This is a genomic window from Flavobacterium sp. 270 (genome assembly GCF_004368785.1).
Lineage (GTDB): Bacteria > Bacteroidota > Bacteroidia > Flavobacteriales > Flavobacteriaceae > Flavobacterium.
Map to the genome: position 1 here is coordinate 173,015 of NZ_SODM01000007.1, position 57,671 is coordinate 230,685.

Here is a 57,671-nt window from a genome sequence, read left to right on the forward strand (position 1 = left end):
AGATGCAACGGGAAAAATGAATCAAAACGGTCTTGATTTATTAAGAGAGATGGAACGTTTGAATATCATTTTGGATGCAACTCATTTATGCGATGATGCTTTTTGGCAGGCTTTAGATCATTATAACGGTCCGGTTTGGGCAAGTCATAACAATTGCAGAAGTCTTGTAGATCATAACAGACAATACAGCGATGAAATGATAAAAGTTTTAATTTCGAGAGGAGCGGTTATTGGCGGTGCTTTAGATGCGTGGATGCTGGTTCCAAATTGGGAAAGAGGCGTTTCGACACCTTTAGGAACAAATTGTAATCTGGAAACGGTTTTTAAACACATGGATCATATTTGCCAATTGGCCGGAAATGCAAATCATATTGGCGTGGGTTCAGATTTGGATGGCGCTTTTGGTACAGAACAAGGTCCGTACGATTTAGATACGATTGCCGATTTACAAAAATTGGTGTTGATTTTTAAAAACAACGGTTATTCTGATGAAGACTTAAAAAATATCTTTCACCAGAACTGGATTAATTTTTTAATGAAAAACTGGGATTAGATAAAAACTAAACTTGGAACTGCCTTTTTATACGATTGTAATTTTTCGTGACCCGGATCAACTTCGGTAACAACATAATCAACTTCGGATAAATTGGCGATTTTCATTTTTAGAACCGTGTCTAATTTTTCAGAAATAGTTAGAATGGCTGTTTTTTCAGAAGCCTGAATCATTGCTTTTTTTACCTGAACCGTTTCCCAGTCAGAATCTGAGAAACCGCCTTCGATATCTAAAGCATTGGTTCCTAAAATCAATAAGTCAACTTTTATGTTTGCCAATTGATTGTAAACATCACCGCTCACGCACATTTGACTGTATGAAGAAATACTGCCGCCAATCATGATGATTTTGACATTTGGTTTGTCCAAAAGTTCAACCGCAGACAAAACGGTAACCGTAAAAATAGTAAGATTTAAATCATTCGGAATTAAACGGATAAACTCTCTAATTGTAGTTCCGCCGCCAATTAATAAAACCATACCATCATGAAGAAGTCCTAAAGTTTTTTGCGCAATAATCTGTTTAGCTTCGCCGGCATACGTTTGATTTGATGAAGAATGATGGTACGCTTTTGTCATCGCACCGCCTTTTACTTTTATCAATAATGAATCAGATTCCAACTCATTTATATCGCGTCTTACCGTATCTTCTGAAACAAATAATTTAGCCGAAAGCGTTTCAAAACTTACACGAGTATGCAAGTTGATCTCTTTTAAAATAAGATTTTTACGTTCTTCCTTAGTATAATTTACTACTTCATTATCATTATTCATGCGAATTGATTTTTTTGAACAAATGTAATCAAATAATGCAATATTATTGCGTAACAAAAAATAACATACTGTAATAAAAAAGTTAATTAGCCTATTATAAAGACCTTTACACATTAGCCTATTTTGCATATTTTTTGCAAAAAATAATCGTAAAATATACATTTGTTTACCGTCAAACAGAAATAAACCATGAAAAAAAGCATTCTATTTCTATTGTTATTTTGTTATTCTATCGGAAATGCACAATCTATTTCTGAGAACAATTCTATAATTCCTGCGCCAAATTTTTATAAAGCAACCGGAGACAGCATTCGCTTAAGCGGACAAATAAAAGTTGTTTTTGAAAATAATAAATACAGCGCCAAAGAACTTAAAACAGCGCAATTTTTTGAAGCAGCCGTAAACGGAAATCTTCCATCAAAAAAAGGTTCGGTCGAAGTAAAATTTATTGCTAAAAATCCTTCTTCAACTTTAAATAAAGAAGCTTATTCTATACATACTTCATCCAAAAAAATCATTGTAACAGGTTCTGAAGAAGGATTATTTTATGCCGTGCAGAGTTTATTGCAAATGCTGCCGAACAGACCTGAAAAAAAAGAAATAAAATTGCCTTGTGTAACGATTGAAGACACGCCACGATACGCTTACCGCGGATTACATCTTGATGTTTGCCGTCACTTTTTCTCTGTTGCTGTTATAAAAGATTTTATCGCACAAATGTCAAGCTATAAATTAAACAACTTTCACTGGCACTTAACCGATGATCAAGGATGGAGAATTGAAATAAAAAAATATCCAAAATTAACTGAAGTTGGATCGAAAAGAGCACAGACTTTAGTGGGCAATAAATTTGAAAGATTTCCGCAGGTTTTTGACGGAAATCCTTATGGAGGATTTTATACTCAGGAAGAAATCAAAGATGTTGTAAAATTTGCCGAAGAGCATTATGTAAACATAATTCCGGAAATCGAAATGCCGGGTCACGCAACCGCGGCAGTTACAGCATATCCTAATTTATCTTGTTTTCCAGAAAGAAAATATGAAGTTGTAGAAAAATGGGGTGTTTTTGAAGATATTTTTTGCGCGGGAAAAGAAGAAACTTTTACTTTTTTAGAAGATGTTTTAACTGAAGTTATGGCTTTATTTCCAAGCAAGTACATTCATATTGGCGGAGATGAATGTCCGAAAACAAGATGGAAAGAGTGTCCAAACTGCCAGAAAAGAATTGCTTCTTTAGGTTTAAAAAACGAACATGAATTACAAAGTTATTTAACAACCCGAATCGAAAAATTCTTAAATGCAAACGGTAGACAAATTCTGGGTTGGGATGAAATGCTGGAAGGCGGACTTGCACCCAACGCAGCTGTAATGTCATGGCGTGGCGAAGCAGGAGGAATAAGTGCCGCAAAACAGAAACATTTTGTAATCATGAATCCGGAGCAGGTCTTGTATTTGGATTATAATCAAGGTTATTCTCCACAGGAACCTTTAACAATTGGAAGATTAACTACGGTTGAAAAGATATACAACTACAACCCTACTCCCGTTGATAGTTTAACGATCGATGAACAAAAATACATTATGGGTGTTCAATCTAATCTTTGGTCGGAATATTTGACAAGTCCAGCCAAATTAAATTATATGCTTTATCCGCGGTTATTTGCTTTGGCAGAAATTGCATGGACTGAACCTCAAAACAAAAACTATAATTCTTTTATTTTAAACAGAATTCCAAATCAATTAGAAAAATTAGATTTACAAAAAAGATTGTATAAAGTTCCAAGTCCGTTTGGTTCTAATGAAACCGCATTAATTGCATCAAAATATGTTTTAGATTTAAAACCTACGATTAAAAACGGACAGATTTTTTATACTATAGACGGTTATAATCCAGACGAAACTGCGGAACTTTACACTAAACCAGTAACCATAAATATTCCGAAAGGAGAATATCGAATTATAAAAATTGTTCAAATCAATTCGGGCGGAAGAAGAAGTTCTATCAGTAAAATACTCGTTAGAAATCCAGATTTAAAATCGGCTTTATTTCTAAAACCAACCAAACAGGGTTTAAAATATGATTATTATACGGGAACTTTATTGCAGCAAGTGCAGGATTTAGAATTAATAAAACCTGTTAATTCTGGTATTTTTGAAGGAATGATAAGCAGTGAAAAATGGAAATCAAAAACAGAGCGTTATATTGGCTTAAAATTCAACGGATACATCTACATTCCCGAAACGGCAAATTACACGATTTCGACGCTTTCAGACGACGGATCAAAGCTTTTTATTGATGATGAATTAATCGTAAACAATGACAACATTCATTGGCTTAATGAAGCTTACGGAGCCGTAAAACTTGAAAAAGGGTTTCATAGAATCAACATCAGTTATTTTGACCAGATTGGTGGAACTACTTTAAATTGTTTTATCCAGCAGGAAGGAAAAGAAAAACAAGAAATAAGTGCTTCGCAATTCTATTATGAATAAGAGTAAAAAAAGCATCAGCGGTGGGCTGATGCTTTTTTATTATTGAAAAATCTATTTAGAAATTGCTTTACTTATATTTTTAAAATCACTATCTTCTAAATTATATTCAAAGCCTCCATCATAAATGTAATAAACCGGATCACCGGTTTTGGCATTAACAACTGCCAGACATTTACTTCCGCTTATACGTACATGTCGCAAATAGAATATTTCTTCATTATTAATAATCTTCTTTTCCAGATTTTCATCGCTAATAAACTGATATTTATACTTATACTCTTGGAATATTTTTTTAAGATCTTCTTCATCTCTAAGTTTTTCAGTTCCTTTCCATGGATTAAATCGCAGCATATAAGCCTCTGGAATATAGAGTGTATTATCTTTTAGATTTTTAATTTCTGGTGTAGCAAGATTATCATAAAGACCAAAATGTTCCCCTTTACTGATAATTTTGTTTATCTGCTGAAAGTAATTTTTCAGCATTCCCAAATTAGTATTTGTAAAATTTTGTTCCGTATACATTCTATCATAAATATCACCATAATCCACGGCATCTCTCGCATCTAATAAGAATTTACCCTTAATAGAAAGTGGAATTCTTGCTATATTAATCGAATTTTCATTAAAAAGTTCATTCAATTTTCTATTGAATTTTTTATCGTCTGGTTTTAGTTTATTAAATCCTTTATCGAATTTTTCTTTATCAAAAATTCGTATGGTAAAATCGGTTTTAAATGTAACATCTTTTCCTTGTGAATATAGATATCCAAAGATTTTTGCAATTGAATATGTACCATCTTTATAATCAGCAATATTAAAATCCTTAAAGTCAACAATCTTATAAGGCGTAACAGTCCAGACTTCTTTCAACATTTTTTCGTAATCTTCTTTTTTGTTTAATTGAGGTAAAACAAAAATTGTAGTTGTACTTTTAAATTTTTCTAACTCTCCTTTTTTAAATTCTTCATTTGCTCCTCTGTAAGAAGAAGTTACAGCAACTTGCGAATAATTTTTTATGCTTAAAACAAGCATCATAACAAGTAAAATTCTTTTCATTTAAATTGTTTTGGGTTAATTTGTGATTAAAAATAGCGCAAAAAAAACGCATTCAAAACAAATTGAATGCGTTTTTTCTATTTAAAACTAATTGGAATTACTTATCCTTTTAAGCTTGCAGATAAATACTCACGGTTCATACGTGCGATATTTTCAAGAGAAATTCCTTTAGGACATTCTACTTCACAAGCTCCAGTGTTAGTACAGTTACCAAAACCTTCGTGATCCATTTGGTGAACCATGTTTAAAACACGGTCAACCGCTTCTACCTGACCTTGAGGCAATAAAGCATATTGAGATACTTTTGCTGCTACGAATAACATTGCAGATGAGTTTTTACAAGTTGCAACGCAAGCTCCACAACCAATACAAGCTGCAGCATCAAAAGATTTATCTGCATCGTGTTTGTTTACCGGAATTGTATTAGCATCAATTGTATTTCCTGAAGTATTTACCGAGATAAATCCTCCTGCATGCTGAATTCTGTCAAAAGAACTTCTGTCTACAACTAAATCTTTAATTACAGGGAAAGCTTTTGCTCTAAATGGCTCGATAAAAATCGTATCACCATCTTTAAACATACGCATGTGTAATTGGCAAGTTGTAACTCCTCTGTCTGGTCCGTGTGCTTCTCCGTTGATGAATAATGAACACATTCCGCAGATTCCTTCACGACAATCGTGGTCAAAAGCTACAGGCTCTTCTCCTTTATTGATTAATTGTTCGTTAAGAACATCAAGCATTTCAAGGAAAGACATATCTGGTTCAATTCCATCAATAGGATATTCAACTATCCCTCCTTTATCTTGGGCGTTTTTCTGACGCCATATTTTTAATGTAAGTTTCATACTGTTTTAGTTTGAAAGTTTCTAAGTCCTAAGTCTTAACCTGATTGACATTGTCTTTTCAGCTTATGACTTTGGTCTCTAAACTATTATTTATAACTACGTTGTACCAATTTAATATTTTCGTAAATCAATGGTTCTTTGTGTAATACGGCATCGCTTGGTTTTCCTTTGTATTCCCAAGCTGCAACGTATGCAAAATTCTCATCATCACGAAGTGCTTCTCCTTCTTCTGTTTGGTATTCCTCACGGAAGTGACCTCCACAAGATTCATTACGGTGTAAAGCATCTTTTGCGAACAATTCTCCCAATTCTAAGAAATCGGCAACACGAGTTGCTTTCTCTAATTCCTGATTAAATTCGTTAGCGCTTCCTGGTACTTTTACGTCTTTATAAAACTCTTCGCGTAAAGCAGCAATTTCTTCGATAGCTTCAGTCAAACCTTGAGCATTACGAGCCATACCTACTTTATCCCACATGATTTTTCCTAATTTTTTATGGAAATAATCTACAGAATGAGTTCCTTTATTATTGATAAATCTATCGATTTGATCTTTTACATTTTTCTCTGCTTCTACGAATTCTGGCAAATCTGTAGAAATTTCACCCATTTTAATATCCGGAGCCAAATAATCTCCAATAGTATAAGGTAATACGAAATATCCATCAGCTAAACCTTGCATCAAAGCAGAAGCTCCAAGTCTGTTTGCTCCGTGATCTGAGAAGTTAGATTCTCCGATTGAGAAACATCCAGGAATTGTAGTCATTAAGTTATAATCAACCCAAGTTCCACCCATTGTGTAGTGAACCGCTGGGTAAATCATCATTGGCGTTACATAAGGATCTTCGTCAACGATTTTTAAGTACATCTGGAATAAGTTTCCGTATTTACTTTTTACGATATCAGTTCCTAATTTCGTTACTAAAGCTGCATCATTTGCATCTAAACCTTTTACGTAAGCTTCTTCAGTTCCGTAACGTTTGATCGCTGCTGCGAAATCTAAGTAAACAGCTTCTCCAGTTTTGTTAACACCAAAACCAGCATCACATCTTTCTTTTGCAGCACGAGACGCAACGTCACGCGGCACTAAGTTACCAAAAGCTGGATATCTTCTTTCTAAGAAATAATCTCTTTCTTCTTCAGATAAATCTGTTGCTTTTTTCTTTCCTTCACGAATTGCTTTTGCATCTTCTTGTTTTGCAGGAACCCAAATACGACCGTCATTACGTAAAGATTCAGACATCAAAGTCAGTTTTGACTGGTGATCTCCAGAAACCGGGATACATGTTGGGTGAATTTGTGTGTAGCAAGGGTTTGCGAAAAACGCTCCTTTTTTATGAATTTTCCAAGCTGCTGTTGCGTTAGATCCCATAGCATTTGTTGAAAGGAAAAATACGTTTCCGTATCCTCCAGAACCAACTACTACGGCGTGAGCAGAATGTCTTTCTATTTCTCCTGTAACTAAGTTACGAGCGATAATTCCTCTTGCTTTTCCGTCTACGATTACTAAATCCAGCATTTCGTGACGGTTGTACATTTTTACTTTACCACGACCAATCTGACGGTTCATTGCAGAATAAGCTCCTAACAATAATTGTTGTCCTGTTTGTCCTTGTGCGTAGAATGTACGAGAAACCAAAGTTCCTCCAAATGAACGGTTATCCAAAAGTCCGCCATATTCACGAGCCAATGGCACACCTTGAGCCACACACTGGTCGATAATATTTGCAGAAACTTCTGCCAAACGGTGTACGTTTGCTTCACGGGCACGGTAATCTCCACCTTTTACAGTATCATAAAATAATCTGTAAACAGAGTCACCATCACCTTTATAGTTTTTTGCTGCATTGATACCACCTTGTGCTGCAATAGAGTGCGCACGTCTTGGTGAATCCTGAAAGCAAAATGCTTTTACGTTATATCCTAATTCAGCTAATGTAGCTGCAGCAGAACCTCCAGCTAAACCTGTACCAACGATAATAATATCTAAGTTACGTTTGTTAGCAGGGTTTACTAAATTAATATGATCTTTATAATTTGTCCATTTGTCCGATATTGGACCATTTGGGATTTTTGAATCTAATGCCATTATAATTGATATTAATTATTGAAATGATGAAAAAGTGCGATAATCACAAAAGCTGCAGGAACCACAACTGCGAATCCATAACCAACTTTTGATAAAAATCTTGAATATTTGTTGTGCATTCCCATAGATTGTAGAGAAGATGCAAACCCGTGCCATAAGTGAAATCCTAAAAGGACAAAAGAAATACAGTATAAACCTGTACGGATCGGATCGTGAAATTTGTGAACTAACTCACCATAATATCTTGTAGCATCTGGCGCTGTCCCTGCTACATATTTATAGCTTAATTCAGGAAACCAGAAATCATAAAAGTGCAATCCTAAGAAAGCCAAAATAACCAATCCAGAAATAATCATATTTCTAGAACTCCAAGAAGCGTTTGCCGCTCCATTATACTTTGCGTACGAAATTGGTCTTGCTGCGCTGTTTTGAGCAGTAAGTACAAATCCCATTACGAAGTGCAAAATTACTCCGAATGCCAAAACTGGCTGCATTACATATTGTATCAGCGGATTGTAACCCATAAAATGAGAGACTTCGTTAAAAACGGTTTCACTCAAAATAGAAATAAAATTTAAGGTAACATGCAGCGCTAAAAACGTGATTAAGAATATTCCCGAAAGAGCCATAGCCACTTTCTTTAAGATGGAAGCATTCAACTGTGCAGATTGTGCCATAATTGTTTAAGTAGTTTGTTTTAAAAAATTATACAAAAATAACGCAAATACAAATGAACTACAACCATTTCGTTGTTATTTATAATGATTTTAAAAAAGACTACGTATACGTATTTTTACGTACAAAAAAACAATAGAAACCGAATTATTTTATTATAAAAAAAATCAAAAACATAATTAAATCTCATTTTCAACACGATAATTCAATTCTCAGGAGAAGCCAAAAGTTTATCATATTACTATTTTATTTAAAGTTTTAATTTATTTTCTTTAAAAGTGTCTTTATATAACAATATTATGACGTCAAAAAATTGTCAGTCCATCACATAGTTTTACCTTTATCCGCTTAAAATTTAATAATGAAAACAGGAATTGATGCTATTTCTTTTGATGTAGCCAACATACACTTACCTATAAAAACTTTGGCTACTGCCAGGAATATTGAACCCGAAAAATTAGAAAAAGGACTTGGGTTACTTAAAATGACTTTGCCCGACGCACACCAGGATGCGGTAGTTTTTGGAGCAAATGCCTTAACAAAACTTATTCTGGACAACAATATAAATCTTAACGAAATCAGCCGGATTTATGTTGGAACCGAAAGCGGTATTGACAGTTCTAAGCCAATTGCTTCTTACCTAATTAATTTAATGGAACAAAAATTTGGCGAAGATGCTCTTGCCGAATGTGATGTTGTAGATTTTACTTTTGCCTGTATTGGCGGGGTAGATGCTTTGCAAAACTGTCTTGATTTTGTAAAACTATATCCAACAAAAAAAGCAATTGTGGTTACGACTGATTTTGCTAAATACGATTTAAAATCAACCGGAGAATATACGCAAGGCGCCGGAGCGGTAGCCATGTTAGTAACTTCAAACCCAAGAATTATTGCTTTTGATGAAAATTGGGCAACAAGCACAAAAGGTGTTTTTGATTTCTTCAAACCTTATAGAACTATCTCAAAAGAAGCGATTTTACAAAATGAAAACAACGACCCTTGGTTTGACAATTTAGAAGCCGAAATCGAAATCCACAAAGATCAACCGGTTTTTGATGGTCAATATTCCAATCAATGTTATATGGATCGTACGCGTAATGCCTATTTTTCATTCAAAAAACTAAAAAACACTACTAAAACTTTATACAATACCTGGAACTGCATTATTATGCACCTGCCATATTCTTTTCAGGGAAGAAGAATGTTGTCTGAAATCTACTCTTTAGATCATGCTGATAAAATCATAGCAGAAAATATTGAACCAGCAGATTATCAAAACAAGATTAAAGAAGTTGGTAAATCTGATGAATACAAAAAATTCGTTACCGAAAAATTACAACCAGCAGAATTGGCTTCGTCTTTAATCGGTAATCTTTATACAGGTTCTATTTTCATGGGATTACTTTCGACTTTGGCTCATTATTATGATACAAAAAAAGAAGTTTCAGGAGAAAAATTCGGTTTCCTAGCTTACGGAAGCGGATCGAAATCTAAAGTTTTTGAAGGAACAATTCAACCAGAATGGCAATCGGCTTTGGCAAATGTGAAGCTTTTTGAAAATTTGGAAGAAAGCGTAGAAATTGATTTCAATACTTACGAAAGTCTTCATAAAAAGGAACAAAAACAAAGCGTAAGAACTCCAAAACAAGAATGGGTTTTAGATCGAATTGAAAAAGAAATCCCAAATTTAATTGGGGCGAGATATTATAAATGGGTGGATTAAATTTTGAAATTCCAAATTCCAATAAATACAGAAACCGAAGCAAATGCTTCGGTTTTTTTATGTCACAGATTAAAAAGGATTAAACAAGATTTTCTTTTAATTAAAGATGAACACAACTTAATAATTAATCGCGATCATTTTCTTCATAATGTTTTTTCACTTCTTTTAAGATTTCAAAAACGACATCTATATTTTTTTCTTTATATCTTCTGCCCCAGAAACTGTAAATCCAAACTGTACTATACTTCGAGCCATAACCTTCTATATAATTATCTTTATCTAAATGAATTTTTGCATCTTTATTAATTGCATTTGAAACGTTTTCTGAAACATACTGGCTTATTTTTTCATAACAATAATCCGGAAATTCTTTTTTTTCTCCAAAAATCATTGTTTTATAAATTTTATTTAGTGACTCTTCCGGATTTTCTGTCCCATAAATATCATTATGACTATTGATTAAAGCGTCTACTAATAAATTTAAATTTGATTCAAAATAAATTTTGTCAGATAAAAAGGCATAAAGTAATGGACTGTAACCATCAAACGCTTCCCGTATTGCAGTTGGATTTCTTCTTAATTTTTTATCAACAACCTTTATATCTTCATATTCTCCATAAAAAACATTTTGCTGAATCGCAGTTCTAAATCCATTAAAAGACTGGTTGTCTTCCAGCTTTAAACATCTACTCAAAAAAAGTTTAAAAAGTCCTTGTGCTTTAGAACTTCCGTAATTTAAATTGTCATTTATATCGACATCTGGAAAACTCATATCATAAAAATCATAATAATCTGATTCTTCACCTTCACCTTCTCCCTCACTTTCACTTACTATTTCATTTTGAGCTTCACTTGATTCAACTGTTACTGCTTTGGAATTATGCAAAAGATCATCACCCTTAAACAAGTTTTCAAAAAATCCGACTATGCTGTCTTCATTATAAGATCTAAACATTAATGCATTACTGGAAGCTACAAACAAAGAGCCTAAAAAAATAATGATCGAAATAAAAATCATTAAAAAACCAAGGATTTTGGCTATTTCACAAACGGATTCTCTTATACGAAATAACAGGCCAATTACTAAACTGGAAACTATTAGAATTGCAAATGAAATTAAAATTCGATCCATAAAATCATAAGCAGTAAATCCGATGTCCCAATTTGATACGACTACAATAATCGAAAACAAAAGAGTGAGAAAACCATACATAAGGATAACAAAAAATGAGATTCTCCAAAATTCGTCATTTGATATATTCTTGCCAGCTTCTATCTTTGTGGAATCAGAATTGATAACAACCACTATCAATTTTTGAATAACTACCGAAATTGTCAACGAAATTAAAACCAAAGCACCAACCAGCAACAAAATAGTTACTGAAATTGAATCGGGTTCATAAATATCTTGTAGTCTTCGAAATACAAAACCACAAACAGACACAAGTATTATTTGAACGAATATAATTATCTTATAGGATTTTATCATTCTACGTTTATTGATGTTGGATTATAATGTTCTTTAATTTCATTTAAAATTATGGCAACCTCTTTCATATTTCCTTCATAGTTTCTTCTGGCCCAAAAGCTGTAAAACCATATTATATCTTCTTGATTAAATTTATTCCCGTTAGTTAAGCTGGTATTTTCAAGCTTCTCTACCGATTGTTCCGAAAAATACTTTTCAAGTTGAGGATAGTAAGTGTCAAGATCTGGATCATCATCTACTGGACCAAAAGTTTTCATTGTACTGTAAATTGAAGTCAACTTATCTTCATCATTTGACAAATCATCATAAGTTAGAAGTAAACCGTCTACAATTTTATCCAAATTAGAAATATGATATACTTTTGGGGAAACTACTTTATAAAGTACAGAATTATAATTTTCAAATTCTGAGTAAAGCTTCTCAGGACTATCTCTCAGATGATCAATAAAATCCATTAAATAGAAATAATCATTTTCAACAATATGATCATCCATGCTTTGCTTAATTGAAATTCTAACATCCGAAAAATTTCTTTCACCTGTCATTGCGATCCAATCTTCAACTAAATGATTCCATGATGACAATAATTTAGACTCCACATCTTCAGCATTATCACCTTCATAAGATTCTTCAGAAATAATCGCTTCGTTTGAAATTTCATGACTGTTTTTTAACGCAGTATAATTTTTTGAGTGACTAATAAATTCCACTAAAGAGCCGGCATCAAATAAAATTGAAATACTAACGATAAAAAAACTGGCAACTAGTATGACAATTGCAATTATCTTGTTTGTTTTCCAGTAAATTCCACTTACTAGTAAAAAAGAAGCTACAACTAAACTTACTAGAATGAGAAGTAAAGCCCTCAAAAATATCCACCAATAAAATATAATTATATGATCTACAACAAGAGACCCAGCTTTAAAAACTATAATTGAAAAAAAAGCAACAATTATTAAAAAGAAAATATTACAATAAAATGCGAATTTCCAAAAATTGTGCTGGCGCAAATTTTTAAGTATTTCATTTTCATCTGTTTCCTGATCCTGATGTTTTGAAAGTAATATCGGAACACAAATAACAAGGCAAATTCCGAAGAAAATTAATGGTGCAAGAACACCATAATAAAACTCAAAAGGATGAAATCCTCTCACATTGAGTAATTTTTGCTTTCTGAAATTTAAAAACATTAAAATGCCAAAGATTAGAACCAAAATAAATTGACTCACTATCATACCTCTAAAAAATTTGGATATTCTATCCATAAAAACAATTTATATTTATAAGAAAATTCGCTAAATTATAAATATTTTAATTGGTTTACATAAAATAAATAACAGTAATCAACTTTCAATTTTAAAAGGATTAAAAATCAATTAATTAGATTTTCTATTTAAAAAAAAATAATTAGAGTTAAACGGACGGCTCTATAACCTTTGTCAAAGTTTTAAAAACTTTGACAAAGGCCGTGAGTGGAATCTGCATACAAAAGATTTTCTAATTGACTAATTGTCTCAATTATCAAATTATCTAAACATCAATCCTTTTTATGCTGTTCAGTATAATTCTGATTTCCTTTAATTCTGGTATCTTCTACATTCATTCCGTTTGCCATTCCTAACATAAAGGCGGTTATTATTAAAAGTAATTTTCGTTTTATCCAATGAAGTGGTCGCTTAGATTCCTCTAAACGTGTTTTGTTTTGTTTATACATTTTGAAAATGATAAATGATTAGACATTATAGTATCATTTTATGCCATGAAATAGCATAATGGCTTAGAAAAGAATTTTCTTAAGCGGTGTATAAACTTGTTTTGAAGTTTCCTGAATTAATTATTTCATTTACAAAAACAGCTTGTTTTATAAATGAATATATTTTTTGATGAAGCGATTTGCAAAGCAATAAAAGAATTTTAGTTTGAGATGTCAAAACTTCTTTTACGGTTTTGTAAATCATAAATATCGGAAATGAAGTATTTCCAGTAAATTTTATACTTCTGAATTTGTATAAATGAGAATTTTTAAAATCTAATTCTCTACTTGCAATTATTTGAGAAGATTGATAATAATCTGCCGACTTTGATTGATAATTTAAAGCACCATCGCCCACAATCACGACCAAAGCCAGAAAGAGAGAGATTAGGTATTTTAAATGTTTTTTCAATTCTAATAAATCTTTGAAATAATATTAAACGAAAATACAATTTAAACTTCCGCTGTCAAAAGGTTTTATTATAAATGCAAAACAAAATCTATAAACTTATGAGTAAATTAGATTTATTCGTTTTTTACTTATTTCAAAATCAACACAATAAAAACATAAAAAGAAAGAAAATACTGCGAATTTACATTTAAAAAAAGAAGAACATTGCAGATTATTAAAAAATCAATTAGAATCGAAAAGATTATTTTTGTAAGTATTTATTTAAATAAATAATTTGTATTTTTATCAAAGTCGTATCCGAAAAACTTATAGAGTAGGAAAATCCCAAAAAACAATCATTTATGAAAAATTTCGAAAAATTAACAAAAGAAGAATTAACAAAAGAAGAATTAAAATCAATTAATGCTGGCTCTGCAGACTGCGTACCATTTCCGTTGTGTAACGGTCAAGAAGTTACTTTTCTTACAATAAATTCATGTGGCTGGTATTTATACAAAACAGCAACAAATAGTACTTGTATGGAATATGGAGCATCATAATAACATACTTATCAATTTACTAAAACTGCTATCAATCAATAGCAGTTTTTTTATATTCAATCTTTTCATCGCTGTAAAGTTTACTTAGAAATAGTAAACTTATTATGACTCAGAGTAAAACCTAAATTCTCATAAATCACCACATTCTCTACTCGTTTTTTATTGGTAGTTACTTCAATGCTTTTTAGATTATTTTCTTTTGAATACTGTATTATTTCTTCAATTAATTGTTTTCCAATTCCTTTGCCGCGATAATTTTTATTGATAAAAAACTCTTGGATTTCGCCAACAACTCCGCAATGATGCAGTAATTTCTGCGTATGAAAACTAATGAAACCTAAACTTTCATTTTCGTTTTCTGCTAGTAAGTAAAGATTATTTGGGTTTGAAATGTTTTCATTGAATATTTCTTTGAAGGTTTCGAAATCTAGAGTTTCGTTTTCTAATTCGCATATTGATTTGTAGACAAAATCTAAGTCTTGGTTTTGGATTTTTCTTATTTCAGCCATTACTAAATTCAAAATTGAATTACTTTTTTATTTTCTGTAAAGTCTACTAACCATTCAATAGCAATATATTTAGTACAATCATCTTTCATCTCATCTGACCAATCTATAAATATTGCCGAGCCTCCATTCCTAACTTCATTTTTAATTATTTTGTACGCATATTTTGCTCCTTCTGGATCTACAGCTACAAAATCAAAAACTATGTTATTTGTCTTCGATAGAGTTGCAAATAAAGTAAGTAATTTTCTTTGATTTCCGAATAGGCTTTTAACTTTTATATTTTTATTCATCCAAGAAGTTTCATAGATTTTCTTAGCAAAATCACTTTTCAAATCTGCATTTTCTTTTAAATATTCTCCAACTGAAGTGGAATAAAATATTCTTCTAAATCTTGACTCCACAAAGTGCTTCACAAAAGTTAAGGGTTGAAAGATTGTAACATTTTTATTCGAAATTTTTCCAGTAAAAATATCAGCCAAATCTTCTTTAAAATAATGATAATGCGCTCCGCCATTTAGATTTATTACGACCAACTCTCCTTTTCTTAACTCAAAAGGTGGTATAAAATATTGATCGGTCTTTATTCCTTTACTTTCTAATATCAATTCTTCCATTTGATTCAAATAAAATCATTTAAACAAGTCTACTTCAAGATTACGCAATTCTAAATTCAAAATCAACAATAGTGAGAAAAATTGTATTTTTACAACAGAAAAATCTTGTTTCATACTAAAACTAAAATTGTAAAATAATTTTAAATATCTTTGAATTATGAGCACAGCATTAAAACCAAAACATATCGGCAGAAATATTAGCCGAATCAGAGAGCTTAGAGGAATGAAACAAGAAGCACTTGCAATTTCGATTGGAGTGACTCAGCAAACTATTTCTAATATTGAAGGAAGCGAAACTGTTGATGAAGAAAAATTAAATGCAATTGCAGAAGTTTTACAGGTGCCTGCCGAAGTTATAAAAAACTTTTCGGAAGAAGCTGTTTTTAATTTTATTGGGAATACATATGATAATGGCTCTTCTTCAATATATCATTATAATTGCACATTTAATCCACTAGATAAACTATTTGAAGCTTTTGAAGAAAATAAAAAACTTTATCAATTATTGATTCAGGCTGAAAAAGAGAAAGTTGCTCTTTTGGAGAAGTTGTTGGATAAAAAATAATTTTAAGTAAGATATATTTATAGAAAAACCGAAGCTGATAAAATTAGCTTCGGTTTTTTTATGAGGTTATAAAATCCTCTTAATTATTTAAACAGCGCTCATAAAACAAATAAATTTAGTCAATTACATATACTAATTTGGGCGCTCCTGCATCATGTTCGCCAATTGCTAAATAAAATGGTTTTTTGAAATTAAATTTTTCAAACAACTTCTCATTGTCTGCTCTTTCAAACAATCTATTTATTTCTATTAATGCTGTAGATTCAAATAGATTATAAATATCATTTACATCCAAAAAGTCATCAAATTTACCTTCTTCACCTTGTATATTTTTTGTTAAATGATATAAAGTTGGCGATACAAAAGCCGGCATTGAAGATATATTGTCTAAATATTCAAATCGATCATCCATAACTTCAAAATCAGGCATTTTTTTTGAATTCGAATAATTAAAATCAATTGCGTAGGCTTCTAAATCTCCACCATACAAACCACCGTGCTCAAAATAAAGCATATTGAATTTCTTTTGGATATCATTATTATATTTCTCCAGAAGCCAGTATTTTTCGATATTCAATTTTAATTCTTCATACATCAAATCTTGGTTATCTATTCTGTTTTGGTTTTTCCATAAATTATAAAATTCCAGATAGGTTTCGTTTTCTGATTCATTTAAATTTTCTGCAACAATTTGGTTCATTTCATTTTCAGTTTCCTTAAGGTTTTTCAAAATTGAATTATTAATTTCTTCCATATTCTTAAATTATTTATTTTCTAAATGACATCTTCCATTACAGCCTAAAACACTAGCAATATACAAAATCGATCCATTAAAATTATTTTAAAATTCTAAATTGAAATCCCTTACTAAACCAGCTTGACGCGTCAGTGATTGAGACGGTATCCTTTTATGAAGTGATAACGGAATAAAAGATATAGCGAATCCCGATAGTTATCGGGAGACACGGAGGGACACGCCCAGAAGTTTATAAAATTCAATTTTAAAAAAATTCCAAATTCCAATTTTTGCCACAGTATTGTTATTCAACTGAAAGGAGAAATCGCACTAGAAATTCCGCAATAATAATCGATAATCTTTGTGGTTACGCGTGTAATTTCTCCTTTCAGTCGAAATGACAATACTTTGCTGATTTATTTTTTTTGGAGCTACTTGTGGAGATTTCTCGTTTCTCGAAATGACAAAGATTGACGACTTTCATTGTGGAGTTTCTTTGCGGTCCTTCGACTTCGCTCAGGAGGACAAAAACAAAAATCAATAAATAGGAAAACTTTAATAAATCTATTTCTCTACAAATCTTTAAAATTAGTAATTTTGAAATTCCAAGTACTAAAAATAATATTACTATGAAATATCATCAAATAAGCAGTGCCCTTTTTGTGAAAAACCGCAGAAAATTTACGGCAGAAATGAAACCTAACAGTGTTGCTGTTTTCAATTCTAACGACATTTACCCAATCAGCGCCGATAGTACTTTGCCGTTTACACAACATAGAGATATTTTTTATCTAAGCGGTGTGGATCAGGAAGAAAGTATTTTGCTTTTGTTTCCGGATGCGCCTTACGAAAGTCAAAAAGAAATGCTTTTCCTTAAAGAAACTAGCGAACATATTGCAATTTGGGAAGGTGAAAAACTGACTAAAGAACGCGCACATCAGGTTTCGGGAATTAGAACTGTTTATTGGTTACAGGATTTTCATAAAGTCCTAAACGAAATGATGACGTATGCCGATACGATGTATATTAACACCAACGAACATTACCGCGCAACTGTTGAAACAGAAACCCGCGAAGCTCGTTTTATTAAATGGTGGAAAGAGCGTTATCCTGCGCATCAGGTGGCAAAAAGTAACCCGATTTTGCAAAGAATTCGTTCTGTAAAAGAAAGCGAAGAAATCGATTTGATTCAGAAAGCTTGTGACATTACCGAAAAAGGTTTCCGCAGATTGCTTCCGTTTGTAAAACCAAATGTTACAGAATACGAAATCGAGGCCGAATTGATTCACGAATTTGTTCGTAACCGTTCTAAAGGTTTTGCTTATACGCCAATTATTGCTTCGGGAAATAATGCTAATGTTTTGCATTATATCGAAAACAATCAGCAATGTAAAGCTGGAGATTTGATTTTGTTGGATGTTGCGGCAGAATATGCAAATTATTCCAGCGATATGACGAGAACGATTCCAGTTTCTGGGCGTTTTACCGATCGTCAGAAAGCAGTTTACAATGCGGTTTTAAGAGTGAAAAATGAAGCTACAAAAATGTTGATTCCGGGAACGCTTTGGAAACAATATCATATTGAAGTGGGTCGCGTTATGACTTCTGAATTGCTTGGTTTAGGTTTAATTGACAAAGCCGATGTTCAGAATGAAAACCCAGAATGGCCAGCATACAAAAAATATTTCATGCACGGAACATCTCACCACATGGGATTGGACACGCACGATTATGGTTTGCTTCACGAACCGATGAAAGCCAATATGGTTTTTACAGTTGAACCAGGAATTTATATTCCGGCAGAAGGTTTCGGAATTCGTTTGGAAGATAATGTTGTGGTTCAGGAAAAAGGTGATCCTTTTAACTTAATGCGCAATATTCCGGTTGAAGTTGATGAAATTGAGACTTTGATGAATTCTTAATTTTAAAGAAAAGAATATAGATTATAGAAAAATAGACGGCTTCAGAAATGGAACCGTTTTTGTTTTTTATAGCTTTTAAATTTTAGCTGAAATTATATAACTTGTTTAGTTTTCCCATTTATTATCTTTGCCTTTCAATTTAAAAAACATCGTTTTGGGAAACATTCAATATAAAAACACAAATATATCGTTTACAGATTCTGGAGAAGGAACTGCTGTTGTCTTACTGCACGGTTTCTTGGAAAACAAAAAAATGTGGGCACCATATGTCGAACTTTTGTCTAATAATCATCGTGTTATTACTATTGATTTATTAGGTCATGGCGATTCTGATTGTTTAGGTTATGTACATTCTATGGAAGATAATGCAAATGCTGTAAATGAAGTTTTAAAACATTTAGAGATTAAAAAAACGGCTATTATCGGTCACTCAATGGGAGGTTATGTTGCTTTGGCTTACGCCGAATTGTATCCGGATAATATTGAGAAATTAGTTTTACTCAATTCTAGTTCTAAAGAAGACAGTGCCGAGAAAAAATTAAACAGAACACGCGCCATAAAAGCTGTAAAACAGAATTACGTAAATTTTGTAAGTTTAGCAATTGGCAATTTATTTAGCGAAAACAACAGAACCAGACTGGCAGACGATATTGAAAAGGTAAAAGAACAGGCGCTAAAAACACCTTTGCAGGGAATTGTAGCTTCTTTGGAAGGAATGAAAATTAGAAAAGACAGAGAAGCGCTTTTGAAAAAAGATTTGTTTCCGGTTTTATTGATTTTAGGAAAAAAAGATCCTGTTTTAAATTACGAAGAAAGTCTTTCACAAATTGAAAATACCACAGTAAAACTGGTTTCTTTTGAAGACGGACACATGAGCCAGATTGAAAATAAGGAAGAATTAAAACCTGTTTTGTTAGATTTCATTAAATAAAAACAACATATATAAAATCAAAAAAGGCTGTTCAAAAATATTTTTGAAACAGCCTTTTTCTCATTCTTGGGGGCAAATATTATTATAATTTGGCTACGATATCTTTTTTGTATTTAGACAATGTCGCTCTGGTAAGACCAAGATTTGCTTTTTTAGAATCTACAGCTAAGTAAATAAAGTATCTTCCGTCTTCAGAAACATCAATAATGTGTATTTGATCTGTTAGTGAAATTAAGATATCACTAATTTTTTGGTTTAATCCTAAAGCTTTAATTGCGTTTAATTTTGCTTTTACAACCTCTAAATTGTAAGCAGAAGCCAATTCTGGATCAAAATCTGGATTTACAGAAAGTGAGCAGTAAGACATTCCTGTTTCTACTTCGGTTACCGAAACAGCAATAAATCCGTTAACATTCTCTTTTAAATCATTTTGAAAATCCTGTAAAAAATCTGACATGTTTTGTTTTGTATTTAAATTAATTATTGAAGATTGAATCCATTTTTCGAAGCAAAAGTCCCATTTTGCTGATGTCTTTAGAAAGTAAGGCTATACAATTATCATCTGCGTCTTTACTTGCTACCACAATACCGTCATTATTCTTAATCATAACCTGTTTTAGATCTCCATTATTCACATCTTCAGACATTTCTAAACACATTTTTAAGATCATCCCAATCATCGCAGCCACATTTCCGTCATATTCTAAATTTACCGATTCTGTCAAAATTCCGTCTATATTAAAACTCAATCCAGATTCTGCTCCAGTCTCTTCTACTAGTGTATTTAAATCAATCATATCGCTATTTTACGTTTTAAGAAAGTTCAAAGTTATTTTAATAAAACACAACTGTTCGATAAACACTTGTTAAAAAAAGAGATCGATGCAACGTACTGAATCACTTTTATTTATAGCGTAATTATTAGTGTTTTTTAGAATAAAAAATGCAATAAAAATTAACAGAAAAAACAAATATGCAGAAAAAACAAACATTTTATTTGGGATACTTTATTTCTAATTACAACTATTTAAACAAGTTCTAATTACCAAAAGTTTTTATTTACATTTGCCAAAAAAATCATCCAAATGAAAACTGTTGACGAATTACGCTTTGACTTAAATGTAAAATTAATGAAGTTTAGAAGGTTCCGAATTGAAAATGGAAGCATCAATAACACCGCAAATCAAGAACCGGCTAAAAAAGGATTTTTTAAAAAAATATTTAGCTAAAAACACTTATAAAAAAGCTGAATTTGTTAGATAGCCTTTTTCAATAAGTTCAGCTTTATTGGTGATCGCAAGTGTTTTACCTTCTTTTAGCAAAACCAAACGTGTAGAAATCCTGATTATATTCTGGTAATTATGATCCGTAATTATAATTCCTTTTCTGTGCGAATTTATCTTTATCATTTCATTTATCACATCTGCCATTTTTGGCGATAATCCGCTGTAAGGTTCATCTAATAAAGCAAATTTGGAAGAATTAAAAAGTACGAATTTGATTTCAAGATATCGAAGCTCGCCACTTGACAAATGATTTATTCTTTTATTTAATAGAATCTGAATAAATTCGTCTTCGCAAAAAACAGCTCTGTTTTGTTTAGGGATGGATAATTTGATCGCTTTAAGAACCGACAAATGTTTTGGAATAAATTGATCTTGATGCAGATAACTAATTTCATTTAACAAAGTACCTGAATTATTTTTTGAAACAGAATCAATTCGAATACATTTATTTGGAGCTGTCACAATACCGAAAATAATTTTTAACAGCGTAGATTTTCCAGAACCATTTCGTCCTAGCAAACCAACAATTTCTCCAGTTTCACATTTCAGGTAAATATCCGAAAGTATTCTCCTCTCTTTGAAACTTTTCTGAATTCCGTCGATTTCTAAAATGTGTTTTTTCAAAATATTCTTTTTATTAAAAAGACAATTAAACCAATCAAAATCGTTGTGCAGAAAGTCAAAAAATAACTAAAGAACAAAAGCTCGACTTTAGAAATTCCGTTATTGAAATAAAATAAGTATTCGTTTTTACGGTATATTTCTTTGTATCCAATGCTGAATAAAAAGCCCTAACTCAAAAACATGATAAAAAAATAATCAAACCCTCCCAATAAAACTGAAATAAAACAGACAGTCAAATTGATAATTAAGGTCGTTTTGAAAAATTCGAATATGTTTAGAAATTTTAGCATATTTAAATTTTCTCCTCAAATGGGATGTTGACATCAAAGATTTCATTTAAAAGTAAAACCATTTCATTTAAATAATTATTTAAAATTTCTTCGGTAACAGTAAGATTCAACTCTTTGTCTTCTTTAAATCCAAAAGGTAGAAAACCTGATTTTAAATTTTTGAAAGAAATGATTCCTACTTCAACAGGCAGCTCTTGCGGTTCTTTTTGAAACATAAACGCGTAAGCCAAAACTTGAATAATTTTATCGTTTTTAAGCTCTTGCGTCAATCCATTCCATGATTTCAACACAACATTAGCTTTTTCTACTTTTCCTGTCTTATAATCAATGATTCTTATTTTTCCGTTGCGAAGTTCAATCCTATCGACATTTCCTTTTATTAAAACTGGAAATGGCAGACTCGGATGATGCAGCTCGCGTTCGTAAGTTTTTTCTAAAGCTATAATTTTAATTGCGTCTCCATTTTTTATAGCTTCTAATTCCATTTTTAAGAAATTGGAAACATTTCGTTTTGCAACTTCAAAAGCCAAAAGATTACGGCCTTTTTTAATTTCACCTTCTTTGTAAACTAATTTAAATTGTTTCAGAACTTCATCGTCCAGCAATTTAAAACAATTTGAAATGTCTTCTTCAGCAATAAATTTTCCAATAAAAGGTTCGTATAAAGTTTTTAGAGTTTCGTGAATTATTGTTCCGAGTGTATTTAAAGCGATATTTTCTTCGACTTCTTCCACTTCACGAATGCGAAGTATTTTTTGAAAATAAAATTCAATCGGATTTCTGATATAACTCGTTAATGCAGAAGGAGAAAAACCAGCTTCGGCGATTTCTTTCAGACGCAGCATAATCGCCTCCGATTTCGGAATTACCATTGGCTGATAAGCCGTTGTTGGCAAAACTGGATTATAAATATCAAAAGTAAGATTGTGTTTGGATTGCTTTTCTACTTCTAACTGTGTAATAAAACGACTTCTTTCTCCAGCGTCCAAACCGTCATTTTCTGTATTATAGATCAGATAAATATTTTTTGCTCTTTGCAGTAAATGATAAAAGTGATAGGTATAAATTGCATCTTTTTCTTTAAAAGTCGGCAAACCCAATTCTTTTTTTACATCGTAAGGAATAAAGGAATTCTGAGATTTTCCGGCAGGAAATTTCCCTTCATTCATAGAAGTAACAATTACGGTATCAAAATCCAGAACACGACTTTCTAATACTCCCATAATTTGCAGTCCGCGTAGAGGTTCACCTTCAAACGAAACTTCTGCTACATCTATAATCTGTTTGTATATGGCATACAACGTATCAATATTGTCAATGTGTTTGTGTTGCGTATAATAATTAATCAACTTATTGATCACTTTAAAAACAGAAAAAACAAATGTTTTCGCAATCTTTTCTTCTTCGTTATCATTGCTGAAATTTCCTTTTATTAAAAGCAATAATGCCGAAATATTTTCAAGAACTGCCACAGATCCGTTTTCCCATTTCTGGAATAAGAGTTCAAACAATCTTGACTGATTAGAATTGAGTTCAATAATTTTATTATGGGTAATAAAAGTATAATTATTCTCTTTTACAATCCTAACCAGATTGCCCGCACCGGCGTAAGGTTCGACCAACGGATGGGTTAAAACATCAAGCACATCTTTATAATAAAAAACATAACTGCCACCTTTACGAGAAATGGCATTGGTATGCATTTTAAATAGTTTCGCAATCAATATTTGTGACGGATTGTTCTTTCCAGAATATCCCATTGTAATATTTAATGCCCCAACAGAGGATGGTAATGAATATAAAACCGGAACTAATAAATTTTCTTCACCAAGTACAATAGCCACTTTATCCAATGATGTTGCAGGGTTTTCGTTGATGATATTTTCAATGATACTTCCTGCTAATTTTGCTTGTCCAATTGTTTTTGGAGTTCCAATTACCTGAATATTTTTTGACTGCGAAAAATCGTCAACAATCCACTCAAACGGATTTGATTTATAATGTTTCCAGCTTTCTTTAAAACGACGAACAAATAGTCCTGCGTCATGGTAAGGATCATTTAAAAAAGTCTGATCAACATCCCAGTAAATTTTAGCCTGATCTAATGCTAAAAGATGTTGTACAATTTTTTCTTCTGCAGCGTTCAAAGCATTAAATCCTGCAAAAACAAAAGTTCGATTTGAAATAGTATTCGAAAAATGATTTAAGTTATTGACAGCTTCTCTGTAAATCAGCCCTTGATAACCGATAGATTTATTTAAAAGATGATTGTATAAGGAATCATAATACAATGGCAATAGTTTCCAAAAGTCAATATAATTTTCTAAAAGTTTGGTTTTATTTTCGACTTCTATTCCCCACTTCTTAATATCTTCAATATCCTTTAAGTAAGATAAAACATGTGATGGTTCTAAAAGATAACGATCAATTTCATTAAAGTCCTGTAACAGCGTTTTTGCCCAATTTGCAAATAATTCAAAGGACTGTTGATGTTGTTTATCTGTAACCGATAAATAAACTTCGTAAAATTCAAATAAAAGTTCAATTGAATCTACAGATCTCACAGAAGCGACATCTTGTACAAAATCTTCAATACTAATTATTTCAGGACTAAGAATGGTGTTTTTAGTCGCATTTTTTAATGCTTCAATTAAAAAAACTTTAGCTCTTTTATTTGGTAATACAATAGTAGTTTCTGCAAGCTTAGAAGAATAATCCTGAATTATAATAGCTGCTATTTTTTCTAGAAAAGAAGGATTTACCATATTGTAAAAATAAAAAAAGCCATTCAATTAAGAATGGCTTTTAGTATTTATTTAGAAAAGTAAATTAGATTTTACCTTGGTATTTAGAACCAATGTGTCTAATTTCTGTTCTTCTGTTTTGTGCTTTACCTGCAGCAGTTTTGTTACTTGCAACTGGTTGAGTAGCTCCAAATCCTTTAGACTCTAAGTTCTCTGCATTAACACCTCTTTCAATTAAAGCGTTCATTACAGCAGCAGCTCTGTCTTCAGATAATTTTTGGTTTACTTTAGCAGAACCTGTACTATCTGTGTGTCCTTCAATAGAGAATTTCGCGTTTGGATAGTTTTTAAGGATTTCTTTAATTGCATCTAATCTAGCTGGAGTTTCTTTGTCACCAGTTTTGAAAGTAGCTTTTCCAGAGTTAAAGTATACCGCTCTAGCTTGAACTTTAAGATCTTCTAACGCCTCAGAAGTTACTTCTGGACATCCTCTGTTACTAGCAGGACCGTAAACTGTAGGACAGTCATCATCTTTATCTGCAACACCATCTTTATCAGCGTCTAATACAGGACAACCACCATTTTCTCTTGGACCAGCAACTGTAGGACATTTGTCATCTTTATCAGCGATTCCGTCTCCATCAGTATCAGGACATCCTTTTAAAGCAGCTAAACCAGCAACATCTGGACAAGCATCATCTTTATCAGCAATTCCGTCTCCGTCTGTATCAGGACATCCGTTTAATGCAGCTAAACCAAATACATCTGGACAAGCATCAGAAGCGTCAACGATTCCGTCTCCGTCAGTATCAGGACATCCGTTGAATTGTTTTAAACCAGCAACATCTGGACAAGCATCGTCTTTGTCATAGATTCCGTCACCGTCAGTATCTTTACCACCAAATTTGAAGATAAGACCAGCAGTGTGTTGGAAGTGAGATACTTGATCTGGAGTTCCAGAAGCATCAACTCTTTCATTATCATCAGCTGCAACAGCCCATTTGTATTTTGTAGTAAGTTCAAGACCAATAGCGTCTGTAAACCAAAAAATTAAACCAGCACCTGGGTTAACTGTTCCGTAGCTACTATCTCCGAAGAAAGTATAACCTCCACCAACAGATAACGAAGGATCGATTACTTTAGATTTGATTAAGTCTTTGAAGCTATATTTAATAGTCGCATCAATTCCATAATACATTAAATCGCCAGGGTTAACTACAGTGTTCCCTCTTGAATCAGTAACTCCAAGACTTGGTTGGTTAAAAACAACGAATTTGTCAATCTTGTTTACAGATCCTTGTAAACCTACAGAGAATCCACTTCCTACATATCTAGACACACCAATGTAAGATAAAGAAGGAAGAATGTTCCAGTTGTCTTTTACAGCGAATGGCTGCGAGAAGTGTTGATCAAAGAAACCACTTCCTGCACCAGAGCTAGTTCTAGTGTCAACGGCATTAACTCCAAAAGAGATAGCCCATGGATTGTTACTGTCTTGCGCATGAGAAGCCTGAGGAGCTAAACCCATCACCATCATTACAGCAACTAAAAGTTTGTTAAGATGTTTCATACTTAATTTTTTTAATTACAATTTAGTTAATTACAAGCAAAAGTAACACCAAATTTTTTAAATACAAAATGAAATGTTAAAAAAAACCTACAAAAATTTGGTCAATATGGTAATTATATAACTTTTAACATTTTTCCAACAACTTCAAAAGCAGTTATAGCCCTGTCCAAGTGCTCTTTAGTATGAGCAGCAGAAAGTTGGACTCTGATTCTTGCTTTTTCTTTTGGAACTACAGGAAAGAAGAATCCAATTACATAAATTCTTTGCTTCAAAAGTTCGTTCGCCATTGTTTGAGATAATTTTGCATCATATAACATGACAGGTACTATTGCAGAATCACCATCTATAATATCAAATCCGGTTTTTTTCATTCCATCTTTGAAATAATTAGTATTCCATTCTAATTGATCTCTTAGTGTTGTATCTTTTTCTAATAATTCAAAAACCTTAATAGAAGCTCCTACAATAGCAGGCGCTAACGAATTTGAAAATAAATATGGTCGAGAGCGCTGACGCAATAATTCAATAATTTCTTTTTTTGCAGTTGTGTAGCCTCCCATTGCGCCACCTAATGCTTTTCCTAAGGTTCCGGTTATAATATCAACTCTTCCCATTACACCCTTAGCTTCAAGTGTACCTTTTCCAGTAGCACCAATAAAACCCGCCGCATGACATTCATCTACCATTACCATGGCATCATATTTATCAGCCAAATCACAGATTTTATCCAAAGGAGCCACAAGGCCGTCCATAGAGAAGACACCATCTGTAACTATTAATTTAAAACGTGTTCCGGCTTCATTAGCTTTAATTAATTGTTGTTCTAAATCTTCCATATTGCTATTTTCATAGCGATAACGAGCTGCTTTACACAAACGAACTCCATCTATAATAGAAGCATGGTTTAAACTATCTGAAATAATCGCATCATTTTCTCCTAATAAAGGTTCAAAAACACCACCATTAGCATCAAAAGCAGCGGCGTAAAGAATGGTATCTTCTGTACCGTAAAAATCGGCAATCTTTTTTTCTAATGTTTTATGTATATCCTGTGTGCCACAAATAAAACGTACTGATGACATTCCAAAACCATGTGTATCCATTGCATCTTTAGCAGCCTGAACTACTTCTGGATGTGATGAAAGTCCTAAATAATTATTCGCACAGAAGTTCAAAACTGTTTCACCAGTAGAAATTGTAATTTCTGCTCCTTGTGCAGAAGTTATAATACGTTCTTTCTTGAAAATTCCATTTTCCTCAATCGTCTGCAGCTCACTTTGCAGATGTTCTTTAATTTTTCCGTACATTTTATATATTTAAAACGTTAAATATTAACAGTTTAATCACCATTAACCCTTTAACATCTGATTAATTTCTTCACAAATTTACCACTTCAATTTCCGTTCCTATATATACCAGCGCCTTTTTTAACACTTTGTATCCTAAATCTTCAATAGCATCCTGATATTCTTGAATTTGCTGTGCATATTTTGAATTTATAACGCCAGTTTTATAATCTAAAAGGTAGACCTGATTGTTTTCAACTAAAACAAGACGATCTGGTTTTAAGATCTTTCCTTCTTTTTGAATAATTGTCTGCTCATTCAAAATTGTATTATTTCCGTTGAAGCAAATTTCTAATTCAGGATGATTTACAATTTCACGAAGTGTTTTCAAAACGATTTCAACTTGATCAACTGTTATTAATCCGTTTTCAAGGGCTTTTGTAACCGCAAGATCAACATCTGATTTATCTTTTATATAGGCCAAAATCTCGTGCACAATATTTCCATAAGAAATAGCTTCTTGCTGATGTGTTCCCCACATCAAAGCTTCACGCTGTGCAATTTTTATATTTTTCGGATTTAATACTTCTGACACAATCGGAATTGTCTTTACTAAATCCAATGTTTTTATAACTGAAGAAAGCCTCCCTTTATTTCCAAATTCATATTCCGGTCTTTCAGGATCATAAATTCCTTTATGAATTAAATATTTAATAAAAAAAGAAGCCATATTACTAGGAAATTCCCCGTCTTTTTTCTCTTTTAAGGATTGCGAAATAACATACAACTGTTCTTCTGCACGGGTCAAAGCCACATACAAAACATTAATATTATCCAGCAGTTCTTCTTGTTTTTTTAAATTGAAAACAGCCAAAGCACTTTCTCCAAAACCTTCTACAGCACTACTGTTATCAATTAAGGCTTTTGGAAAATCCAATTCTGTTTCTTCTGTATCGAGCCATAATTTATCTTTTGGTTTTCGGCTGTAATCTTCTTCTGCAAACGGCATAATTACCACCGGAAATTCCAAACCTTTAGATTTATGGATCGTCATAATTCGCACTGCATTATTTCCTTCTGGAGACGGAATGCTAAATTTATGCGCATTTTTATCCCAGTAAACTAAAAAATCTGCAACTCCTGCCTGATTTCTAATATCGCGCTCTAAAACTATATCCAGAAAAAACTGCACATAAGCATTTCCTTCTGAAGGAAGAACAAACTTTGAAATAATAATTTCTACTGCTTCATACAATGATTTTTTACGAACATTTTCAAAAGAAAGAGAAACATCAAAAGCTAAAAGCCATTTTTCAAAATCATTTTCCTGTCGTTGTGCCATCCCCTGTGCAATAAAATCATGAATGGGCATTTCAATTTCTTTATTAACAGCCAAGAAGTGAAGAAAATTAGCTTTGGATTCTAAATCAGCACTATTATTTAGATATTTAAGCAGATGAATTATTAATCTAACTTCTGTCGCATTTTGAATCATTAATGTTTCTGATGACAAAAGTGGAATATTTTGCTCTGTCAAATAATTTGCAATCGCAATTCCCTGATCTCGCTTACGAGTTAAAATCACAATATCTTTATATTCAAAACCTTCGCGAACGACATTTTGAATGGTATTTAATGTTGCTAAAACATACAAATCCGATTTCTCTACAACTTCTTCTTCATCAGCAAAGTCGCTTTTCTCTATTATCGGAAGAAAAGAAATATTTACGTAACCGCCTTTTTTTGAATTTGCATTCTGAAAACTGTGATTTTCGTATAAATCCTTATAATCTTCATTTAAAAATTCAGCAGAAATTAGCTTAAAAAAGGCATTATTAAAATCAATTACCTCGCTATAACTTCTATAATTGGTATTTAAATGCTCTAGCTTTTTATCGGGATTACTAAACGGATTTGCTTCTTTACTCAGCTCAATAAACTGCTCTGCTTTTCCGCCGCGCCAACGATAAATTGACTGTTTGGGATCCCCAACAATCATAAGCGTGCCTTTGTTTCCTAAATCATCCTGACCGGCAAGCGCATTATCAATTAGCGGAATTAAATTCTGCCATTGCATTTCTGATGTATCCTGAAATTCATCAATAAAAAAATGACGATATCGCTCACCTAAACGTTCATAAATAAATGGAGCAGGCTGATTCTGAATTTCGCGATGAATAATGGCATTAAATTCTGAAATAGATAAAATATTTTGTTCCGATTGAATTTTTGCCAGCTCATTACTCACAGTATTAAGAAGAGAAAGCGGCGTAATATTTTTTAAGAAGGCTTTGTAAAAATCTCTTTTTTCAAAATTTTTATAAATCTTATCTAATGTCTGAAGCAGTTCTGGAATAATATTTTCGATTAATGCCCGGTCCTTTGCCGTTTTATTAATCGCAATATCATCAAACTCATGAAATGTTTTATTTCTGGGATTAAATTTTCCGTCACGAATGCTTTCTAAATGATTTGGAAATGTTCCTCTCGAAAATGATTTTAAATCAATACCATTTTTATCAATTAAAGAAAGTAATTCAGAAGCGAATTCTTTATTTACAGATTCCAACTCTTTACAGAGTTCGAGCATTTTCTTTTTAATTTGAATAAATTCTTCAATCGACTTATCATTAAAATGTAAAATTTCGTTCCGATTATTTTCGTTTAAAACCAGTCTGCCTGTTTCCAGAATTTCACGTGAAATGTCCCAACTTTTATCATCGTCGGTTTTTTCCATTGTAAAATCGATGAGCAATTTTGTCAATGTTTCATCCTGACCGGCTTGAGCAATTATGGCATCAACAGCTTCAATCAATAAATTCTCGGTATCCAAAGTAACTTCAAAAGTCATTGGGAGATTTAAATCGTGCGCAAAAGCACGAATTACTTTGTGGGTAAATTTATCTATAGTAGAAATATCAAAAGCAGCATAATTATGAATTAAGTGCTTGATAATGTTTTGAGATTTTGTTTTGATTTTAATGATCGAAAGCCCCGTTTCCCGAGATAAATCTTCCATTAAATCTGATGCTTTTGCAGAAGGCTCGTCTTTTGTAAACTCAGACAAACTTCCCACAATACGGCTTTTCATTTCATGAACCGCTTTATTGGTAAAAGTGATGGCAAGAATATTACGATAAGCATCATTTTTAGCCGACGAAAGAATAATTTTTAGATATTCCTTAACCAAAGTATAGGTCTTTCCAGATCCTGCAGATGCATCATAAATGGAGAAAGACGGACTTTGCATAAGTTTGGTTTTTTGTATCGTAAAAATAACATATTAAAAACTAAATCCCAATAATGAAAATTCCAAATTCCAATACTAAGGCTTTACCTCATCTTGGAATTTGGAATTTATTTATTTTTTGAAATTTAAAATAATTATGCGTGTTTAGGAAATGCTCTTTTATTGAAAATCAATAAAATCCCAACTCCTGTAGAAATTGCCATATCGGCTACATTAAAAATAGCATTGAAGAACATAAAATGCTTTCCTCCAAAAAACGGCATCCATGTTGGCAGATTACCTTCCCAAATAGGAAAATAAAACATATCTACTACTAAACCATGAAACCAAGTTCCGTATGGTGTTGGTGAAAAAAGTGTTGCTAAGTTATGTTCACTTCCGTCAAAAATAACTCCGTAAAAAACAGAATCGATAATATTTCCTGCTGCTCCCGCAAAAATCAAAGCAATTGCAACTATCAAATAAGTGGATTGACGTTTTTTTATTGAGTCAGATAACCAGTAACCAATTCCGAATACTGCGAAGATTCTAAAAACGGTCAAAATCAATTTTCCATATTCACCAGGAATTTTTGTTCCCCACGCCATTCCTTCATTTTCAATGAAATGAATTCTAAACCAATCAGCAATTACAACTTCTTCTCCTAAAATAAAATTTGTTTTTACATAGATTTTTGAGAGCTGATCAACAATTAAAACTAGAAATATAAGGAAATACGCTTTTCGTAATGACATTTTATGATTTTTTGATGCGCAAAAATAACAATTAAATCAAAAAAAACGCTCCCTAAGGAGCGTTAATTGTTTTCTAATAAATCTAAATAGACCAATTTTTAATTCTACTGAATTAAGATTTATTTTTTGACTACTGCTTTGGCAGGAGTTTTAGGACTGTCTGCAAAGAAATCAGAAATAGATTTAAACAGTCCTTTGCCTTCTTTTCCGGCTGCTGCTCTCTTTGCTTCGCCTTTCTTTACATCAGCTTTAAATTTTATGCGCATCTTTTCAAACTCTTTCAATCTACTTTCAACATCAGAGTTTACTTCTTTGAACTTCAGTACTTTAGCCATTGTGTAAGTATTTTATATTAAAAAATTTAAATTATTAACAATTAGACATTACAATGATACATAAATTAATTTATATTTGTTAAAGAAAATTAACAGTTGTTTAGGACAAAAGTCATAAATTTTTAAAACTAATAACCAAAATGAATTAATTTTAACGCTTTCCCGAAAATCCTACAAAACCATGAACGAAATCACCACCATCTTAAACGACTTTCTAGTAGACACAAAATCAACTGCTGCTTTAATCACAAATGGAAAAGGAAAACTAATCACTTCTTTAAACCTGGATTACGGAGACAGCATTGGCGCAATGAGTGCGGCTATCTTATCAATGAGTGAAAAATTTTTAATTGACTTGGAAAAAGGCGCTCTAAAACAGCTTTATTTAAAAGCACCCGAAGGGGTTGTTGTTGGAAACAAAATCAGCGGTTCTAATTTTATAGTCGCATTTTCAAAAGAAGGCAGTAATCTGGCCTTGCTTATGCGATCTATAGATGAAGTTTCTGTTGAATTAAGTAAAAATTCCCTATTAAAATAAATAAATCCATTAACAACAAACCCACCTAAACTATGAGCAACGATTTTTTAAACGTGTTTTTAAATGAAATGAAAACCAACGTAAACGGCTTTATTGCTGTCGCTGTTACCGAAATTGAATCAGGATTAAGCTTTGGAAATTTAACTGTTGATCCAGGTTTCGACCCTGAACTTGCCGCTGCTTACAACCTAGAAGTTGTAAAGGCAAAACTAAATGCTGTGAAGGCTTTAAACTTAAATCAAAACATTGAAGATATTTTGATTACGCTTTCTAACCAAATTCACATTATTGACATTTCTCCGAATAAAAAATTTATGATTTATCTTGCCGCCGATTCTTCTAAAGCAAATTTAGGAATGACAAGAGCTATCTTGAAAAAACATAAATCAGAACTAGAAAAGAATTTAGCTTAATTCTTTTTTTTATAATTAGAACTGCTTAAAAAAGCAGTTCTAATTATAAAAAATCACACTCCTTTTCTTTTTCATACTTCTTACAAAATAAAAAAGTATTTTTTTGAATATCCAGCAATTAACTATAATTAATTTCTTTCAAAAATACATTTTCCACACTATCACTCGGTTCATCAAACTTTAAACAAAAAAAACGCCCCTAAAAGGAGCGCTTATTTTTTATAGATGTATGAATTTATCTTTGCAAGTTTTTAGCTTCGATACTCATTGTAGCATGAGGAACGATTTTAAGCCTTTCTTTGCTGATTAATTTACCTGTTACTTTGCAGATACCGTATGTTTTATTTTCAACACGGAATAGCGCGTTTTTTAAATCTCTGATGAATTTTTCCTGTCTGATAGCTAACTGTGAGTTTGCTTCTTTAGACATTGTTTCACTTCCTTCTTCAAAAGCTTTGAAAGTCGGAGATGTATCATCTGTTCCGTTATTTAAATCATTCATGTAAGCACTTTTTATTAAATCCAGATCGGCTTGTGCTTTTTGTATTTTTGCTTGTATTATTTCTTTGAACTCTGCTAAGTCAGCATCTGAGTATCGTGTAATTTCATCTACCATGGTATTTATATTATTTTGAAATTAATATCGTTGTTTTAATATCATCAAACTCAATTTCTGTGCCGTTTTCTAACTCGTCAGCAAAAACTAAGCTGTCTGTTAATGTTTCTGATTTGATGTAATCTTCGTTTTTTAGAATTGCTTCTTCAAGAAGACCACTTCTTTTTATTTGCACTTTAATTTTATCGGTAACCTCAAATCCTGAATCTTTACGGATATTCTGAATTCTGTTTACTAATTCACGCGCAATACCTTCGTTTTTTAATTCTTCTGTTATCGTGATATCAAGCGAAACTGTGATTCCGTTTGAATTTGCAACCAGCCATCCTTCGATATCTTGTGATGTTATTTCGACGTCTTCTAGTGATAAAGTTACGTTATTTCCAGCAATAACAATATCTAACGTTCCCTGCTTGTCCAACTGATTGATCTGATCTGCAGAAAAACTTTGTATTTCCTTAGAAATCAGACCCATATCTTTTCCGAAACGTGGTCCAAGTGCCTTAAAATTAGGTTTAATCTGCTTTACCAAAATGCCAGAAGCATCGTCTAAAAGTGTAATTTCTTTCACGTTTACCTCCGCTTTTACAAGGTCAGAAATTGCTTCAATTTCGGCACGCTGATTATCGTCAAGTACCGGAATCATTACCTTTTGAAGAGGTTGACGCACTTTTATCATTTCCTTTTTACGTAGTGATAAAACCAAAGATGAAATGGTTTGAGCCTTCTGCATTTTGCTTTCCAACGTTTTATTAACAAAGTTTTCGACAAATTTTGGAAATTCAGCTAAGTGAACACTGGCAAAATTCTCAGTTCCAGTCGAAGCAGTTAAATCACGATACAATTTATCCATGAAAAAAGGAGCGACAGGAGCACTCAATTTACTGATTGTAAGCAAACAAGTATAAAGTGTCTGATAAGCTGCAATTTTATCGTGAGCATATTCGCCTTTCCAGAAGCGACGACGACATAAACGAACGTACCAGTTGCTTAAATTTTCCTGAACGAAGTCAGAAATTGCTCTTGTTGCTTTTGTTGGCTCGTAGTCTTCATAACATTCGTCAACAAATTTTATTAACGTGTGTAATTCAGATATGATCCACTGATCGATTTCAGGTCTTTCGTTTAACGGAATTTCCGCTTCAGCGTATTTAAAACCATCTATGTTAGCATATAACGAAAAGAATGAATAAGTGTTGTATAAAGTTCCGAAGAATTTACGACGTACCTCAACTATCCCCTCAATATCAAACTTTAGGTTGTCCCACGGATTTGCATTTGAAATCATATACCAACGTGTGGCATCGGGACCATATTCTGCAATTGTTTCAAAAGGATCTGTTGCGTTACCCAGACGTTTAGACATTTTTTGTCCGTTTTTGTCCAGAACCAAACCATTCGAAACTACATTTTTGTATGCTACTTTATCAAAAACCAAAGTTCCGATAGCGTGCAATGTATAAAACCATCCACGAGTCTGATCTACTCCTTCTGCAATGAAATTAGCAGGAAAGTCTTTATTCTCGTCAATTTTATCTTTATTCTCAAAAGGATAATGCCATTGTGCGTAAGGCATTGCTCCCGAGTCAAACCAAACGTCGATAAGATCGCTCTCACGTTTCATTGGTTTTCCTGAAGCTGAAACTAAAGTAATTCCGTCAACTACATTTTTATGTAAATCGATTAAATCATAATTTGTTTCAGACATATTCCCAATTTCAAAACCTTTGAATGGATTTTCTTTTTGAAAACCTGCTTCAATAGATTTTTCGATTGCATTATACAATTCTTCAACAGAACCAATAAGAACTTCTTCTTTTTTGTCTTCTGTTCTCCAAATTGGTAATGGAATACCCCAATATCTAGAACGAGATAAGTTCCAGTCGTTGGCATTTTTCAACCAATTTCCAAAACGTCCTTCACCAGTAGATTTAGGTTTCCAGTTGATAGTTTCGTTCAGGTCGAACATTCTATCTTTTACATCGGTTACTTTGATGAACCAAGAATCTAGTGGATAATATAATAACGGCTCGTCTGTTCTCCAACTGTGCGGATAACTGTGAACGTATTTTTCTACTTTAAATGCTTTATTTTCTTCTTTAAGACGAATTGCGATTTCAACATCTACAGAACGTTCTGGAGCTTGACCCGCATCGTAATATTCGTTTTTAACATATTTACCAGCCATGTCTCCAACATGAGAAGTAAATTTTCCTTGTAAATCTACCAATGGTACTGGAGTTCCGTTTTCGTCTAAAACCAACATTGGCGGAATTTCCGGCGTAGCTTCTTTTGCTACTTTAGCATCATCTGCACCAAATGTTGGCGCAGTATGCACAATTCCGGTTCCGTCTTCTGTCGTTACAAAATCTCCTGAAATTACTCTAAATGCATTTTCAGCATTTTGATATGGCAAAACGTATTGTAATAACTGTTCGTATCTGATTCCAACTAAGTCAGCACCTTTAGCTTCTGCTAAAATAATATACGGGATATTTTTGTCTCCAGATTTGTAGTTTGCAAAATCAGCTTCGTCTGTGCTTGCAACAAATCCTTTACCGAATTGTTTTCCAACTAAGTTTTTAGCCAAAACAACATTGATTGGTTCAAAAGTATATTGATTGAAAGTTTTCACTAAAACATAATCAATTTTTGGTCCAACTGTTAAAGCTGTATTTGATGGTAAAGTCCATGGAGTTGTGGTCCATGCTAAAATATGGATATCTCCAAAACCTTGCAAAAATGAAGGCAATGTTTCTGACAATGTTTTAAACTGAGCTACAATTGTAGTATCTGTAACATCACGGTAAGCACCCGGCTGATTTACTTCGTGAGAAGACAATCCCGTTCCTGCTTTTGGTGAATACGGCTGAATTGTATAACCTTTGTACAACAAACCTTTATCGTAGATTTGTTTCAAAAGCCACCAAACAGATTCCATATATTTTGGCTTGTAAGTAACATACGGATCTTCCATATCTACCCAATATCCCATTTTTTCGGTAAGGTCATTCCACACGTCGGTATAACGCATTACGGTTTTTTTACACGCTTCGTTATATTCTTCGATAGAAATTGTTTTACCAATATCTTCTTTTGTAATTCCTAATTCTTTTTCGGTACCCAATTCTACAGGCAAACCGTGAGTATCCCAGCCGGCTTTTCTTTTTACCTGAAAACCTTTTTGAGTTTTATATCTGCAAAAAATATCTTTAATCGCACGCGCCATCACGTGGTGAATTCCCGGTAATCCGTTTGCTGAAGGCGGTCCTTCAAAAAACACGTAAAGTTCTGCACCTTCACGTGTAGTTACACTCTTTTCAAATATATTTTCTTTCTTCCAAAAATCAAGAACTTCTGACGCTACTGTTGGCAAGTCAAGTCCTTTGTATTCAGTAAATTTTGTACTCATTTTATCCTTTTCTTAAACGAGGTGCGAAAGTAAGGAATTTTGAGGAAAATAGATAAAAGATGACAGAAAAAAGAGCGAAGTCAGGAAATTTCTAATGTAATATTCAAAAAAAAATCCTCTTTTAAAAAATTATAAGATAAACCTTCTTTAAAATCTTTAAAGAATTTGTGTTTCAATTTTATATAAAAACAAAAAACTACAGCCCGAGAACTGTAGTTTTTTGTTTTTTACTTCAAATATGCTCTATTTACATTCGTCTAAAGCTTCAACAAATTTCCATAAAGATTCTACACTGGTATTAAATTCTTTACTATTTGCCCTTGCAGACAATCTTGGACATGCAGACGCCAGTTCTATAAACTTGGTTCTGGTATTCATCTGCCAGCCAACAGAATTGGTCGAATATCCAATCTCATCACTATGTTTTTTAATAATGACTTCTCCTGTAAGATATTGATAAAGCGCAACCGTTTTTCCGCTTAAAACTGTTCTAACAAATTTAAACGAAGGTTTTGCTTTTGCATTTTTACCCGTTTCTTTGAAAGATACTGTTGCATAAAAATCATTTTCTTTAATGATTAATTTTGAAACCTGATCTGCAAAATACGTTTTAAATATATGATTGTGATTTCCGTTTTCATCAGGAATACTTACTGCAATCTTTTTGTCTAAATTGTCAATGTCTTTCCATTTTGCGTAACCTGAAACGGTATCGTTAGAAGTTAACATAAGAGTTACTAAAGTATATTTAGGATCATTTTTTAAGAAATAATTTGGGTCTAAATTAGCTTCATCAATTTTAACAACTTCGACACCATTAGATCTTAGCTCTACATCCATATGTCTTGTCTTAACCTGATTTATGGCCAGCAAATCTCTTAAGGCTTCATTTTTTAGCTTGATCCCTTTACCATCAGATTCATCATATTTATTGGCAATTAATTTTTCACACCAAATATCAGACTCGTCCGGCATGTCTAAATAATGATAAATTACAGCTAAATCAAAATAAGCTTCGTATCTCATTTTTCTATGCTTTCTATCATCTTCTGTATATATTTTATCAAGACCCTCAAAATATTTTATTGTTGGCTCTAATTCTGTTTTTATAGGAGCAATATCTTCATTGTATTGCATTTTATTAAAAACAGCTTTAATATTTTTAAGTGATTTTAGGCTATTTTCGTATTCAGGATGTTTTTTAGAATCCAAAATCCACAAATAATCTGTTGTTTGCTCTACTATATAACCATAATCACGGTTTAACCTGGTTTCTAAACTAGAAATAATATTCCCCCAATAACTATCTCTAACTGCTGTTGGTGACAAAAACCCACTGGCATTGGTATCTGCTCGGCTTGTAAAAGAATTTTCTATTGTGTAAGTACGTTCTAAACTGTATTTTTTATTTAGAGAAGGATCTGCGGCACAAACCACACTATAATTTCCAAAATCTTTACATTTAAAAATATTTACAAAAGTAGTTACAACTCTTTCTCTTCCATTTGAGTCTTTTACTACACTTTCATATTTTTTTACTTCTTGTAAATTAGAAATAGAATTCTCTAAATTGAACACAATTTCAAGATAGGCATTTGACGAAACTCTCGTGAATCCATCTATACCTGAATTTTCTTCTATATACTCCTGTGCTGCTTTTGCTTCTAATGGATTATTTGCATTTACAGTAATTTTATAAGTTCTGTTTACTCGATCTAAAACCGGTTTTGGGGGCAGTGTTACAAATGATAAATTAAAACTATGGGGATCTAAATCGACAGATTGAGAAATAGCAGGCTTTGCTAACAGTAACAATAAAAGAGTAATTATTCTTTTCATATAGTTTGGTTTTTGGTACGCCAAATATATAAATTCAAATATTGCTATTAAGAAAAAATTTCTTTCAAAACATCGAGTGATTTAGGTTTTTTAAATCCATCTAGATGAAAGCTGTAGTAATCAATAAGAATCTTAAGTAAAATTTGTCTTTCTATAACATGAAAGACTTTCTCACTATTATCAAATTTTAAATCGATGAGTTTTTTAAACAAATTGGTTTCATGTTCTGTAAGTGCGCTTACTCCGTGAAAAAGTGTAAAAATACCGTCATTCATTTCAAAAAAAGGCAAATCGATTTCTGAAGTATCAGGATAAAACCCTAAATATTTTGTAGTTTCTAAAAGTAATATTAAATGAAAATTGGAAATATCATCGTGGTGATCCAGCCAAGTCAGGGCGGTTTCTAAAAAAAGAAACAGGGATTCATTTTTTTCTTCTTCCTGAATGGAATAATGCAGCATTTCGGATAAAAACATGACCATCGTACTTTTTACAATATCAGTATGAATGCTTTGAAACGGAATGGCTGTTTTTATTTCTTTGAAATTTTCTAAAGTTCCTTTATTTTTATGAACTGCTTCTATTTCTAAAATCGACAAAGGCTGAAAGTAAGCAATTTTCTGACTTGCTTTCCGACTGGAAAAAGCATCACGCACGAAATAAGATTTCAATCCGTTTGAAAGTGTAAAGCATTTTACAATCAAACTTTTTTCTTGAAATTTTAGTGATGAAATTACTATTGCTTTGGTTTTGACTAACAATTTTTGGTTTGTTTTTTATTTCAGGTTTCAAGTTTCAAGTTGGAAACTTTGAATTTAAACTATCGAATAATCATTACTTTTTTGACTTTGGTTTCGCCGCCGTCTTGCGCGGAAATAAAAATCATGTAAACTCCCGAAGCTACTTTGTATCTGCCGAATGCGGTTGTGTCCCATTCTATTGTTCCGCCAGTCGAAGTTGCTTCGTAAACTAAATTACCTTCAATATCTGTGATTTTAATATTGGCTTTATCAATTAATCCTGCCACTTTTACGGTTCCAGAAAATGATGGACGAACTGGATTTGGATACACATAAACATTATTTAAATCTTCATTGGCTTCGGTTGAAATTCCTTTAAAAGAAATCATTCCTTTTGTCGTTGCTATAAAAACTTCTCCTGTTTTACTGTTGATTTTGATATCATTAACAACATTACTTGGCAAAGGCGAATTGCTTATTGTAAAATGATATTTGGTTTCCTGTCCGTTTGGCGATACCATAAAAACTCCGGAATCTGCTGTACCAATCCATTTATTATTAGCTCCATCCACAACAATCGATGTAATAAATTGTTCGTATAATAATTCCTGAGCCAGATTGTCGTCTGTAATAATAATTGGGTTTGCTTTTAACTGACTTTCCGTTTGAAAATTCCCTATGTTCGATAAAACTCTTAAACCTTTGCTCGTTCCAATCCAAAGCTGATTTTTGGTGTCAAGTGCTACAGTTCTTACATCTGCAATTGGCAGATTTCCAACGTCTGTACCAAAAGTCATTTTCTTAAAAGTGTTATTACTTTCATTAAAAGCAATTACTCCGTCATTACTCGTCGCAATCCATTTTGTGTTGTTTTTATCAATTACTATATTTCCGTAACTGGTTGTTTCTGCATTATTCAAAACAGTACTTGTTGCATAAGTCTGCCATTGTCCGTTGGTTTTCAAAACTTTCAAACCATTTTTTATACGGCTGTTGGTTACCCAAAGATTTCCGGTTTTATCAAAAGCAGTTCCATTAATACGAACATCAATATACGCCGGACCTTCTGTTGTCAAGGTTTCTAAACCGCTGTTTTTTTCATTGTATAAAAAATTCGGCACGTCGTCTTCTATTTTTAGTAATCCGGAGAAAAAAGAACTGGCATAAACCTGATTTTCATTTGTTGGATTTATAGTAATCTTGGTCATTGACTGCGCATTATAAACTTCGCTGTACGGAATATTTAACCAGCCGGAAGTATTGTATTTACTAATACCATAGCTGTCTAAAGGGTAGGGATTATAATAGGTGTCGTAATCTCCATAAACTGTCCAAAGCACATTTGGCGTAACATCTAATGAAAAAATATTATTTCGCGCTGGGCCGCTTGGCGTTATGTTTGTAAAAGCTCCTATTCCCGAAAGCGTCGATGAAAACATTCCTTTTTCTTTTGTTCCGATGTAAATCATATCGCCTACAGCTGTTGCACACGTAAAATTTAAAGTATTATCTAAAACTTGTGAATTTGTAATCTGGCGATTTAAAATCATTTGATTATTATAAACATAAACTATGTTCGGCGTTGTAATAAACAAATTATGGTTTACTGCGCGCATATCTTTTGAGGCTTGCGGCAACTGCAAAAACCCAATAAAGTTATTAGAATTAAATCGATGAATATATCCGACAGTATTAATTGCAATTAGTTCTGTATCCAGCGTTTCTACACTCGACCAATCACCCGAATTCACTACAGTCCATTGGTTAAAATCGATCAAATTTGCATTTGTACTGTCTGCTTTTCTTATACCGCTTGAAGTTGCTGCAAAGATAAATCCGTTAAAAAATGCAGTTTGTTTTACACTAATTTCTGCACCATTATCTCCAATAAAATAAGTATCGCCAAATTGAGATGTTGTTAAGTTAAACTGCACAATTCCGAAATCACAAGAAACATAAACCAAACCGTTATGTTCCATAAAATGATTGATTTTTTTAAGCGATGCCGGAAGTTGTTTATTGATGATATCGACCACTTTTAGCATACTTCCATCTACTTCATTAACCAAAATCATCATTCCATTCTCATAACCAACAATTGTTTTTTTGAAGGATTCGCTATGATAAACCGCAGAAATGGTCTGACCCGAAAGTCCATCAACTGTAGTAGTGGTTTTTACAGTATTAGAAGCAGCCGTCTTAGAAAACAGTGCATTTTCTGAAGCTGCAAAAACTGTAGTTGAAGATTCTGAAATATCTTTTATTTCGTTAAACGAAAAATAACTCTGCCAGGACAATTTATTCTGAGCAAAACTAAACTGAAATAACAGCAAAAATAAAAGGTACAGAAAGTTTCTTTTCATTGTTTAATATATTCGGATAGACAAATATACTACAAACGAAAAAGATATACTTTTTGTTCTCGTATAAATAAAAAAAATGCCTTCAATAGCTTAAAGCATAATGAAGACATTTCTTTTTAATTGTATTTTAGGTTTACACTACACCTTGAGCAAGCATAGCGTCAGCAACTTTAACAAATCCTGCAATGTTAGCTCCTTTTACATAGTTAACATAACCATCTTCGTCTTTACCGTATTTTTCACATTGATTATGAATTCCAGTCATGATATCTTTCAATCTCAAATCTACTTCTTCACTTGTCCAGTTTAGACGAATTGAGTTTTGAGTCATTTCTAAACCAGATGCTGCAACTCCTCCAGCGTTAGCCGCTTTTCCTGGAGCAAATAATACTTTATTATCTAAGAAAAGTTTAATTGCATCTAAAGTAGATGGCATATTAGCCGCTTCTGTAACGCACAAAACACCATTGTCGATTAATTTTTTAGCATCATCACCGTTAAGTTCGTTTTGCGTAGCACATGGAATTGCAATATCTACTTTTACTTCCCACGGACTTTTTCCTTTATGGAAGACAGCGTTTGGATATTTATCTAAATATCTTTCTGCTCTGTTATCTCCGGTAGCTCTCATTTCGACCATGTAGTCAATTTTTTCTCCAGAAATACCTTCTTCATCATAAATATATCCGTCAGGACCAGAAATAGTTAACACTTTACCTCCAAGTTCATTTACTTTTAGCGCTACACCCCAAGCCACATTTCCAAATCCGGAAATTGCCACTTTTTTACCTTTTATATCATGTCCAATAGTACGAAGCATTTGGTCTGTAAAATATACAACACCGTAACCTGTAGCTTCTGGTCTGATTAACGAACCTCCGTATGCCAAACCTTTTCCAGTAAGAACTCCGGTAAATTCGTTTCTAATTCTTTTGTATTGTCCAAACAAATATCCAATTTCTCTTGCTCCAACACCAATATCACCAGCAGGAACATCAAGGTCCGGACCAATATGACGGCATAATTCTGTCATAAACGATTGACAGAAACGCATGATTTCAGCATCAGATTTTCCTTCTGGATCAAAATCAGAACCACCTTTTCCTCCACCCATTGGCAGTGTCGTAAGACTATTCTTAAAAACTTGTTCAAAAGCTAAAAATTTCAAAACAGATAAATTTACCGTATGGTGAAATCTGATACCGCCTTTGTAAGGACCAATTGCAGAATTCATCTGAATTCTAAACCCTCTGTTAACAATTATTTCACCTTTATCATCTACCCACGGAACTCTAAATATTATAGATCGTTCTGGTTCTGCTATTCTTAGAAGCAGATTTTTTCCATCGTATTTTTTTCGCTCAGCGATAAATGGAATTACTGTTTCTGCAAATTCTCTAACAGCTTGAATAAATTCAGGCTCATTTGGGTTTTTTGACTCAATAAGAGCCATAAATTCATTTATTTTTTGTTCCATTTTGAAATAAATTATAGAGACAATTCGATTTAATTCTTACCTTAATTAAATAAGAAAATTATATTTAAGAAAACGTTTTCGTTTCAACAGACAAAGATATAGTAAAATGCGCATTCAATGTTATATTTTTTTGTTTTTGACAGCGAATTATATATTTTTCAAACATTCTTGAGAATTGCATTTTACAGCTCCGTCTTTACATTCATTTAATATAGTTAAAGCTAGTATTTTAAGTGTTTTGTTACTTATTTTTTAATACCTTCAATATTATATTTTGAATAGAATATGTTTTTTATATATTTGCCATGATTTGAAAGCCCAAAAACATGCCTAAGCACCTATTTATCACATTATTTTCCCTATTTGGTATCTCTACTGCAGCAGTAGCTCAATCTGATCTCGCACAAGAAATTGGGATATTTGCAGGTCCTGTAACCCTTCAATCTGATTTTGGACAAAGAAACAACTTCAAAAACAATGCTGGAAATACCGGTTTTGGTTTCGGAGTTGCACACTGGATAAATTTTTCTGCCAACAACAATAGAGAGAGCTTTTTTACAGAACATTTTAAAGTTAGATCAGAATTATCTTTCAGTAAGACAGATTTAAATCATTTTGGAAAATGGGTTGAAGAAAAGCCAAATGGTTTATTTGCTCAACAGCTAAGAGCAATGGACGCAAGTTCTACTATCGTAGGAATTGGCTCTCAATTAGAATTTTCTTTTATTAAAATACATGATTTCGAAAATTCAGTTGGATCATTGAGTCCATACTTAAGTGCTGGATTCATGGCTAGCTACTATTCTACAAAAATTGGTTCTCGTCTGGGAGACTTAACACTTCCGGGAATTACTCCAGGAAAATACCTAACTCCTTCTGACGGACGTGCACATGGTTTTTCTGCCGAAGATGGTGTTGTTCTGGCAGCAACTGGTGCTCTTGGAGTGCATTATAAATTAACAACGATGAGTGATTTAATGTTTGAAACACGTTTCGTAATGTATAATTCAGACTGGATAGACGGTTTAAATCCAAATAAAGAAATTTATAAGGAAAACAAATCTAATGACTGGCAGGTTTGGTTTAACTTTGGATACATTATTTATTTAGAATACTAAAGAAAATATCAAATAGAAAAAATCCCAAATTCCAATCTTAATGATTATTGGAATTTGGGATTTTTTTATTTTTAAAAGTTAGGCTTTAAAGAACCTATCAAACATTTGTTCTTTGAGCCTCTGCAACTTTGACTCTTTGAACCTTATTTAAGCTAATGCTTGTTCTAAATCGGCTATTAAATCTTCTGCATCTTCAATCCCTACGCTTAATCGAACCAAATCATCAGTAATACCAACTTCTGCTCTTTTATCTGCGGGAATAGAAGCATGTGTCATCAAAGCCGGATGATTTGCTAATGATTCAACGCCGCCAAGAGATTCTGCCAAAGTAAAAACTTTAAGTTTCTCTAAAAAAGCAATCGAATCTTCTTTTTTTCCAGACACAAAATCAAATGAAACCATTCCTCCAAAAGCTTTCATTTGTTTTTTGGCAATTTCATAAAATGGATGAGTTGCAAGTCCTGGATAGTAAACTGTTTTTACTTTTGGATGTTTACTTAAATATTCAACTACTTTCTCTCCGTTTTCGCAATGTCTTTGTACTCTTAAAGAAAGTGTTTTTATTCCTCTAAGAACCAAAAAGCTGTCCATTGGGCCAAGTGTACCACCAGTTGCAAATTGCTGAAAATGCAATTGTTCTCCTAAAGCTTCATCTTTTACAATTAAAGCTCCTGCAATAACATCAGAATGTCCGCCTAAATATTTTGTAGCCGAGTGCATTACAATATCTGCACCTAAATCAAGAGGTTTTTGTAAATAGGGTGTTGCGAAAGTATTATCTACAGCAAATAAAATTTTATGTTCTTTAGTGATTTTTGCAACTTCTGCAATATCGGCTAATTTCATTAACGGATTTGTAGGCGTTTCAACCCAGATCAGTTTTGTATTTTCATTGATTAATGATTTCAATTTTGCAATATCAGTCATATCAACAAAATGAAATTTAATTCCTGAATCTTTATAAATTCTAGAAAACATTCTGTAAGTTCCGCCGTATAAATCATCCATCGCAATGATTTCATCTCCCGCTTTAAACGATCTCAAAACACAGTCAGTCGCTGCAAGACCAGAAGAAAATGCCAATCCGCGCGTTCCGTTTTCTATACTTGCCAAAGCATTTTCTAAAGCTGTACGAGTTGGGTTAGACGCTCTGCTGTATTCGTAATCAGCCAAAGGTTTTCCCGGACTTGTTTGTATAAAAGTAGATGTTTGATACACTGGAGGCATTACAGCTCCTGTACTTGGATCATGGTGCTGACCGCCGTGAATCACTTTTGTATTGAATTTCATAAATATTAAATTTATTTTTTATTGGTATTTGTATGCCTCAAATTTATTGATAATAACGATTTCTTTGATTTATGTTTTTAAAATCGTAATTTTAGAATACAAATTTACCGTTTAATTTAATTTAATCCTCCTGTCAAGGTTCATCTTTTTAATATAATTAACACTTTTCGACATGAAACAGTATCCTTTTTTAGTCTTTTTGTTTTTGATATTTACAAGCTGCGACAAAGGTCTTTCGTTTGAAAATAAAACATTTGAAAAAAAATCAGCCATTCCATGCAACATTGATTGTCCAATAATTACTATAGATATTCCGATTGCAAAAAATGAAAAGATCGTTGCCGACAGTATCAACAAAAAAATATTTTTGGTAGTAAAAGAGATTGTTTATTTTGGCGAAGATTCTCTAAAAACAAATGATTATAAATCTTTAGCAGCGTCTTTTATTGCATCGTATGAAGAAATGCACAGCAAATTTCCAGATGAAACTTTTGGCTGGGAAGGTAAAATAAAAGGAAATGTAGAATATGAATCGGATCAAATATTAAATATCAAAATCGATCATTATACTTTTACGGGCGGTGCACACGGATATCAGGGTTTTCGTTCTTTATTATTTAATCCGAAAACAGGAAAAACGGTATTTAACGATCAATTATTTAAAAACGAAAAAGAATTTAAGGCTTTCGCCGAAAAAGAATTCAGGGCAAAATATAAAATTCCGGCAAAATCAAATATAAACGCAACAGGCTTAATGTTTGAAAATGATAAATTTCAGCTCCCGCAAAATATTTTCTTTACAGAAGAAGGTTTGCTGTTATATTACAACTCTTACGAAGCCGCATCTTACGCAGATGGTCCAAAAGAACTTCTTTTTCCCTATGAAAAAATCAGCAAATATCTAGTTTTAAAATAAAAAGCTTAGAACCTTAGAAACTCAGAACCTCAGTAGATTTAAATATCATATTTCATTTTCCGCAAAATCCTCAAAGCTTCTTTAAAAGACAAATAAATATTTCCAAAAGGTTTCAAAAGTAATTTAGCATCAATCAGTTTTTGTTTGGCGTCGTCAAAACCATTCAAATAACAAATCATAAAAGTCGACGGAAGATTCTCGAGATCTTTCAATTCTCGTTCAGACAAAGCAAGATTTTTTTGCAATTTTTGAAGTAAAGCAATATTTGCATTGTAAATATGAAATAACATTCGCTTATTAAATTCCGGCGGTTGAAAAAGTATTTTTCGGTCAATTTTATAATAGCCGTTGTCAAAAAAATGAATCGTTTGTTCTTCCAGCGGATAATAACTTGTTTTGTCATTTAATCCCAGCGGAACATATTCGGTAATCGTAAAACTATCATCGTCATAAACAATCGTTACCACATCTTGTGCAGAGTAAAAAAGTTTAATCTGCTCGTTTATCAGCTCAATATCTACGCGGGATAAAAAAGTTTTATCACGGGATTTTTTAGGGACACCCGCCCAACAGATTACAAACAATTCTTTAAAAACAAAATATTTAGGCGACATGTCTTTATGCCTGAAATTCATAAAATCGATTACGCCGTCTAAAGTATATTGAATGCTGTTTCGAGAACTATTTTCGATTCCGATAACCGTTTCTGTATTTTGGTAATTTTTCTCGACTTCCTCATGTTCTTCTATCGGAATCGAATTACTGCCACGTCTCACAAAAACACTATTCGCCAAAATGGTGTGAATTCCTTTTTTGAAATACGAAATTTTGTTTTTAGGTTTAATGGTAACCAGCCCAATTACTTTGTCTTTTGGAAGATTCGGAAACGGTACATTTTCGTATTGGATTTTAGGTGGATTTTCTAAAAATGCATTCACCAAATTCTGAATTCGGCTGTCATCAAAGAAATCATCGCCTACAATTTCATTATCATGGTCTTCTACTCCAACCACGATATAAGAATTATTGGTTGGGTTTGAATTCGAAAGAGCGCAAATGTGTTTTAAAAACTTCCCTTTCCCTTCGCGGGAATGGAGATTCAACTGCCTTTTTTTATCATAAAAACTGCTTTCGTCGTTATGAGCGAGGAGATTTTTTATTAAAAGGCGTTTGTTGATCATTATTTAGACTTTCTTAGATTTTTTGATTTTTAGAATTCTTAGATTAAAAACTTCTTAGACTAATATAAATCTAAGAAGTCTAATTTTCTAAAGATCTACAACATCTTTTTGTTAACTATCGTCGAAGAAGCTTGCGCCGTACTCATTACAACTAAATCTGCAATATTTACATGATAAGGTCTTGTGACTACAAAATGAATAATATCTGCAATATCTTCTGCCTGCAAAGGATCGAAACCTTTATATACATTTGAAGCTCTTTCGGCATCACCTTTAAAACGAACTTCACTAAATTCTGTCGCAACCATTCCCGGGTGAATTCCTCCTACTCTAATTCCGTACGGATTTAAGTCAATTCGCATTCCGGCAGTAATGGCATCAACTGCATGTTTAGAACCGCAATATACATTTCCATTCGGATAAACTTCTTTTGCGGCCGTTGATCCAATATTAATGATATGACCTGATTTTCTTTCAATCATAATTGGCATCACGGCTTTAGAAATATACAAAAGCCCTTTTACATTAATGTCAATCATGGCATCCCAATCGTCTAAATCTCCATTTTGAATTGGGTCTAAACCGTGCGCATTTCCAGCATTATTTATTAAAACATCAATTGTCGAAAATTCTTCAGGAAGACCATTTATTTTTTCGAAAACATCATTTTTATCACGAACATCAAAAGCTAAAGCATGCACTTCTGTAAAAGCAGAAAGTTCTTTTCCTAAATCAGCTAAACGTTCTTTACGTCGCCCGCAGATAATTACTTTAAAATTGTTTTTTGCTAAAATCTGAGCCGTGGCTTTTCCTATTCCGCTTGTTGCTCCGGTTATTAAAGCTGTTTTTTTCATTTTATTTTTTGTTTTTTGCCACAGATTAAAGGATTTTCACAGATTAATTAATTCTTTTTAATCCTTTAATCTGTGACAAATATTTTTATTTAAAGCTAAATTTAAGCAACATCGTCGCCCATACTTTCTGTCCAGATGGCAAACCAGTCTTCTTTGTCCATTTCTAATTCTACTGCTTTCATCAACGATTGAATTCTGGCAATATTTACCGTTCCCGCAATCGGAATAACTTTAGCAGGATGTTTTAAAATCCAGGAAAGTAAAAGCGTATCAGATCCAAAATGATATTTTTCAACCAAAGTCGAAAGTAATTTTTTAAGACGGCGTGTTTTTTTGGTATCTTCTCTAAAAACAGTTCCAAGCGGATTCCATGACAATGGTCTGATTCCGTGCGTCTGCATATAATCTAAACTTCCATCAATCATTGGTTCAAAATGTGTTGCTGAAAATTGAACTTGGTTAAAGCTTACTTCTGTTTTACTGCGGATTAATTCGGTTTGTGAACTTGTAAAATTAGAAAGTCCGAAATCTATAATTTTTCCTTCCGATTTTAATTTTTCAACTGCTTCTGCAATTTCATCTGCCTGCATTAAGGGACTTGGTCTGTGTAGTAAAAAAACATCAACATAATCTGTTTTCAATTTTTTTAAAGATTCTTCAACCGACCAGATAATATAATCTTTAGAATATTCGTAATGCTTTATTTTGTTTTCAGGACGATTTTCGGCAATCATCTGAATACCGCACTTGGTAATTAATTGTAATTTTTCACGTGAAATTTTACTGGCATGAAACGCTTTTCCAAAAGCAGCTTCGGTTGTATAATCTCCGTAAATATCAGCATGGTCAAAAGTGGTAATTTTGTTCTCGATACTAATTTGTATCATGTTTTCCATTTCTTTAGTTGTAAGGTTTTTATCCCATACTCCCCAATTCATAGTGCCCGAAATGATAGGCGATAAGGCTGTTTTAGTCATGATCGTAATGCGTTATTTTTGGTAATAAATATGCTTTTATAAAACATAATCATCAAAGTTCTTAAAAATATAAAAATAGATTCACAATTAGTCCTTAAAATTAAGTCATTGGTCGAAGTTTTAACCATTCTTTAACATCTTACTTCTCAAAAAATATTCAATTTGCACTCTCAAAATTAAGACATAAAAATCAAGGCTTTAAAAAGGTTTTAAAAATATCTATATGGAAGAAAATACAACGACTTTAGACATTAGAGCGATAAATGAAAAAATTGAAAGAGAAAGTGCTTTTATAGACCTTCTTACAATGGAAATGAACAAAGTTATTGTGGGCCAGAAACACATGGTCGAGCGTCTATTAATCGGTCTTTTAGGACAAGGTCACATTTTGTTAGAAGGTGTTCCTGGATTAGCCAAAACTTTAGCTATTAATACCTTGTCTCAAGCAGTTCAGGGTTCTTTCAGCCGTATCCAGTTTACACCAGATTTATTACCTGCCGATGTTGTTGGTACGATGATTTACAACATTAAAGCAAATGAGTTCTCTATTAAAAAAGGACCTATTTTTGCTAACTTCGTACTTGCCGATGAGATTAACCGTGCTCCTGCAAAAGTACAATCTGCACTTTTGGAGGCGATGCAGGAAAAACAAGTAACTATTGGCGACACCACATTCAAATTAGATCGTCCGTTTTTAGTATTGGCAACTCAAAACCCGGTTGAGCAAGAAGGAACTTATCAGCTTCCTGAAGCGCAAGTCGATCGTTTTATGTTGAAAACCGTAATTGATTACCCAAAAATTGACGAAGAGCGTTTTGTAATTCGTCAAAACTTAAAAGGAACTTACGAAAAAGTAAATCCAGTTGTTTCTGTAGAACAAATTCTGCGTGCGCAGGAAGCTGTTCGCGAAGTTTACATGGACGAAAAAATCGAAAAATATATCTTAGATATCATCTTTGCTACCCGTTACCCAGAAAAATACAAATTAGCCGACCTAAAACCACTTATTAGTTTTGGAGCATCACCTCGTGGAAGTATCAATTTAGCTAATGCAGCAAAATGTTACGCTTTTATCAAACGTCGTGGTTATGTAATTCCAGAAGATGTTCGAGCAGTTGTACATGATGTTTTACGTCACAGAGTTGGGATCACATACGAAGCTGAGGCTGAAAACATTACTTCTGTAGACATTATCAACAAAATCGTAAACGAGATTGAAGTACCTTAAGAAATTTTAGATTTTAGAGTTCAGATTTTAGATTTTGAAATCTGACCTTTAAAAGTAATCCTAAAATCTAAAGTCTAAAATCTGCAATCCGAAAAAATGGATACAAAAGAGCTTTTAAAAAAAGTACGGAAAATAGAAATCAAAACCAAAAGACTGAGTAATCATATCTTTTCGGGAGAATATCACTCTTCGTTTAAAGGACGAGGAATGACGTTTAGCGAGGTGCGTCAATATCAATATGGTGATGATATTCGTAACATCGATTGGAATGTGACCGCACGCTACAATGAAGCTCACGTAAAAGTATTTGAAGAAGAACGCGAATTGACTATGGTTTTAATGGTCGATATTTCGGGTTCTGAAGGATTTGGTTCTAAAACTCAGTTTAAAAAAGACATCGTAACCGAAATTGCGGCAACGATGGCTTTTTCGGCTACACAAAATAATGACAAGATTGGTTTAATCTTATTTTCTGATATTATCGAATTGTATATTCCGCCCAAAAAAGGGCGTTCTCACGTTTTAAGAATCATTAGAGAATTAATAGAATTTGAACCAAAAAGCCAGAAAACAGATGTTGCCCAAGCTTTAAAATTCTTGTCAGGAACACAAAAAAAGAAAGCCATCATTTTTATGATTTCCGATTTTATGTCTGAATCTTATGAGCATACTTTAAAAATTGCTTCTAAGAAACATGATATTACTGGCGTTCGAGTGTATGATATTCGCGAAGAAAAAATTCCAAATTTAGGAATGGTAACCATGCTGGATGCCGAAACTGGTAAAACGCAATTGGTTGACACCAGTTCTAAAACAGTACGAATGAACTACGAAAAACATTATCAGGAAAGAGTAGAATATTTTAAAGACACTTTTCGTAAATCAGGCGCAGGAATTGTCAACACCAGAGTTGACGAAAATTATGTAACTAAACTATTAGGATATTTCAAATCGAGATAAATATAATTTTAGATTGCAGGTTTTAGATTTTAGATTTTGAAATCGAATAATTTAAGATTTGCATTACACAAATAAAAACCCGCTTAAATCCGTTTCACCTGTATTATCAGTGTTCCATTTAAGCATTCATTTTAGAATAAAATCTGAAATCAAAAATCAAATGAAATTAAAGTTTTACATATTTTTATTTTTACTTTCTTCAGCTGTTTTTGCGCAAAGCAAACAGATTGAAACCAGTATCGATACCAAAAAAAATAAAATTGGAGCAGAGTTTAAGCTTACGCTGAAAACGACTGTAACTTCAACATCCAAAGTTGAATTTCCAAAACTTAAAAACATTGGAGCTTTAGAAGTTATACAATCTTATCCTGTAGATACTGTAAAGAAAGATGCAACTTATGAATTAATCAAAAGATATGGTTTAACACAATTTGATTCTGGACATTATACTATTCCGAGCATCAAAATTTTAATTGATAAAAAACCTTTTTTAAGCGATTCTATTAAAGTTGAAGTAGCAAATGTAAAAGTTGACACGCTGCAGCAAAAAATGTATGACATTAAAGACATCAGCAATGTAGACAATGGCATTAGCGATTGGTGGCTTTATATTTTAATTCTTGTAATTATTATCGCAATTGGTGTTTTTGCATATTGGTACATTAAAAAACATCAAAAGAAAAAAATCGAAGAAGAGGTTTATAAAACGCCAATTGAAAAAGCGACAAGTCTGCTAAACAATTTAGAGCAAAAAGAACTTGTTCAAAAAGGTGAAATTAAAGAATACTACAGTGAATTAACCGATATTGCCCGTAATTATATTGAAGAAGCGATTCATATTCCGGCAATGGAAAGTACAACTTCTGAGTTAATTCAGGCTATTAGAACTGCTTCTACCAAAAAGAAAATGACTTTAACTCCAGAAACTGTTGAGAATCTGGAACGCGTTTTACGTCAGGCCGATTTGGTGAAATTTGCAAAATCTAAACCGCTTGATTTTGAAATTACAGAAGACAGAAACAAAATTCAGAAAGTAATTCTAACGCTTGATAATGCAATTCCGACAGAAGTTCCTGAGGAAGAAGAAGATCAATTATTAAATGAAGCTCAAAGACAAAAACAGATTAAGCTTCAATTAAAAAAGAAACGCAATCAGCGTATCGGAATGTCGATTGGTATTGTTGTTTTATTACTAACAGCTACAACCACTTATTTTATTGCGACAAAAGGTTTTACTTATGTAAAAGATAATGTTATTGGCCATCCGTCTAAAGAATTATTAGAAGGCGAATGGGTAAAAAGTGAATACGGAAATCCTGGAGTTATTATTGAAACACCAAAGGTTTTAAAGAGAATGGATCCGCTGAAGGTATTGCCAAAATCAACAATGGCTTTAATTAAAGAAATGCAGCTTTTTGCATACGGAAGCATCATCGACAATTTTATGGTAACCGTTTCTACTACTAAATTTAAGACTCCAACCGATATTGATTTAGCAAAAGCACTGGAAGGTTCTTTAAAAGTTATTGAAGCACAAGGCGGTCAAAATATTATTGTAAAACAAGAAGATTTCCAGACCAATCAAGGTATTCAGGGTGTAAAAGGTTACGGAACAATGACAATTTTAAATCCTGCAGATAAAACAAGTATAAAAGCATATTACGAACTTTTACTTTTTAAACAAGATCAGGGTTTACAGCAAATCATGATTTTGCATGAAGAAGGAGATACTTATGCTAATGATATTACAACTCGAATTTTAAATTCTGTTGAACTTAAAAAAGCAACTAACTAATGAGTAAAATAACTTTTTTAAATCCAGAGTTTTTTTGGTTGTTTCTATTAATTCCAATTGCAATTATTTGGTTTTTATTGAAACGCAACCAGCAATCGGCTACTTTAAAAATGAGTTCTACAGCAGGTTTTAAAAATAGCGAATCGCTGTTGACAAAACTAAAACCTTGTTTGTATGTTTTTAGAGTTATTGGTTTAAGCTCACTTGTTGTTGCTTTGGCAAGACCAAGAACAGTAGACATTAGCAATCAGACCAAAACCACAAAAGGAATTGATATTGTAATAGCAATTGACGTTTCTGGAAGTATGCTGGCAAAAGATTTGAAGCCAAACCGTATGGAAGCTTTAAAAAAGGTGGCTGCGGATTTTGTGGAAGAAAGACCAAATGACAGAGTCGGCTTGGTTTTGTACGCTTCAGAAGCTTATACAAAAACTCCCGTTACAAGTGATAAAGCAATTATTCTTGAAGCGATAAAAGGTATTAAATACGATACTGCGTTACAAGACGGAACTGGAATTGGAATGGGTCTGGCTACCGCTGTAAACCGATTGAAAGACAGTAAAGCAAAAAGCCGTGTTATTATTTTAATGACAGATGGTGTAAATAATGCTGGTTTTATTGAACCTGAAACAGCATCGGATATTGCAAAACAATACGGAATTAAAGTTTACACGATTGGACTTGGTACTAACGGAATGGCACCGTCTCCGTACGCATACGCACCAAACGGCGGATTTTTATTTAAAATGCAAAAAGTGGAGATTGACGAAAAGTTAATGAAAAGCATTGCCCGCAAAACAGACGGAACGTATTTTAGAGCAACCAGCAATGATAAATTAGCCGAAATATATAATTCGATTAATAAACTGGAAACTACAGAAATCCAAGAATTAAAATTCTACGATTACGACGAAAAATACAGAGGCTTTGTTTTACTCGCAGCATTTTTATTGTTGCTGGAAGTTGGTTTAAGAAATACAGTTTACAGAAGCTTCATTTAATTTTGAAAAAATTAAAAAATTCCAATAATAAAATTCCAAATAACAATTTGGAATTTGGAATTTTTAAAATTGGAATTTAATAACATTTATGGAATTAGACGAAAAAAAATATTTATATCTTTTACTATTACTGCCAATTGTGGTATGTGTTTTCCTTTTCAATATGTATTGGAAAAGAAAAAAACAACGCGAGTTTGGTGATTTAGAAATGGTAAAAAGACTGAGTCCGGAACGATCTGTTTTTAAACCTGTATTAAAATTATCGATAGTACTTTTAGCCCTTACTTGTTTAATTATCGGATTAGTAAACCCGAAGATTGGAACGAAAATGGAAACGGTAAAACGCGAAGGAATTGATATTGTTTTTGCTGTCGATGTTTCTAAAAGTATGCTTGCCGAAGATGTGGCCCCAAGTCGTTTAGAAAAAAGTAAACAATTGGTCTCGCAGATTATCAATCAATTAGGAAGTGACAGAATCGGAATTGTAGCTTACGCAGGAAGTGCTTTCCCAGTATTGCCAATTACATCTGATTACAGTGTTGCCAAAATGTTTCTGCAGAGTATGACTCCAGATATGGTTTCTTCGCAAGGAACTTCGCTTGACGAAGCAATTAGATTATCTGCAACTTATTTTGATGAAAAAAGCAAAACAAGCAAATTATTGATTCTGATTTCTGATGGTGAAGATCATTCTGAAGGCGCTGCAGCTGCTGCAGAAGAAGCCAATAAATTGGGAATGAAAATTATTACGATTGGTGTCGGAACAGAAAAAGGAGGAACAATTCCGTTAAAAGTAAATGGCGTTGTACAAAGCCATCAGCGAGACAACAACAATAATATCGTTGTTACCAAACTAAATCAGGAAGGACTAAAAACGATTGCAAAAGCCACAAAAGGTGGTTATGTATACGGAGGCAATACAAAAGAAGTTTTAGAATATGTAAAAAATGCACTAAACAATATTCAAAAAACAGAATTTGAAGCTACGCAAATGGCAGATTTTCAATCGCAGTTTCAATGGTTTATCGGATTTGCTTTCTTGTTGCTGTTTTTAGATATTTTCCTTTTAGAAAGAAAAACAAATTGGATTAAAGAGTTGAATTTATTTAACGAAAAGAAATAATTGTTCGAATGACATTCAGAACAAAAAACAAAAAATACAGAATGAAAAATTTACTTCTTTATATTTTACTCACATTCTCTCTGGCAGTTTCTGCACAAGAGAAAGACAAGACATTGCCTGATGCGAATGAAGAATATAAGCAGAATAAATTTGTCGATGCCGAAGCTAATTATAGAATCTCAGAATCTAAATTTCCAAAACGCGCAACGGCTCCTTATAATTTAGGAAATACAATTTACAGACAAAATCAAGTTTCTGAAGCTAAATTTGCTTACGCGAAAGCCATAAAAAACGCTAAAACCAGACCCGAAAAACACAAAGCTTTTCACAATCTTGGAAACGTTTTTATGAAAGAGAAAGATTATACGCAGGCGGTTGAAGCTTACAAACAAGCTTTACGCAACGATCCGACCGATGATGAAACGCGATATAATTATGCTTACGCAAAACAAAAACTAAAAGAAAATCCTCCGAAAAACGACAAGAATAAAGACAAAAAAGATAAGGACAAGGATAAAGATAAGAACAAAGACAAAAACAAGGATAAGGACAAAAATAAAGACAAGGACAAGGATAAAGATAAGAAGGACGACAAAGGCGATAAAGACAAGGACAAAAAAGATGGTAAAAATGATCCTAAGAAAGATGATAAATCAGACAATAAAGGAGAACCAAAACCTATGCCTGGTGGTATTTCAAAAGAACGTGTCCAAAATTTACTAGACGCCGTAAACAACGAAGAAAAGAAAGTTCAGGATAAAGTAAATGCACAAAAAGTAAAAGGAAATCCTAAGAAACCAGAAAAAGACTGGTAGGATTTTGAGTTAATCGTTTAATCGTTGATTTGTTTTTTTATAACAGGTCAGCGATTAAGCAGTTAAAAAGACAAACAACCAAACAATTGATTTAAACAATTAATGAAAAGATTTTTAATTCTATTACTAATAAGTTTTCAAGGGCTTATGGCTCAAGTTCAGTTTGAAGCCAAAGTAAGCAAAAACACGCTTGGACTTAACGAAAGACTTCGTATTGATTTCATTATGAATGTTGATGGAGATAATTTTGATCAGCCGGCTTTTGAAGGATTTAGAGTTACGGCCGGGCCAAGCCAGCAGGTAAGTCAGTCCTGGATAAACGGCAGAAGCTCTTTTCAGAAAATATATTCTTATATTTTACAGCCTGCTCAAAAAGGGAATCTTACGATCAAACAAGCTTCTATAGAATACAATGGCCAGATTTACAAAACGGCACCTATAAAAGTTGTCGTAACAAATGCCGTTGCACAGGAAAGAGATCCTAACGACAGACCGCAAGGATCTGGAAACGAAATGCTGAATCTTGTTGCTGAAATTTCTAAAACAAATCCGTATTTGAATGAACCTATTACGGTTGTTTACAAATTGTATTTTATGAATATTGGCGTTACAGGTTTTAAAGAACTTGCAAAACCAAAATACAATGATTTCTGGAATCAGAATATAGACATCAAACAATTGTCTATTGAAGAAGGAAGTTACAAAGGACAAAGATGTTATTTTGTGATTTTGAAAAAGACTATTTTGTATCCGCAGAAATCCGGAAATCTTACTATAGAACCGCTTTCTCTGGACATAGGCGTTCAATTGCCAACAAACCGCAGGGATATGTTCGGACAAATGGTTCTTACTGATGACAATAAAGTGGTTTCGGCCGGTGCTAAAACTATCAATGTAAGACCATTACCAGAATCAAGTAAACCAGAAGGTTTCACAGGTGCAGTTGGTAAATTTAATTTTACAGTATCTCCATCTAAAACAACATTGAAAAACGGAGAAAGTCTGGATTTAGTCGTAAGTGCTACAGGAAGTGGAAACATGAAATTATTCACACTGCCAAAACCAGTTGTTCCAAATGCTTTAGAAATGTATGATCCTGCGCATGATGAAAGTGTAACAACATCATTGTCTGGAATGTCTGGAAGAATTACAGACAAATACACAATTGTACCACAATACAAAGGGAAATATGCGATTAAACCAATGCAGTTTTCTTAT

General features: G+C 32.7%; 50 protein-coding genes (2 of these 50 running past the window's edge). 19 read left to right on the forward strand and 31 right to left on the reverse strand.

The window, feature by feature from the left end; translation table 11 throughout:
- Positions 1-553: the 3' portion of a dipeptidase gene (locus tag EV144_RS22070; RefSeq protein WP_134151302.1), read on the forward strand. It extends 518 nt beyond the left edge of the window; the window shows 553 of its 1,071 coding nt (coding positions 519-1,071); its start codon lies off the left edge, out of view; the stop codon is at positions 551-553.
- Here the strand turns inward: EV144_RS22070 and EV144_RS22075 are convergent.
- A complete protein-coding gene (locus EV144_RS22075; protein ID WP_134151303.1) occupies positions 550-1,326 on the reverse strand; it encodes a DeoR/GlpR family DNA-binding transcription regulator in 777 nt (258 codons plus the stop codon). The genes EV144_RS22070 and EV144_RS22075 overlap by 4 nt on opposite strands.
- Before the next feature lie 189 nt (positions 1,327-1,515).
- Between EV144_RS22075 and EV144_RS22080 the strand changes: the two genes are divergently transcribed.
- Positions 1,516-3,819, forward strand: a complete 2,304-nt coding sequence (locus EV144_RS22080) for a family 20 glycosylhydrolase (protein ID WP_134151304.1) — start codon at positions 1,516-1,518, stop codon at positions 3,817-3,819.
- A 51-nt stretch (positions 3,820-3,870) separates the two neighbouring features.
- Here EV144_RS22080 and EV144_RS22085 read toward each other — a convergent pair whose 3' ends face one another.
- The 4 genes from EV144_RS22085 to EV144_RS22100 form a co-directional block, all read right to left on the reverse strand.
- Positions 3,871-4,875, reverse strand: a complete 1,005-nt coding sequence (locus EV144_RS22085) for a hypothetical protein (protein ID WP_134151305.1) — start codon at positions 4,873-4,875, stop codon at positions 3,871-3,873.
- 101 nt (positions 4,876-4,976) lie between these two features.
- On the reverse strand, positions 4,977-5,723 hold the full coding sequence (locus EV144_RS22090) for a succinate dehydrogenase/fumarate reductase iron-sulfur subunit (RefSeq protein WP_134151306.1): 747 nt from the start codon (positions 5,721-5,723) through the stop codon (positions 4,977-4,979).
- 86 nt (positions 5,724-5,809) lie between these two features.
- The gene (locus EV144_RS22095) at positions 5,810-7,810 is read right to left on the reverse strand and encodes a fumarate reductase/succinate dehydrogenase flavoprotein subunit (protein WP_134151307.1); all 2,001 of its coding nucleotides are present in this window, start codon (positions 7,808-7,810) and stop codon (positions 5,810-5,812) included.
- An 11-nt stretch (positions 7,811-7,821) separates the two neighbouring features.
- Positions 7,822-8,487, reverse strand: a complete 666-nt coding sequence (locus EV144_RS22100; protein ID WP_134151308.1) for a succinate dehydrogenase cytochrome b subunit — start codon at positions 8,485-8,487, stop codon at positions 7,822-7,824.
- Positions 8,488-8,846: 359 nt separating this feature from the next.
- Here EV144_RS22100 and EV144_RS22105 point away from each other — a divergent pair, with 359 nt between their 5' ends.
- On the forward strand, positions 8,847-10,208 hold the full coding sequence (locus EV144_RS22105) for a hydroxymethylglutaryl-CoA synthase family protein (protein ID WP_134151309.1): 1,362 nt from the start codon (positions 8,847-8,849) through the stop codon (positions 10,206-10,208).
- Between the two features lie 124 nt (positions 10,209-10,332).
- On the opposite strand, the gene EV144_RS22110 is transcribed toward EV144_RS22105, so the two are convergent.
- The 4 genes from EV144_RS22110 to EV144_RS22120 all read right to left on the reverse strand — a co-directional run bounded on the left by EV144_RS22110 (position 10,333) and on the right by EV144_RS22120 (position 13,862).
- Positions 10,333-11,697, reverse strand: coding sequence for a hypothetical protein (locus EV144_RS22110; RefSeq protein ID WP_134151310.1), 1,365 nt, complete (start codon positions 11,695-11,697; stop codon positions 10,333-10,335).
- A complete protein-coding gene (locus EV144_RS22115) occupies positions 11,694-12,962 on the reverse strand; it encodes a hypothetical protein (protein WP_134151311.1) in 1,269 nt (422 codons plus the stop codon). The genes EV144_RS22110 and EV144_RS22115 overlap by 4 nt, the downstream gene beginning before the upstream one ends.
- Before the next feature lie 272 nt (positions 12,963-13,234).
- Positions 13,235-13,411, reverse strand: a complete 177-nt coding sequence (locus tag EV144_RS24245) for a hypothetical protein (RefSeq protein ID WP_166670619.1) — start codon at positions 13,409-13,411, stop codon at positions 13,235-13,237.
- A 79-nt stretch (positions 13,412-13,490) separates the two neighbouring features.
- Positions 13,491-13,862, reverse strand: coding sequence for a hypothetical protein (locus EV144_RS22120; RefSeq protein ID WP_134151312.1), 372 nt, complete (start codon positions 13,860-13,862; stop codon positions 13,491-13,493).
- Positions 13,863-14,203: 341 nt separating this feature from the next.
- On the opposite strand from EV144_RS22120, the gene EV144_RS22125 reads away from it, so the two are divergent.
- Complete coding sequence (locus tag EV144_RS22125) at positions 14,204-14,401, forward strand: hypothetical protein (protein WP_134151313.1); 198 nt, start codon at positions 14,204-14,206, stop codon at positions 14,399-14,401.
- 80 nt (positions 14,402-14,481) lie between these two features.
- Here EV144_RS22125 and EV144_RS22130 read toward each other — a convergent pair whose 3' ends face one another.
- Both EV144_RS22130 and EV144_RS22135 read right to left on the reverse strand, forming a co-directional pair.
- On the reverse strand, positions 14,482-14,910 hold the full coding sequence (locus EV144_RS22130) for a GNAT family N-acetyltransferase (RefSeq protein ID WP_134151314.1): 429 nt from the start codon (positions 14,908-14,910) through the stop codon (positions 14,482-14,484).
- Between the two features lie 8 nt (positions 14,911-14,918).
- Complete coding sequence (locus tag EV144_RS22135; protein ID WP_134151315.1) at positions 14,919-15,524, reverse strand: hypothetical protein; 606 nt, start codon at positions 15,522-15,524, stop codon at positions 14,919-14,921.
- Positions 15,525-15,681: 157 nt separating this feature from the next.
- Here EV144_RS22135 and EV144_RS22140 point away from each other — a divergent pair, with 157 nt between their 5' ends.
- On the forward strand, positions 15,682-16,089 hold the full coding sequence (locus EV144_RS22140) for a helix-turn-helix domain-containing protein (RefSeq protein WP_134151316.1): 408 nt from the start codon (positions 15,682-15,684) through the stop codon (positions 16,087-16,089).
- 115 nt (positions 16,090-16,204) lie between these two features.
- On the opposite strand, the gene EV144_RS22145 is transcribed toward EV144_RS22140, so the two are convergent.
- Positions 16,205-16,843 carry a hypothetical protein gene (locus EV144_RS22145; protein ID WP_134151317.1) on the reverse strand — a complete coding sequence of 213 codons (639 nt, stop codon included), beginning with the start codon at positions 16,841-16,843 and terminating at the stop codon, positions 16,205-16,207.
- A gap of 611 nt (positions 16,844-17,454) precedes the next feature.
- Between EV144_RS22145 and EV144_RS22150 the strand changes: the two genes are divergently transcribed.
- Complete coding sequence (locus EV144_RS22150) at positions 17,455-18,747, forward strand: aminopeptidase P family protein (RefSeq protein WP_134151318.1); 1,293 nt, start codon at positions 17,455-17,457, stop codon at positions 18,745-18,747.
- 154 nt (positions 18,748-18,901) lie between these two features.
- Entirely contained in the window at positions 18,902-19,678 is a 777-nt protein-coding gene (locus EV144_RS22155) for an alpha/beta fold hydrolase (RefSeq protein WP_134151319.1), read from the forward strand.
- 82 nt (positions 19,679-19,760) lie between these two features.
- Here the strand turns inward: EV144_RS22155 and EV144_RS22160 are convergent, their stop codons facing one another.
- Together EV144_RS22160 and EV144_RS22165 are read right to left on the reverse strand one after the other, a co-directional pair.
- Positions 19,761-20,135, reverse strand: a complete 375-nt coding sequence (locus EV144_RS22160; protein ID WP_134151320.1) for a hypothetical protein — start codon at positions 20,133-20,135, stop codon at positions 19,761-19,763.
- 19 nt (positions 20,136-20,154) lie between these two features.
- A complete protein-coding gene (locus EV144_RS22165; RefSeq protein WP_134151321.1) occupies positions 20,155-20,475 on the reverse strand; it encodes a hypothetical protein in 321 nt (106 codons plus the stop codon).
- A 288-nt stretch (positions 20,476-20,763) separates the two neighbouring features.
- Here EV144_RS22165 and EV144_RS24250 point away from each other — a divergent pair, with 288 nt between their 5' ends.
- The gene (locus EV144_RS24250; RefSeq protein ID WP_166670621.1) at positions 20,764-20,907 is read left to right on the forward strand and encodes a hypothetical protein; all 144 of its coding nucleotides are present in this window, start codon (positions 20,764-20,766) and stop codon (positions 20,905-20,907) included.
- A gap of 6 nt (positions 20,908-20,913) precedes the next feature.
- Here EV144_RS24250 and EV144_RS22170 read toward each other — a convergent pair whose 3' ends face one another.
- From EV144_RS22170 to EV144_RS22200, 7 genes are all read right to left on the reverse strand, one after another.
- On the reverse strand, positions 20,914-21,588 hold the full coding sequence (locus EV144_RS22170; RefSeq protein WP_134151322.1) for an ATP-binding cassette domain-containing protein: 675 nt from the start codon (positions 21,586-21,588) through the stop codon (positions 20,914-20,916).
- 292 nt (positions 21,589-21,880) lie between these two features.
- Positions 21,881-24,643, reverse strand: a complete 2,763-nt coding sequence (locus EV144_RS22175; RefSeq protein WP_134151323.1) for a PD-(D/E)XK nuclease family protein — start codon at positions 24,641-24,643, stop codon at positions 21,881-21,883.
- Positions 24,644-24,707: 64 nt separating this feature from the next.
- The gene (locus EV144_RS22180) at positions 24,708-26,192 is read right to left on the reverse strand and encodes an OmpA family protein (RefSeq protein ID WP_134151324.1); all 1,485 of its coding nucleotides are present in this window, start codon (positions 26,190-26,192) and stop codon (positions 24,708-24,710) included.
- A 113-nt stretch (positions 26,193-26,305) separates the two neighbouring features.
- Complete coding sequence (gene kbl / locus EV144_RS22185; RefSeq protein WP_134151325.1) at positions 26,306-27,499, reverse strand: glycine C-acetyltransferase; 1,194 nt, start codon at positions 27,497-27,499, stop codon at positions 26,306-26,308.
- Between the two features lie 70 nt (positions 27,500-27,569).
- Positions 27,570-30,728: a UvrD-helicase domain-containing protein gene (locus tag EV144_RS22190; RefSeq protein ID WP_134151326.1), complete on the reverse strand. Its 3,159-nt coding sequence runs from the start codon at positions 30,726-30,728 to the stop codon at positions 27,570-27,572.
- Positions 30,729-30,862: 134 nt separating this feature from the next.
- A complete protein-coding gene (locus tag EV144_RS22195) occupies positions 30,863-31,462 on the reverse strand; it encodes a lipoprotein signal peptidase (RefSeq protein ID WP_134151327.1) in 600 nt (199 codons plus the stop codon).
- Positions 31,463-31,581: 119 nt separating this feature from the next.
- The gene (locus EV144_RS22200) at positions 31,582-31,797 is read right to left on the reverse strand and encodes a hypothetical protein (protein WP_134151328.1); all 216 of its coding nucleotides are present in this window, start codon (positions 31,795-31,797) and stop codon (positions 31,582-31,584) included.
- A 181-nt stretch (positions 31,798-31,978) separates the two neighbouring features.
- Between EV144_RS22200 and EV144_RS22205 the strand changes: the two genes are divergently transcribed.
- On the forward strand, positions 31,979-32,335 hold the full coding sequence (locus tag EV144_RS22205; RefSeq protein ID WP_134151329.1) for a roadblock/LC7 domain-containing protein: 357 nt from the start codon (positions 31,979-31,981) through the stop codon (positions 32,333-32,335).
- Between the two features lie 32 nt (positions 32,336-32,367).
- A complete protein-coding gene (locus EV144_RS22210) occupies positions 32,368-32,748 on the forward strand; it encodes a hypothetical protein (RefSeq protein WP_134151330.1) in 381 nt (126 codons plus the stop codon).
- 235 nt (positions 32,749-32,983) lie between these two features.
- Here EV144_RS22210 and EV144_RS22215 read toward each other — a convergent pair whose 3' ends face one another.
- The 6 genes from EV144_RS22215 to gdhA all read right to left on the reverse strand — a co-directional run bounded on the left by EV144_RS22215 (position 32,984) and on the right by gdhA (position 43,195).
- Positions 32,984-33,364 carry a TraR/DksA family transcriptional regulator gene (locus tag EV144_RS22215; RefSeq protein WP_134151331.1) on the reverse strand — a complete coding sequence of 127 codons (381 nt, stop codon included), beginning with the start codon at positions 33,362-33,364 and terminating at the stop codon, positions 32,984-32,986.
- 10 nt (positions 33,365-33,374) lie between these two features.
- The gene (gene ileS / locus EV144_RS22220) at positions 33,375-36,776 is read right to left on the reverse strand and encodes an isoleucine--tRNA ligase (RefSeq protein ID WP_134151332.1); all 3,402 of its coding nucleotides are present in this window, start codon (positions 36,774-36,776) and stop codon (positions 33,375-33,377) included.
- A 243-nt stretch (positions 36,777-37,019) separates the two neighbouring features.
- Positions 37,020-38,615, reverse strand: coding sequence for a hypothetical protein (locus EV144_RS22225; RefSeq protein WP_134151333.1), 1,596 nt, complete (start codon positions 38,613-38,615; stop codon positions 37,020-37,022).
- A gap of 47 nt (positions 38,616-38,662) precedes the next feature.
- Complete coding sequence (gene recO, locus EV144_RS22230) at positions 38,663-39,376, reverse strand: DNA repair protein RecO (protein WP_134151334.1); 714 nt, start codon at positions 39,374-39,376, stop codon at positions 38,663-38,665.
- Between the two features lie 59 nt (positions 39,377-39,435).
- A complete protein-coding gene (locus EV144_RS22235; protein ID WP_134151335.1) occupies positions 39,436-41,718 on the reverse strand; it encodes a T9SS type A sorting domain-containing protein in 2,283 nt (760 codons plus the stop codon).
- A 133-nt stretch (positions 41,719-41,851) separates the two neighbouring features.
- On the reverse strand, positions 41,852-43,195 hold the full coding sequence (gene gdhA / locus EV144_RS22240; protein WP_134151336.1) for an NADP-specific glutamate dehydrogenase: 1,344 nt from the start codon (positions 43,193-43,195) through the stop codon (positions 41,852-41,854).
- A gap of 326 nt (positions 43,196-43,521) precedes the next feature.
- On the opposite strand from gdhA, the gene EV144_RS22245 reads away from it, so the two are divergent.
- Positions 43,522-44,313 (forward strand): THC0290_0291 family protein, encoded by a 792-nt coding sequence (locus tag EV144_RS22245; protein ID WP_134151337.1) that lies wholly within the window; start codon positions 43,522-43,524, stop codon positions 44,311-44,313.
- A 147-nt stretch (positions 44,314-44,460) separates the two neighbouring features.
- Here the strand turns inward: EV144_RS22245 and EV144_RS22250 are convergent, their stop codons facing one another.
- Positions 44,461-45,603, reverse strand: coding sequence for a cystathionine gamma-synthase (locus EV144_RS22250; protein ID WP_134151338.1), 1,143 nt, complete (start codon positions 45,601-45,603; stop codon positions 44,461-44,463).
- 172 nt (positions 45,604-45,775) lie between these two features.
- Here EV144_RS22250 and EV144_RS22255 point away from each other — a divergent pair, with 172 nt between their 5' ends.
- Positions 45,776-46,519 (forward strand): DUF3298 and DUF4163 domain-containing protein, encoded by a 744-nt coding sequence (locus EV144_RS22255; protein WP_134151339.1) that lies wholly within the window; start codon positions 45,776-45,778, stop codon positions 46,517-46,519.
- Between the two features lie 38 nt (positions 46,520-46,557).
- Here EV144_RS22255 and EV144_RS22260 read toward each other — a convergent pair whose 3' ends face one another.
- From EV144_RS22260 to EV144_RS22270, 3 genes are all read right to left on the reverse strand, one after another.
- Positions 46,558-47,700: an ATP-binding protein gene (locus EV144_RS22260; protein WP_134151340.1), complete on the reverse strand. Its 1,143-nt coding sequence runs from the start codon at positions 47,698-47,700 to the stop codon at positions 46,558-46,560.
- A 95-nt stretch (positions 47,701-47,795) separates the two neighbouring features.
- The gene (locus EV144_RS22265) at positions 47,796-48,554 is read right to left on the reverse strand and encodes an SDR family NAD(P)-dependent oxidoreductase (protein WP_134151341.1); all 759 of its coding nucleotides are present in this window, start codon (positions 48,552-48,554) and stop codon (positions 47,796-47,798) included.
- A 101-nt stretch (positions 48,555-48,655) separates the two neighbouring features.
- Positions 48,656-49,531 (reverse strand): aldo/keto reductase family oxidoreductase, encoded by an 876-nt coding sequence (locus EV144_RS22270; protein WP_134151342.1) that lies wholly within the window; start codon positions 49,529-49,531, stop codon positions 48,656-48,658.
- A 223-nt stretch (positions 49,532-49,754) separates the two neighbouring features.
- Here EV144_RS22270 and EV144_RS22275 point away from each other — a divergent pair, with 223 nt between their 5' ends.
- The 7 genes from EV144_RS22275 to EV144_RS22305 all read left to right on the forward strand — a co-directional run.
- Positions 49,755-50,759, forward strand: a complete 1,005-nt coding sequence (locus tag EV144_RS22275; protein ID WP_134151343.1) for an AAA family ATPase — start codon at positions 49,755-49,757, stop codon at positions 50,757-50,759.
- A gap of 96 nt (positions 50,760-50,855) precedes the next feature.
- Positions 50,856-51,719 (forward strand): DUF58 domain-containing protein, encoded by an 864-nt coding sequence (locus EV144_RS22280; protein WP_134151344.1) that lies wholly within the window; start codon positions 50,856-50,858, stop codon positions 51,717-51,719.
- A gap of 160 nt (positions 51,720-51,879) precedes the next feature.
- The gene (locus EV144_RS22285; RefSeq protein ID WP_134151345.1) at positions 51,880-53,514 is read left to right on the forward strand and encodes a hypothetical protein; all 1,635 of its coding nucleotides are present in this window, start codon (positions 51,880-51,882) and stop codon (positions 53,512-53,514) included.
- Complete coding sequence (locus EV144_RS22290) at positions 53,514-54,515, forward strand: vWA domain-containing protein (RefSeq protein ID WP_134151346.1); 1,002 nt, start codon at positions 53,514-53,516, stop codon at positions 54,513-54,515. Before EV144_RS22285 ends, EV144_RS22290 begins: the two co-directional genes overlap by 1 nt.
- Positions 54,516-54,603: 88 nt before the next feature.
- Positions 54,604-55,638: a VWA domain-containing protein gene (locus EV144_RS22295; RefSeq protein WP_134151347.1), complete on the forward strand. Its 1,035-nt coding sequence runs from the start codon at positions 54,604-54,606 to the stop codon at positions 55,636-55,638.
- Positions 55,639-55,679: 41 nt separating this feature from the next.
- Positions 55,680-56,453 (forward strand): tetratricopeptide repeat protein, encoded by a 774-nt coding sequence (locus EV144_RS22300; RefSeq protein WP_134151348.1) that lies wholly within the window; start codon positions 55,680-55,682, stop codon positions 56,451-56,453.
- A gap of 102 nt (positions 56,454-56,555) precedes the next feature.
- Positions 56,556-57,671, forward strand: the 5' portion of a protein-coding gene (locus EV144_RS22305; RefSeq protein WP_134151349.1) for a BatD family protein. Its footprint extends 633 nt past the window's final position; only the first 1,116 of its 1,749 coding nucleotides appear in the window; the start codon lies at positions 56,556-56,558; its stop codon lies beyond the right edge, outside the window.

Coding starts and splice junctions, on each gene's coding strand:
- EV144_RS22200 (WP_134151328.1), bottom strand. CDS start 31,797: ATGGCTAAAGTACTGAAGTTCAAAGAAGTAAACTCTGATGTTGAAAGT.
- EV144_RS22235 (WP_134151335.1), bottom strand. CDS start 41,718: ATGAAAAGAAACTTTCTGTACCTTTTATTTTTGCTGTTATTTCAGTTT.
- EV144_RS22180 (WP_134151324.1), bottom strand. CDS start 26,192: ATGAAACATCTTAACAAACTTTTAGTTGCTGTAATGATGGTGATGGGT.
- EV144_RS22205 (WP_134151329.1), top strand. CDS start 31,979: ATGAACGAAATCACCACCATCTTAAACGACTTTCTAGTAGACACAAAA.
- EV144_RS22100 (WP_134151308.1), bottom strand. CDS start 8,487: ATGGCACAATCTGCACAGTTGAATGCTTCCATCTTAAAGAAAGTGGCT.
- EV144_RS22105 (WP_134151309.1), top strand. CDS start 8,847: ATGAAAACAGGAATTGATGCTATTTCTTTTGATGTAGCCAACATACAC.
- EV144_RS22090 (WP_134151306.1), bottom strand. CDS start 5,723: ATGAAACTTACATTAAAAATATGGCGTCAGAAAAACGCCCAAGATAAA.
- EV144_RS22130 (WP_134151314.1), bottom strand. CDS start 14,910: ATGGCTGAAATAAGAAAAATCCAAAACCAAGACTTAGATTTTGTCTAC.
- gdhA (WP_134151336.1), bottom strand. CDS start 43,195: ATGGAACAAAAAATAAATGAATTTATGGCTCTTATTGAGTCAAAAAAC.
- EV144_RS22245 (WP_134151337.1), top strand. CDS start 43,522: ATGCCTAAGCACCTATTTATCACATTATTTTCCCTATTTGGTATCTCT.
- EV144_RS22290 (WP_134151346.1), top strand. CDS start 53,514: ATGAGTAAAATAACTTTTTTAAATCCAGAGTTTTTTTGGTTGTTTCTA.
- EV144_RS22135 (WP_134151315.1), bottom strand. CDS start 15,524: ATGGAAGAATTGATATTAGAAAGTAAAGGAATAAAGACCGATCAATAT.
- EV144_RS22085 (WP_134151305.1), bottom strand. CDS start 4,875: ATGAAAAGAATTTTACTTGTTATGATGCTTGTTTTAAGCATAAAAAAT.
- EV144_RS24250 (WP_166670621.1), top strand. CDS start 20,764: ATGAAAACTGTTGACGAATTACGCTTTGACTTAAATGTAAAATTAATG.
- EV144_RS22110 (WP_134151310.1), bottom strand. CDS start 11,697: ATGATAAAATCCTATAAGATAATTATATTCGTTCAAATAATACTTGTG.
- EV144_RS22145 (WP_134151317.1), bottom strand. CDS start 16,843: ATGGAAGAAATTAATAATTCAATTTTGAAAAACCTTAAGGAAACTGAA.
- EV144_RS22210 (WP_134151330.1), top strand. CDS start 32,368: ATGAGCAACGATTTTTTAAACGTGTTTTTAAATGAAATGAAAACCAAC.
- EV144_RS22265 (WP_134151341.1), bottom strand. CDS start 48,554: ATGAAAAAAACAGCTTTAATAACCGGAGCAACAAGCGGAATAGGAAAA.
- EV144_RS22175 (WP_134151323.1), bottom strand. CDS start 24,643: ATGGTAAATCCTTCTTTTCTAGAAAAAATAGCAGCTATTATAATTCAG.
- EV144_RS22270 (WP_134151342.1), bottom strand. CDS start 49,531: ATGACTAAAACAGCCTTATCGCCTATCATTTCGGGCACTATGAATTGG.
- EV144_RS22260 (WP_134151340.1), bottom strand. CDS start 47,700: ATGATCAACAAACGCCTTTTAATAAAAAATCTCCTCGCTCATAACGAC.
- kbl (WP_134151325.1), bottom strand. CDS start 27,499: ATGTACGGAAAAATTAAAGAACATCTGCAAAGTGAGCTGCAGACGATT.
- EV144_RS22115 (WP_134151311.1), bottom strand. CDS start 12,962: ATGGATAGAATATCCAAATTTTTTAGAGGTATGATAGTGAGTCAATTT.
- EV144_RS22300 (WP_134151348.1), top strand. CDS start 55,680: ATGAAAAATTTACTTCTTTATATTTTACTCACATTCTCTCTGGCAGTT.
- EV144_RS22275 (WP_134151343.1), top strand. CDS start 49,755: ATGGAAGAAAATACAACGACTTTAGACATTAGAGCGATAAATGAAAAA.
- EV144_RS22280 (WP_134151344.1), top strand. CDS start 50,856: ATGGATACAAAAGAGCTTTTAAAAAAAGTACGGAAAATAGAAATCAAA.
- EV144_RS22160 (WP_134151320.1), bottom strand. CDS start 20,135: ATGTCAGATTTTTTACAGGATTTTCAAAATGATTTAAAAGAGAATGTT.
- EV144_RS22150 (WP_134151318.1), top strand. CDS start 17,455: ATGAAATATCATCAAATAAGCAGTGCCCTTTTTGTGAAAAACCGCAGA.
- EV144_RS22095 (WP_134151307.1), bottom strand. CDS start 7,810: ATGGCATTAGATTCAAAAATCCCAAATGGTCCAATATCGGACAAATGG.
- EV144_RS22225 (WP_134151333.1), bottom strand. CDS start 38,615: ATGAAAAGAATAATTACTCTTTTATTGTTACTGTTAGCAAAGCCTGCT.
- EV144_RS22165 (WP_134151321.1), bottom strand. CDS start 20,475: ATGATTGATTTAAATACACTAGTAGAAGAGACTGGAGCAGAATCTGGA.
- EV144_RS22215 (WP_134151331.1), bottom strand. CDS start 33,364: ATGGTAGATGAAATTACACGATACTCAGATGCTGACTTAGCAGAGTTC.
- EV144_RS22295 (WP_134151347.1), top strand. CDS start 54,604: ATGGAATTAGACGAAAAAAAATATTTATATCTTTTACTATTACTGCCA.
- EV144_RS22195 (WP_134151327.1), bottom strand. CDS start 31,462: ATGTCATTACGAAAAGCGTATTTCCTTATATTTCTAGTTTTAATTGTT.
- EV144_RS22190 (WP_134151326.1), bottom strand. CDS start 30,728: ATGCAAAGTCCGTCTTTCTCCATTTATGATGCATCTGCAGGATCTGGA.
- EV144_RS22285 (WP_134151345.1), top strand. CDS start 51,880: ATGAAATTAAAGTTTTACATATTTTTATTTTTACTTTCTTCAGCTGTT.
- EV144_RS22140 (WP_134151316.1), top strand. CDS start 15,682: ATGAGCACAGCATTAAAACCAAAACATATCGGCAGAAATATTAGCCGA.
- EV144_RS22075 (WP_134151303.1), bottom strand. CDS start 1,326: ATGAATAATGATAATGAAGTAGTAAATTATACTAAGGAAGAACGTAAA.
- EV144_RS22080 (WP_134151304.1), top strand. CDS start 1,516: ATGAAAAAAAGCATTCTATTTCTATTGTTATTTTGTTATTCTATCGGA.
- ileS (WP_134151332.1), bottom strand. CDS start 36,776: ATGAGTACAAAATTTACTGAATACAAAGGACTTGACTTGCCAACAGTA.
- EV144_RS22255 (WP_134151339.1), top strand. CDS start 45,776: ATGAAACAGTATCCTTTTTTAGTCTTTTTGTTTTTGATATTTACAAGC.
- EV144_RS22125 (WP_134151313.1), top strand. CDS start 14,204: ATGAAAAATTTCGAAAAATTAACAAAAGAAGAATTAACAAAAGAAGAA.
- EV144_RS24245 (WP_166670619.1), bottom strand. CDS start 13,411: ATGTATAAACAAAACAAAACACGTTTAGAGGAATCTAAGCGACCACTT.
- EV144_RS22250 (WP_134151338.1), bottom strand. CDS start 45,603: ATGAAATTCAATACAAAAGTGATTCACGGCGGTCAGCACCATGATCCA.